This window comes from Nitrospinota bacterium (genome assembly GCA_029881495.1).
Taxonomy (GTDB): domain Bacteria; phylum Nitrospinota_A; class UBA7883; order JACRGQ01; family JACRGQ01; genus JAOUMJ01.
The window spans coordinates 1-42,426 of record JAOUMJ010000026.1 but is presented as its reverse complement, the minus strand read 5'-3'; the positions used below and the strand labels follow the sequence as shown (position 1 = coordinate 42,426).

Genomic DNA, 42,426 nt, shown 5'->3' with positions numbered 1-42,426 from the left:
GGCAAACAACGCTTTATATACATCTGCCTGCTTAGAATGTATCTGATGCATATCCGCAAATCCGTTCTGGCTTCGCTCATGTATCTTGTTTACCTGCTGTTAGCTCTGCAACCAGCAACAGCCGCAGAAAGTGATCCCCACAAAGATCTCAGGGACATTTACGCATGCGAAGAGTGCCACCTTGGAAAGCCGAGGGGGAGGCCCGGCCCTGTCTATTCAGGGAGGAAGGGGGCGCTTATCAGGTCAGATATAACGAAACCGTGCACAAGATGCCATAAGTACGGGGATAGAAGCCATCCAACGGACATAAAGCCAAAAGGGCATGTCCCTCCAGACCTTCCGCTTATCAATAATATGATAACCTGCGCAACCTGCCACTACCCGCATATGCCTGCAGAATCCACACAGCAATATATACCGTCAGGCCTTCTTAGCAATTTATTTTCCTCCGGCAGTTCGCACAAAACATACTTTTTGCGGAGGACAAATGTTAATGGTGAAATGTGCAAAGCTTGTCACAAATAATATGTATACAGGAGGTTACTGATGTCACGAGAAAATAAACCATACCAGAGAAAAAACTATTTTATCCAAAAGGGATTCCAGACGAACATGATAATTAAGTTCGTGTCGCTCCTTATCGTCATGGCTGTTACTTCATCCGGAATACTATACGTGTTTGCCGGCAATACTCTTGAAATGAGCTATTACGAAGCCCATTCAAGCATCAAAAGCATGTGGGATATCCTCGGCCCGACAGTGCTTGCTACAAACCTGCTGAGCCTTGCTGTCATTTCCGTGGCTACAGTGTATGTGATAATGTTCCTCTCACACAAAATATCTGGACCTCTTTACAAACTTGAAAAGAATATTAATGAAATTTCTGAAGGGAACCTGAATTTACACGCTCACTTTCGTGATGGCGACCAGATCCAGACTGTCGGTATTGCCCTTGGAAATATGCTGGAAAAGCTTTCAAGAAAGATAAACGCTATAACTGTCGCTTCGAACGAGTTGACCGCCGTGGAAAATAAACTTTTATCGCTGAAAAACAATACATCTGTTGCCGGCAAGGATATAGAGGCTATTTACGACCAGTTGACCAAAACAACAAAAGATCTGAGCAACGAACTGAAATTTTTTCAGCTGAAGAGATAATAGATGCTATTGCCTTAAAAGCGGATCATCCGCTTTTCGGTTAAAGTATCTCTTATCGGGTCAATATCTTGATTCTTTCGGTATAGCGCGCAAGGTTCCTGCACTGCCTCCCCTCTTCTCTTTTTGCCTGAAAATCCAAAATTTGATTCTTGACATGCATTTACCTCTTCAATATACTTTTAATAAATTTATTATGTTTTTTTAATTATATAAATACATAATAGCATATTGGGGGGCATATTTTTGGTCCATATAACACACATCTCCTCCATTACTTTTGGTCTTTTCCAGAGAGGAGGTTTTTAAGGGGGCAATATTTCATTTAATTGGAGGAAATTTACGTTCCTTAAACCCTTATCTAAAAAGATACAGGAAATATAAAAAAACCAATTTACTACGAGGGGAGGATTCACAATGCCTGTTGCACCTACATATCCAGGCGTATATATAGAAGAAATAGCATCCGGTGTGCGAACGATCACCGGTGTTGCCACTTCAGTTACGGCTTTCGTCGGCCGAGCGCTGAAAGGGCCCGACAATGAGCCGGTAATGCTCAACAGCTATTCTGATTATGAACGAACCTTTGGCGGTCTCTGGGAAGAGAGCAGTATGAGCTATGCCGTAAGCGATTTTTTCATGAACGGCGGAAGCCAGGCGATTATCGTACGACTCTTCAAGCCGGATTCAGAAACGGATGAAAAGCTTTCGGCGGAGATCAATGCGGAGGTAGATGCAATTAAAAGAAAAATAGACAATGCGCTAAATAAACTGAAAGCCGATGCTGAGCTTTCAGAGGCAACTGCCGCTGTGAATGGGATAACCGGCAAATATACTGCAAGCACATCTACTCCGGGTGAAGTCGCCGCCGCTGGATCGTTCGCAAGTGCCATCACCACAGCAACAAGCGTCGATGCTGTAAGAAAAAAGATCAATGATGCCCTGGCTGGCGCCAAAACTGCCGCAATTGCCGCTGTCCCCAAAGCAACTGACAAAATAGACGAAATCGAAAACTCCTACGCCAAGATCACCGCCGCTGGACTTAAACTGCGCGCATCCACAATGGGCTCATGGGGAAACAACCTCAGGGTAAGAATAGAACATGCTGAAGACTCAGCAAGGAACAAAGCGGCTTTGAAGTACGGGTTATTGCCCGAGGATCTATTCAACCTTATCGTGCATGACACTCATAGCGGTGCGATTGAGACTTTCCTGAACCTCACTGTAAAGGAGCATGCAAGGAGGATCGATCGCATTCTTGCGAATGAGTCAGGCCTTGTGGTGGTAGCAGACGACCTTCCAACCACTACACCTCCTGCCGACGATGACGTGCTAGACGGTGGAAGTCCATGGACGGGAATCTACTCTCACGAGGTGAGCGAGACCGAAAAAGCTACGGATGGACAAACACTCTCAGAAGACCAGTTCACAGGCGCCGGAACAGCGGCGGGGAAAAGGGGACTTTACTCACTGGAAAAAGCGGATATCTTCAACCTCCTTTGCATCCCACCCCACTCACTTGATGGCGATATAGAAAATTCCCTGATAAGCAAAGCCCTGGTTTACTGTGAAAAGCGCCGAGCGATGTTCCTTGTCGATTCTCCGGCAAACTGGAACACAAAAGCAAAGGCAAAAGATGGCATTCCTGCCATTGAAAAGAGCAAAAACGGAGCTATATATTTTCCGCGTCTGAAAAAACCGAACCCACTTCGGGAAAACCAGATGGAGGATTTTGCAGCGTGTGGCGCCATAGCCGGGATAATTGCACGAACCGATTCAAACAGGGGAATTTGGAAAGCGCCGGCAGGTCTTGATGCTACGCTGAAAGGGGTTCCCGCGCTGAGCGTTCCTCTGACAGATATGGAAAACGGCGAGCTCAATCCGCTTGGCATCAACTGTCTACGCGTTAAACCCGCCGCCGGCAGAATAGTCTGGGGTTCCCGCACGCTTGAAGGGGACGACAGGCTCGGCTCCGAGTGGAAATATCTCCCTGTAAGACGATTGGCTCTCTACATCGAAGAAAGTCTCTACCGCGGAACGCAGTGGGTTGTGTTTGAGCCAAACGACGAACCTCTCTGGTCGCAGATCCGCCTGAATCTCGGCGCATTCATGCACAATCTCTTCCGCCAGGGAGCGTTTCAGGGGAAGATGCCTGCAGACGCCTATTTTGTAAAGTGCGACAAGGAGTCAACCACTCAAAACGACATCAACCTCGGTATCGTAAACGTCATAGTAGGTTTCGCACCGCTTAAACCCGCGGAGTTCGTAATAATAAAAATTCAGCAAAAAGCTGGTCAGGTAGCTTCATAAGGAGGAAGAAATGGCTCAATTCAGCGTAAACACAGAACGTTTTGACCCGTATAAGAATTTCAAGTTCAGGGTGAAATGGGACGGCAACTACGTCGCGGGGGTCAGCAAGGTGAGCTCGCTTAAACGGACTACTGAAGTTGTAAAGCACCGTGAGGGGGGCGACCCAAGCGGAAGCAGGAAATCCCCCGGCAGGACGGAATACGAAGCTATCACGCTTGAGAGAGGTGTAACACACGATCCGGAATTTGAAAAGTGGGCGAACAAGGTATGGAACCACGGCTCCGCTCTCGGTATGGAAGTTTCTCTAAAGGATTTCCGCAAGGATCTGATACTCGAAGTCTACAACGAGGCGGGACAGCTTGCGATAGCATACAAACTATACCGCTGCTGGGCTTCGGAATTTCAAGCTCTTCCGGATCTTGACGCGAACGCGAATGCCGTCGCGATCCAGACCATGAAACTTGAAAACGAAGGCTGGGAACGTGATTATGCGGTAACAGAACCTGCTGAACCGACATTCACCGAACCCGCGTAACTTATGCGCTCGCTTAATACGTTCGATGTGATCGGAACCTGGGAAAGAGGTGAAGGGCGGTATGTTACAGATACCGCCCTGAGCCTGTTGATGCCAGCGTTCCCGGAAAAGAGCCTGAGTGATCTTGCCGATCTGACCGTTGGCCAGCGCGACGCGGCATTGTTCGAGCTGTTTGAAAAGACCTTTGGAAAAAAAATCCCCGGTTTTGCCAAGTGCCCAAAGTGTGACGAACATCTTGAGTTCGATATGTCTACCGTTGATTTCAGAACAACCATAACGCCTGACTTGGACCGTAAATTCAGTTCAGGAAATTTCGAAATCACTTTTCGTCCGATAACTGGAAGGGATCTCCTCGAAACACAAAACCTTGAAGAGATCAGTGATGCGCGAATGTATTTGATCGAAAAAGCCGTCGTCAATGCCACCCGCGACGGCATACCTGTACCGGCATGTGATCTGCCGCAGGAAGTAGTACAAATTCTATCCACAAAATTATCCCAAAGCGATCCATTATCGGAAATCATGCTTGACCTCCACTGCCCTCTTTGCGGCGAATCGTGGGAATCCCTGCTCGATATTGTCATCTTCTTCTTTTTGGAGATCACAGCGGAGACTAAACGTCTCCTAAATGAAGTACACATCCTCGCTGAAGCGTATGGCTGGCGAGAGGATGAAATTCTTTCCCTCAGCCCAGAAAGAAGATCGTTTTACATGGATATCGCAGGACAATGAACGATTTTATCAGTCGTCTCATTATGCGCGACAGAAGAATGCTCCCTGTTGCCGAACCGCTGATAAAATCAAGATTCGCGCCTGATGATTCGGAAAACAACAGATATTCTGAAACCGTTTCCATCAATGAAAAAATCAACACTCGTATCGCACAGAAAGGGGTTTCCGAATATCACAGAAAAACCGTGAATGCACAATCCAAGATCAAGAACTTTCCCGCCGAAACCGGCGCCCGCGACAAATATCCCAAAACCGAACAAGCTGAAAGCATATCCGTAAAGCAAAACAGGAGCGATCAGCCCTCCGGTGAGATGAACCTATTATCAGATCGATCGCATACAAAAGATAGCGTTACGATCACTCTCAAAAACAATTCACAGCTTCCGGTATATCTTAGAAATTCTGAAAACGATTATCCTGACACCGGCATTAAATTTGCCGATACGAACAATGTTGAAAAGCACAGTGACGCTCATTCAAAATCACACCTCCCGTCGTCAGCAGAAAAAAAAAGTGATATTCAACCCATCGATAAAGAAAAAAGAATTTATAGAGAAAGAGCAGAATATTTTAATGAGCCAAAACACACAGGTTCAATAAACAACCTTGATATAGCTTCATCGAAAATAGCAGATTCCGCTCAAAACGATATTTCTACCCCTGACGATGTTAAAAATGGCAATAGCGTAAATGTCACAGGCAAGCCAAACCTGCCACAAACAAATGAAGAGAAACCGATTGCCATAGGCACGCAAAATACTCCCACTCCTTCACAAACAGAAACTTTAGACAATGCCAGTTCACACTACGGAACTGAAGAACATGAAATAGCCGACAAACCGGAATCAACAGGAACATTCGAAAAGAAGCCTCCTGTCATTCAAAAAGAAAGTGGAAATTCCAATATCCAATTGACCAGCGTCACCGCAAATGAAAATATGAATAATACGCGTCACGAAATTGAAAAAGACAGCATACATGATATGCGCACAAACATAGATATATCATTAACACCGATCAGTGAACATTCGATTTCCCAGCGACCAATGAACGAGGGGAAAACGGAGATTTTCCAGGATAGGTTTACAAGGAATACAAATCCATCTCAGGCCATACATGAAGATGTTATTTCGGAACCACCTCTCCAACCCCATGCAGAAACAGATATCCTGGATCAGTACAAGAAGATCGCATTTCCTGGGAAACTGGCAGAATTGGAAGTTATAGAAACTCAAAATATGATACCCGCCCCCTTCCCCACGCTCACTGTTGAACATGAGGAGGTTATACCTGAATTGACTTCCCCGCCAATCGAAAGAATATTGACTGATAATGATGATAGCAAAAATTCGATTGTTGGAAAGCCGGCCATTTATATCGAAAATATAAACAGAACACTTCAGTCAAAAGCGGAAAAGGATATTGCTTTCACATCGGCGGTCGCCAAAAATACAGAACCATTGAAGCCCCTCTCCTTTGCCAAAGATACATTCAAATCGACTCAACAGGGGGAGAAAGAATTTCCAAATGACACCGGCACTGGCACACGTTTCCGGCCAGCAATAAGTTTCACAATGGGAAAAGTATCGCATATCAAATCTCACTCAACGGATATCGCCACGCATCTCGTCAATGATATGAAGCGCCATGATATGCCTTATGCTGAAAATTTTCCAAAACCACTAAAGAAAAAATCTACTCAAGAACAGCTTCATAATAAAACTGATATATCGGTGACTATTGAGAGCATTGAAATACGTTCGGTACAATCAGGATTAAAAATGGATCAAGAAGCGAAGAAACTTCGCAAATCTTCTATAAAACCGCCAAAAATGTCATTGGACGAATTCATTAAACAATCAAATGGAATTGCAAAATGAGTAACTCAATGGCGATAGCCACCGTTACAGCAAGCCTCAGTCAAATATTGCATGTAGCAGTAAACAGAGAAATATCAGGGGCCGACATCAGAACAGCCAGGCCCGACGGCAACCCCGGCCAGGGACAATCAAATGCAGGAAAAGGGATAAACATTTTCCTATATCAGATAATCCCAAATGCGGCCTTGAGGAACAGCAGTTACCCGACGCGCCGTTCGGACGGCAGTGTTGTTCAACGCCCCATGACGGCTTACAACCTTCATTACATCCTTACTTTTTACGGTGATGAAACCAAGCTGGAACCACAGCGCCTTCTTGGAATCACGGTAAACACGCTTGACAGCAAACCGGTGATAACAAGGGAGACGATCCTTGCGGCAATAGATGCCGCTCCTACAGGAACCCTGGTGGATTCAAACCTTGCCGATCAGCTGGAAACTATCAAGCTCTCCCCAATCTCATTAAACCTCGAGGAGCTGTCAAAACTCTGGTCCGTATTCTTTCAAACGCCATATTCCCTTTCTGTGGCATATCAATGTTCGGTCGTCATTATCGAATCGGAGGAGATGCCAAAACCGGCTCTTCCAGTGCGAGGACGTACAGCAGATGGAAAGACATTCAAACAGCCTGTCATAGACAGAATTTTTCCTCAGGAAGGGTCAATGGAGCCCGTCATAGTCGGCTCTACACTTTTCATTATCGGTAGCAACCTGCGCGCCGAAAACGTCAAACTCCTGATAAACGGCGTTGAGGCGCTATTTTTACAGGAAATAACCGATCAGAAAATCGTGTTCGTCCTTTCGCATGACAACTTCCCGCCAGATTTCCTGCGAGCCGGGATACTTGGCATACAAGTAAGGCACGACCTGGGGGTAGAGTCAAACATCGTCCCGATAATACTTCGCCCTGAAATAGTCGGCGATCCGGTTGTCGTGCCGGACACAGTTATAACAAAAGGTAAAGGCGGTAACCCAGGCGGCACCACTACAACAGGCGGCACCACTACAACAGGCGGTACTACTACAACAGGCGGTACTACTACAACAGGCGGTACTACCACAACAGGCGGCAAAGGTGCCGGTAGAAAAAAAGGACCGGTGGTGTAGTGCCAATAAATACTATTCTGAGGTTAAGTATTAATCCGGTGGTAGGAGCATCACAGCGCGTATCTCTCCTCCTGAACGAATTCAATGCACCTGCAGAACCGAAGTCCTACAATATCACCATTCCGCCAAGGGATTCAGATCTTGGAATTCTCGATTTTCCCGTAGACAACGTACCACCCGGCGAATATCTCGTGCGGATACAGGTAGACGGCGCGGAAAGCCTGCTTGGAATTGATAGCAATCCTGCCAGTGCCACATACAATTATTACGCTAGCCCTCTTGTGAGGTTCGTATGACAGATACCGAATGGATAGAGGCAAACCGGAAACACCTGATGGCTTCCATTTCCCTGGTCAGGGAAAGGTTGGTCGCCCATACATCAAAAAAGGAACGGGATTGGGATTTTACCGAACTTGAAGAGGATGTCGCCAGAACCGGCTCTGCAATGCCCTACCCTTCAGCCTTGCAGGTTATCTGCCAAACATTCGGGCTCTCCGATTTCGAACGAGATATTCTTCTTCTCTGCGCTGGAATGGAGCTTGATTCCTCTTTCGCCGGCTACTGCGCTTCAATCAATGGAGATGACAGACGCGTATATCCTACTTTCAGCCTATCGCTTGCCGTCCTCTTGAACGGAAGCTGGGAAGCGGTTACGCCTTCAGCCCCTCTGCGGAGATGGAAATTCCTTGAGATTGGAAACGGCGACACATTGACTCAAAGTCCCTTGAAGATAGACGAATCCGTCCTTCATTTCCTGACAGGAGTCAATCACATCGACGAACGCCTTGCGGGAATATGTATCCCGCTGTCTCTGGCGCACGATATCGTCCCCTCGCACCTTGCTATCTCGGAACGGATCTCCGCCATGTGGAAACAGCCGTCACATCTGCAAAACCGGCAGTTGATACAGCTTTTCGGAAGGGAAAATGCGGGGAAAAGGTCGATCACCTCTCACGCGGGAGAAGAAGCCGGCATAACTTTTTTTGCCTTGAGGGCAGATGAGATACCTCAGTCAACGTTGGAGAGGGACGCATTCGCCCGCATATGGGAACGGGAAGCCGCGCTTAACAGATACGGACTCTATCTGGAATGTGAAGACGTTGAAAAAGCGGAAACGATAGATTCGGCAAAGTCTTTATTGGAAGAGCTAAACGCGATTGCCGTGATTTCTTCAAGAAATCCGCTCCGGCTTGTAAGCCGCATAACCGTAAACATCGAGGTGTCCAAACCTGACACAAAGGAACAGTTAATGCTTTGGAACGAGATGCTGAAGCCTCTATCTTCAAGGCTGAACGGAATGCTTTCATCGCTTGTCTCCCAGTTCGACATGGACACAGGATCTATTTTCGCCGCTGGCGCGGAGGCAATTACCTCCTTTGCCGGCAAAAGCGACACTTTGGAAATAGACGTTGACGCAGTGGGAAAATCGATATGGAACTCCTGCAGAGTGCAGACCCGCGGTTCCCTGGAAGAACACACTCAACGCATAAATCCAACCGCGACTTGGGACGACCTGATACTTCCGGAATCAATAGTTTCTATATTGCGGGAAATCGCCGCACACGTCAGGCAAAGGTCCAAGGTTTACAACGATTGGGGTTTCGCGAAAAAAGTTCCGAGGGGCCTTGGTATCAGCGCTCTTTTCGGGGGGCAGAGCGGGACCGGCAAGACTATGGCCGCCGAAGTACTCGCAAACGAACTTGCGCTTGATCTGTTCAGAATAGACCTTAGCGCAGTGGTAAATAAATATATCGGTGAAACTGAAAAAAACCTCAGAAAGGTTTTCGACGCCGCCGAGGACGGAGGAGCCATACTGCTTTTCGATGAAGCAGACGCCCTTTTCGGGAAAAGGAGCGAGGTAAAGGATAGCCATGACAGGTATTCGAACATAGAAGTGAGTTACCTCCTTCAAAGAATGGAAACATACCGTGGCCTCGCCATCCTCACTACCAACATGAAATCGTCTCTCGACCAGGCATTCGTGAGAAGGATTCGCTTTATACTTCAGTTTCCGTTTCCCGATGTCGCTCAGCGCGCGAAAATCTGGGAAAAAGCATTCCCGCCAGACGCGCCGCTGGAAAACCTTGACTGGAGTAAACTCGCTTTGCTGAACGTCTCCGGCGGCAACATCCGCAATGTGGCATTGAATGCCGCTTTCCTCGCGGCAGAAGACGGTGAATCGATACAAATGAAATACATCCTGAAAGCCGCAATTAATGAGTACCAAAAACTGGAAAAACCGCTTACCAAAGCTGAAATTGTCGGATGGGTATAGCCGTGAATAAATTGAAAATGAGGATCGGCGAGATAATCCTGCATGGATTCCGAGCAAGCGACAGGTACACCATCGCCGATGCGATTGAACGCGAGTTGAAAACGATATTCAGACATAAAGGCGTTCCGCGTTCCTTGCACGAAAGTTCCGGAAACATACGTATGAGCCTGGATGGTTTTGAGTTCGACGAAAATGCAAAACCGGGAACCATCGGCAGGGAAATTGCCAACAGTATTTACGGGAGGTTGTCAGAATGAGAAGAAGAGTATTTTCCATAGCAAGAAGAAGAGTTCGGGGAACCAAAAGGATAAACGGTAACTCCCGCATGAGTTTGCGCAATGGCGCATTTGATTTCAATTCAGATGCCGCAAAATCCGGCTCAAATGGAACACAATTCGATTTCCGCAAAATCAACCTCTCACAGGGAAAGAACAGTCAGGAAAAAAGCCGTCAATGCTCAAAACAGGGTAACGCTCCGTCCGGAATTGAAATTCGAATGCACCCGCATGGGGGGGCATGCCCTGCCTGTTCGCAAACGTTGCAGACAAAATTGAAAATCGGAAAAGCGGGAGATCGGTTTGAAAGGGAGGCCGATACTGTAGCTGAGAAAGTCGTCGGAACAAACGCTGACGGTGCAAAAGTACAAAAGGCATGCAGTAGCTGTGATAATGATAAAACCGAGTCGAAGCCTGTTTCCGAAAATATAACTCCCCTTGTTCAAATGGAAGAGAAAAAAGAGGACGATAAAGCACAAGGCAAACCCCTCACCGAAGGGAGTGTCCAGCGCGAAGAGAAAAAAGAGGACGATAAAGCACAAGGCAAACCCCTCACCGAAGGGAGTGTCCAGCGCGAAGAGAAAAAAGAGGACGAAAAGGCACAGGGCAAACCTCTTGCCGATGGGAGCATCCAGCGCGAAGAGAAGAAAGAGGACGACAAAGCACAAGGTAAATCTCTCACCGATGGGAGTATCCAGCGAGAAGAGAAGAAAGAGGACGATAAAGCACAGGGGAAAAGGGCCGCAAATACCGGGCCGGAAGTTACCGCTATGTTAGGCCGGAAAATCGATTCAATGAAAGGAGGCGGCTCACCACTTCCCAAATCTACGCTTTCCTTTATGGAAGGGAGATTCGGCGTAGATTTCAGCAAAGTGCGAATACATACTGATTCAAACGCTATCGTTGCCTCAAACATGATACGCGCTAAAGCTTTTACCGTCGGCAACAACATCGCCTTTAATACCGGCTTTTACTCACCTAACACAAAGGAGGGCAAACGCCTATTAGCTCATGAGCTTACTCATGTTGTCCAACAAAACGGCAAACAACCGACAAAAGTTTCTCTACAGAGCAAAACCCCGATTCCTGTAAAAAAAGCGAAAAAGCATAAGACTGATCCCTTAAAAAGGAAAATATATGATTTGTATGAAGAGTTTCAAAATAGATTAAAGACACAGAAAGAACTATCAGATCTTAAACAAAGCCTCGATAAGCAATATGCAGAATTCAAAAAAAATATCAAATTGTCGTCTGAAGGCTTGTCAAAAGCGAAACAAGCGCTCAGCAACATAAAAACCTGCGTGAACAATTCCAGCATGGATAAAACTGATAGAAATTCAATATTGGCTGATATCGAAGGAATAGATAACGATATAAAGGTCTTGAACAAGGAACTTGAAAAATCAGAAAAAATTCCCGGTGACAGCAAATTATCAGCCTCAAAAGAATACCTCGCATCGACTGCCGATATACTGAACAAAACCAAAAAGCTATATGACTCACTGGAGAAGGCAGGTGCATGTAAGTAATTCGGGGATGATACAGCCATGACATGTTTTTTAACTGTTCAATAGCGAAAAGGAGGAAGAATGGGCACGGTGGAAGAGATCAACGATTCAATAAAAGATGACATCGACAAGGTTACTGAACTATTCAAAGAGTATCAAAAGGATGGATTTAGCCTTAATGAGATAGCCAAGTTTACTTTTGAAGCGGGAACAATTCTTGTCGAGGCCGTGGAAGAAATTGACGGCATAACCGGTAAACAGAAAAAAGAGGCCGTAAAAAACGCTGTTGTCAAAGCCTATAAAACAGTTGATCCGAATATTCCATGGATACCGGAACCTTTTGAAACTCTCCTCGAAGATATGCTGCTTGATAAAACTCTCGACGCATTCATTGATTCAATTGTAAAAAATTACAGGGAAAAAGGGGTTTTTCAACGCAGTAACTAGGCGATGATGCCAAATAAAATGAAACCGGCTTGCGTACCCGGAAGGCGACAGTAACATGGCAGAACCAGCAGTTATTCGTGGCAAATCCAGTTCCGCGCCTGTAACTGCAAAAAAGCCGCCTGAAAAATCAGTATGGATTCAAAGCAAGCGGACGCATTCGGGCACCACTCCAGCTTCGACAACCGCAATCCCCTCCACAAACAGTATCCGAGGCGGACACGCCGGTTTTAATTTTTCGAATGTAAATATTCTTCACAGTTCCAAACCGTCATCACAGGAAAACCAAAAAGAGGAAAACACAAAAGAAACTGAGAAAAAGGAAGCTGCCAACAAAAAGGAAACTGTTCCCTCCCCTTCTTCACCTCCCGAAGACCTTTCCGGCAGAGGTGGCGCAAACAAAACCGGCAATAACGGATCATCCAACTTCAGCTTACAGCAAAAAGAAAATGCGGATGAAAAATACAAAAATCCTGATCACAAGACAATACCTGAAGGAAATACCCGCCTGAATAGAGAGAAGAATACTCAAAGCCTGGAAGGAAATCTTTTAACCGGTATCATGCCGAAACTTGTTGTTGGTAAACCGGGTGACAAGTACGAAGTTGAAGCCGACAGTACCGCCGAAACGGTGATGCGCATGCCCGAACCCGGCAAGACGTCATTGAATTTGCCGAAATATTCCGGCAACGCGATACCGCAACAGAAATCTATGACCGAAAACTCCGCGCCGGATGTTCAAAAACAGGAAAACGAGGAACCGGAATCCAAACCGGGAGACCCTTCACCGTCCACGATGGTGCACCCAAAGGAAAACATATCCAACGCGGGAAACGGTCGACAGAACAAGGGAGCAAGTTCCGAATCTGGCTCCCATGACTTCAACAAAACTCTCGCTTCATCCCGCGGGAGCGGCAACCCCCTCCCTGCCGACGTGAAAAATTTCATGGAGCCCCGCTTCGGCCACGATTTCAGCAATGTTCGAACCCATACCGGGAGTAATGCCCATCAGCTCTCCTCTTCAATAAACGCTCAGGCATTTACAAGCGGAAGCGATATCTATTTCAACAGGGGGAAATACAGCCCGGGCACCGACAGCGGACGGAAACTCATCGCGCATGAACTTACCCACACCATCCAGCAGGGGAAAGGTGTAAGGGCGAAACATTTCAACATTACCCCCGCGACACCAAGGATCCAGAGGTTTCTCGGTGGTTTATGGGATAAAGCAACAGATTTTGTAAGTAGTGTTGCCTCCTCAGTTAAAGAAGGTGTTTCAAAGGCGGCAAATTGGGCTAAGGAAAAAGCGTTAGCCGCGCTTAACTTTCTTAAAGAAAAAGTAAAAGGGGCGCTCAAGTACATCCCGGGATACGACCTGTTAATGATAGTGCTGGGCCAATCACCCCCTACCCCTACGAATCTCTGCAAAGGCGTACTTGGATTGATACCTGTTATCGGCCCTGTTCTCTTCGACAACCTTAATAAATCCGGCGCTATAACAAGGGCGTTCGAATGGCTGCAGGTTGAATTGAAAAAACTGACCCCAAAAGGTGGCTTTGCCGCCTTGTTCAAAAGCGCGTGGGACCAGATGCAGTGGTCGAAGGGATACGACTACAACGTAGGCGTTCTCTACCGCGTATTCGGCGGTCTCTATACAAAGATCAAGAATTTCGCAAGCGCGGTTGGCTCGAAGATCAAAACATTCATTCTGGAAGGGGCGCTCAGTCTCGTAGGCGCTCCTGTCAAAACTATCATGGATGTCTTCAATAAAGGGAAGGCTGTAATCGGCCAGATACTCTCAGACCCAATTGGATTCGCGAAGAACCTTGTGAAAGCTATCATGGGCGGGTTCAATCTCTTTAAAGACAACTTCGTGACACATCTAAAAGCCGCGCTTGCGAACTGGCTCTTCGGTTCACTTCAGGGTACGGATATAATAATCCCTGAAAAGCTCGATCTCAAAGGGATATTCACCCTCGCCGCTTCCATCCTCGGCCTCACATACAAAAACATCCGCGGGAAGATAGTAGAAAAGCTCGGCCCTAAAGGTGAGGAAATAGTAGGGAAGATAGAGGCCGGCGTTGAATTCGTAAAGGATTTTATTGCGCGAGGCCCCATTGTGCTTTGGGAAAAGGTGCAGGAATCGCTTGGCAATCTTAAGGAGATGGCGATGAATGCGATCATCGAATGGGTAAGAAACACCATAATCTTCAAGGCGGTTACAAAGCTTGTGACGATGCTTATACCTGGCGCTGGACTGATAGAAGCCGCCATGACGATGTACAAGACCGTAATGTTCTTCATAGAGAAGATAAAGGAGATCGGCGCGCTTGTGATGGGGATACTTGAGTCTATCGCGATGATAGCGGCAGGCAATGTAGGCAAAGCGTCCAAATGGGTTGAGAATGTACTCGCGAAAGGGCTTACTCTTCTTGTCAACTTCCTTGCCAAGTGGCTCGGTCTCGACAAGATCGCCGACAAGATAAAAGAGATCATTGCGAAGGTACGCGCCCCTGTCGACAAGGCTCTCGACAAGGTAATAGGCTGGATAGTCGATAAAGGCAAAGCGCTATACGCCAAGGGAGCGGCTGTAGTTGGCAAGGTGAAAGGAAAGGTCAAGTCAGGGATTGAAAAAGTTAAGAGCGTAATATTCCCTTCGCATAAATTTAAAATAGAAGGGGAATCTCATATGATTTCCATAAAAGGAGAAGGTTCGGCCGCCACCGTTTACATGGCAAGTAACCCAACTCCAATGGAGGCTTATCTCGATAATCTAAAAAAGGCCAAAATAAGTTCCGCTAAAAAACAATTTCTGGAGGAAGCAATCGGTACACTGGAAAACATACATTTGCAAACCAGGGAAATGAAAAAGTTGACTAAAAATAGCGCAACTAATAAGGGCAAAATTAATGAACTCAATAACCTTATCGAGAAAAATCAAAGAAAACTTTCAATGAAGATTTGTCAGATACACAAGGGGGGGACAATAGGTGCAAAGATTAAACATAAGGACGTGTATTTAATGGAGGGTACTGTCGGTCATTATAATATGTTGCCAACTTCTAAAGGATTAATGGAGAGACATCACATGCCTCAGAAGGAGTTAATCTGGAAGATTGCAAGCTCGAAACTTTTCGAAAATACAAAAGCAAAGGAATTTGTTGGTAACGAAAAAGTGAGAAAAGGGACATTGTGCCTTTACATGGGAAAAACTCGTCATAAAGAGACGTTAAGTTATGGTGGAATTACGCCTATAGCAAAGGAAGTTCTGGATATGAAAGACCTTAATAAGACGCACGCGAATGATCCGAAGAAAAGAACTTCTTCGCGGAAGGCCGTTATCGACAAAACTAAAGAGGCTCTTGACGCAGATGTAACAAAAGAAATTAAAACTTATGAGAAAGAAGTCGGATTGGAGAAGGATATAGGCCCTAAAACTGATACTGATAATGATAATTATAATGCCAAAACTATAGAAAAAATAAAAAAACAGGGCATTGCTGGTGCCAAAGAAATTGGCTCAAAGAGAAGCGTTATTGACGAACTGGCAAAATAACCCAAATAACCATCAATCAATTTCTGTTTATCGCCAATCCAAAGTAACCAGGCAAATAAAAAATATCCCTCTTGACAGATGCCTATGACTTCGGTAATATTTATATGGATTTAATTATAAATAATTATTAACCTGTTCAGAGAAATATACACCGGAATAGCCGGTGCAATAATACGCTTCGGGGGGCAATATTCGTCGCCCCCTTCGGCATATTGAAGGTTATCAGTTCGGGGGAAAGGCCATATTTACCGTTGGTTATAGGCCTGAAGTGGAGAATGTAATTTATATGGGGGATGGGAAGTGAGCGGTTTTCCTGGCAGTCCTTTACTGCTGAAAGGTGCCCTTATATCCCTTCAGCCCCCAAACCCTAACCCGAGTGTAATTATTTTTCAATATAACCCCGATTCCGTGACCCGTACGCTCAAGGCGCAGGTTGCTTCCGGTAGCGACAGCGACCGGTCCGAGGCTCTGCGCCTGAAAGGTGCGCCGGAGGAGAACATCAAACTTGATGTGGTAATAGACGCCACCGATCAGCTTGAAAAGGCATCCGAACCGGCATCGACTATGGGGATATATCCCCAGCTGGCGGCTCTTGAAATGCTCCTTTACCCGAGCAGTATCTCAGTTATAAAAAATATGGCTCTCCTTGCCGCAGGCACCATTGAGGTTGTACCGGAGTCGGCGCAGTTCACGCTCCTTGTTTGGGGGCCGTTCCGTGTGCTCCCGGTGCGTTTGACCGGTTTCACTATCACTGAAGAGGCGCACGACACGAAACTGAATCCCATCCGGGCGAAAATTCCCCTCGATATGAGGGTGCTCAGCTACTCCGATCTCGACCCGAGTCACATGGGATACAACCTGTTCCTTGCCCATCAGGTGTCGAAGGAGATCATGGCGAAGTTGGGGATGGTCGCAAGTCTTGGCGCGGGTATGCCCGACTTGTAAATCGGCAGTAAACAGGGGGAGATTATGATCGATTATCTGAGCCGGTACTGTGAGATGGAAACCAGGAAATACCGCATGCCCGACGGGAGTGAGGTCGCCTATATCAGCCGCCGTTTCCTCCCTCAGGGTGAGAAGATGCGTCTCCTTACGGAAGTCGAAGTTACCGAAGGGGACAGGCTCGACAACATCACCGCGCGGTCGATCGGCGAGCCTGAACAGTTCTGGCGCGTGTGCGATGCGAACAACGCGATGAATCCATTTCATCTTACCGACGAGCCGGGTACAAAACTGCGGATCCCGGTTCCAGAGGAGTAAAGAGAGTGCTCTACAACGGCATCAAGGTTACGTTCCTTATCGGACAGACGGTTCCCAAGCCCGCCCCTCCGATGATACTGGAGGCGTTGCGCAACGTGGAAGTAAAACATACGGACGAAGGGATGTCAGGATTTCAAATAACCTTCGCTTTGGGGAAGGGGCTGAAATCCGCGTCCAAGGATTTCGCTCTTTTAAAATCGCCTCTTCTCAAGCCGCCAAACAGGATGATCATCCTCGTGACATTCAACGCGAAGCCGACAGTTTTAATGGATGGAATAATCCAGCACCAGCAGCTTTCCCCCGGCCAGGAGGTAGGCTCCACCACGCTGACTATCACCGGGAACGACGTAAGCGTGATGATGGACAAGGAAAAAGTAAAAAGCAAACACCCGGCACAGAGTGAAGATGTTATCGCTTTGAAGCTCATTTCCAAATATTCCAAATACGGCCTCACACCCAATGTTATAAAGCCCTCTTCGGCCGAAACTCCAAGCCTTACGGACACGATACCTGTGCAGGACGAGACCGATTTCAAATATCTTAAAAAATTGGCGGATAAATTCGCGTATGATTTCTATATCATCTCCGGTCCCGCGCCGGGAGTAAACAAGGCGTACTGGGGACCGCCAGCAACAAAAGGAACACCTCAAAGGGCTCTTTCCGTGGACATGGGGACCTTCACAAATGTTGAGTCGATCAGTTTTCAGTATGACGCAAAAAAACCGCAAAAGGTAAAAGGGAAGATACAGGACAAAAAGACTCAGAAGGAGGTTTCCATAAACATCTCCGCCCCTTCAGCCACCCGGCTCCCTCTTTCGAAAAATCCTTCATGGAAAGAATCAATGGAGACGACCGATCTCGGCACAATGGAAGGATATACGGCGCAACAGGCTAGAACGGCGGCACAAAGGATCACCGACAGGTCTGTAGATCAGGTCGTCACGGCAACCGGCGACCTCGACAGCCTGAGATACGGAAATATCCTTAAACCTAGAGGTCTCGTAGGTCTGCGTGGAGTGGGATACAGCTATGACGGCAATTACTACGTCAAGGAGGTCTCGCACAAAATTACGCGTGAAAAATATAAACAGACTTTCACGCTGACCAGAGACGGACTTGGCGCACTGCTTCCGGTGGTGGTCCCATGAGCCAGTACTTCGGCAAATACAGGGGGAAGGTCGAGAGCAACGTCGACCCGAACAACCTCGGGCGCGTGAAGGTAAAGGTGCCTGCCGTTCTTGACGACTCTTCTCCAAGCTGGGCAATGCCTTGCGTTCCGTATGCGGGAAAGGGGGTCGGATTTTTTTTCATCCCGCCGAAGGACGCAAACATATGGGTAGAGTTTGAAGGGGGAGACCCGAACAAGCCAATATGGACCGGGTGTTTCTGGGGAGAGAACGAGGTGCCAATCAGTCCGGCAAAGGCTGAGGTGAAGATCATCAAGACGGAGCATATTACATTCAAGCTTGATAACAATGCCGGTGATAAAGGGGGCATTACCCTTGAAATAAAATCCCCCGCGGTATCCGATCCGCTGAAAATGATATTCGATAAAAAAGGGATAACCATCGACAACAAACCCTCGGTTATAAAACTGACTCAAAAAGACATTGAACTCGATCATAAGAAATCGAATGTAAAGATGACCGAAAAGGATATCACCGTCGACCACGATAAGAAGCGTTCTGTGAAAATCACAGACAAGGATCTTACTGTCAAAAACGACAAGATAACATTTACCGTAACCGATAAAAAAGCGGAACTGAAGAATGAGGATTCTTCCATCAAAGTCGAGAAGGATATCGAGATCAAATGCGATTCCGTGAAGGCGAAAATTTCCAAAAAAGCTATCGAAATGGAGAACGGCTCGAAGAAGATCAAGATAGGATCGTCTTCAGTTTTGATCAATGAAGGCGCTCTGGAGGTGATGTAATGCCTGGATTTCTTCTTAACGCAGGTTCCACCGTGCTATGCGCGCACGCGGGTCAGGCAAAGCCCGCCGTAACAAGTCCAAAAGTGAAAGTCGACGGAAAACCTGCTGTAACGCTCTCGGCATTATATACAATTTCCGGCTGTGCCTTCCCCCCTCCCCCGGCAGGCGCCGGCCCCTGCGTTACGGCCAATTTTGTAAAAGGGGCTACAAAGGTTTTCTCCAACAAGGAACCGCTTTTGCTTGAAGACGGAAGTTCCGTCTGCACTCCTACCGGGACAGCATTAAATGTAGTTATGGGTAATACAAAAGTGAAGGGGAAGTAATGTATATCGGATTTCCTTTTTCAATAAACGGGCGCGGTCGAACCAATTCCGCTGGATATTCCAAACACATTGTCCAGCTCATTGAACAGGTTCTTTTCACAGGGCAGGAAGAGAGGGTAAACAGGCCCGATTTCGGATGCGGCATAAACCGCCTTCTGTTTGAAGGAAACAGCCCGGAACTGGCGACAGCTACCCAATTTTTATCGCAGGGCGCTCTCCAGCAGTGGCTGGGCGACTACATACTTGTTGAATCTGTAATCGTGAAAAACGAGAACTCCACACTTTATATCACCGTAAATTATCTCGAACGCGACAGCGGACAACGCAATGTCGCCGAATTTTCAAGGGAAGCATAAAAATGGCCCAATTCCGCTGCAGCAATGAAAAGCGAAGGGTCGCCGTGATGTCTTCTTTAACCTCGGATGGCCAGCCAATACTTAACGGCATTGATTATCTTGAGGTGATCGATTCAGAGGTGGTATCAAGCAATGAACGTCAAAGAATAATATACCTTTTCCTGATAAAGCCTCCGACATATGAAAATGAAATTACGCCCAAGAATATAATGATCGACGGCGGAGAGCGGATAAGGGACATCAATGTAACAAATGTTGAATACGACAAGGAAAAAGACCCGAAACTCCTGGTGCTTACCGTTAACAAGGCTGGAGATTTTTCCCGCTACACACTCTCCCTTCTTGAAGGCCCTCAACAATTTAAACCGCCAACGGGATTTGATCCAATATTGTCTTCTGTTGTTTTTTCATTCAAGGTTGAATGCCCAAATGATTTCGATTGTCTTGAAACCCGGCCGGTATCCGATAAATTACTCCCGAATCCTTCCATAGATTATCTGGCGAAAGACTATTCCAGTTTTCGCCAGCTGATGCTGGACAGATTGGCAATAATACTGCCGGACTGGCAAGGAAATACCCCTGCGGATATAGGTATAACCCTCATCGAAATATTGGCATATGCTGGGGACTATCTTAGTTACTATCAGGATGCGGTAGCTACAGAAGCATATCTCGGCACAGCAAGAAAGAGGGTCTCTGTTCGCCGGCACGCACGGCTCCTTGACTATTTTATCCATGAAGGGAACAACGCAAGAGTCTGGATCTGCCTTGAGTATGATCCTTCCTTTCGCGAAAGCGTCAATCTGGATATGGATTCGATGTTTCTCACAAAATTTAACGCGCCTACTGGAACGATCAACAAAGAGTTGCTGAAAAACGCACTAAATGAAGATGTGCAGATTTTCAAGCCTCTGCATACCATTGAGCTTCGCGAATCACGAAACGAAATTCATTTTCACACGTGGGGTGATACCAGGTGCTGTCTCCCAAAAGGAACTGTAAAGGCCACGCTCCGTGGTGACAACAAAGATCTCCTGCTTAAAAAAGGTGATGTCCTTGTGTTCCAGGAAATACTTGGCCCCAACAGCGGACTCGAGATTGATGCCAATCCTGAACACAATCATGCCGTGCGTCTTGATTCCGATCCGATCACAATGGACGATCCTGTAGTCGACGGCGGGGTGAAAGTAACCGAGATAAGCTGGCATCATGAAGACGCCCTCCCCTTTCCCCTTTGTGTATGGGAGCTGGATACGAACTCTGAAAATGCCGAGGGAAAGAACAAATATGTCAGCGTGGCAAGAGGCAACGTTATTCTTGCCGACCATGGCCGTCCGGTTGTTGAAAATATAAAAGTCTTATCATCCCAATATGCGGCATCAAACCGGACCGTTCTAACGCATCCGAACATATCGCACTGCGAACTATACGATCATGAAAAAAGCAAAAGCCATTCAGCATCGAGCATATGCAGACAGGATTTCCGCAAAGTATTGCCTGACATAACACTTGAAAAAGAAAATGAAAAGTGGACATCCGCCAGAGATCTTCTTTCAAGCGACCGCTTTGCTTCCGAATTTGTCGTCGAGGTAGAAAATAACGGAAAATCATATTTAAGATTTGGCGATAACGTGCAAGGCAGGAAACCTTCTGATGGCGCCGTTTTCACAGCGAGATATCGAACAGGGATCGGCTCAGAAGGGAATATTGGAAGCAACGCGATTGCGCATATAATAACAGGTACCGTTGGAATTACCAAAGTATTCAATCCTGTCCCTGCAATTGGTGGTACGGATCCTGAATCCATTGAGCAGGTAAAACTATACGCTCCGCGAAACTTCCACGTTCAGGAGAGAGCCGTTACGGTCGAAGATTATGCGCTTGTGGCACAGCGTCACCCCGCCGTCCAAAAAGCTGTAGCCACCCTCCGCTGGACCGGGAGTTGGCATACTGTTTTTATAACAGTTGACAGAAAAGGAGGCTGGTCTGTTGATACCAACTTCAAAAAAGAAATGAAACTCTATCTGGAAAAGTTCAGACTAACCGGACACGACATTGAAATAGATTCACCGCGTTTCGTATCCCTGGAAATTGCAATGACTGTACAGGTAAAACCCGGTTTCCTCCGCACCACCATCAAAAAGGCACTACAGGATATATTCGGCTCGCGTGATATTTCTGGAGGCCAGAGGGGTTATTTTCACCCGGACAACTTCACTTTCGGTCAGCCTGTTTACCTCAGCGATATCATAAAGAACTCCATGAAAATTCATGGCGTTGAACATGTCGATGTAAATATTTTCCAACGGTTCGGTCACCCCTCAACAACAGAGATGGAAGAAGGCGTGATGAAATTCGGACGGCTTGAAATTGCACGGCTTGACAATACTCCGAATGCCCCAGAGAACGGCAAGATAGAATTCGTTATGAAAGGCGGACTATGAACAACTTGATAAACGGTATTTCGCATGGCGTTTCAGCATGTGATATCAGCATGGAGGAGTACCAGAAGCCTTATAACAGGCCTCATCTAACGACATTGAATTACCGCATTGGTACACACTCAATCTTCATGAACAGAATGCTGGAGCGTCTCCGATATCATCAGGTTTTCACCGAAAATGGGAAATTGACAAAGCCGCTAAACAGCCTGACCGTCCGAACGTCGGATGATCCCGCAATCGCTCTCCTTGATGCATGGTCAATGGTTTTAGACGTCCTTACTTTTTACCAGGAAAGATTTGCAAATGAAGCTTTCATGAAAACCGCTTCAGAACGGCGTTCCGCCCTTGAACTGGCGCGCACGATCGGCTACGAACTGAATCCCGGTGTTGCGGCAAGCACTTACCTTTCATTCACATGTGAAGATAATCCAGAATCTCCGGACTCCACCATTGTGCCAGTTGGAACAAAAGTGCAAAGTATTCCGGGCGATGGAGAACTGCCGCAAACTTTCGAAACCGTTGAAGAGATTCTGGCAAGACCGGAATGGAACTGCCTGAAGCCATACAGACCGGTAACTCTCATCCCTGAAAACACCGAAGCGGGTGTTACAAGTATTCGAATTAAAGGCACTGATACAGACCTTGAAATAGGAGACGAAATACTTTTCGTCGGTGATGAAAGAATATCTGATCCCGGCAGTGAGCGATGGGATATCCGCAAAACGGAAGAAATAAAAATATTTCCTGACAAAGATTGCACGGAACTTATATGGGACAGGGGGCTGGGCCATCTCACACCACCGGTAAATCCCGCAGACAAACCGAGGATTATCACATTCATGGAAAAAGCTTCTGTTTTTGGACATGACGCCCCTGAATGGGAAGAACTTTCACATGAAGACAGGATAACGGTTGTTGGAGAAGATTATGGAAAAATAACAGACGTTGCCCTCACTCCAGACGGGCGGTATGCTGTTGCCGGCTATGCCGATTCCTCGCTCATTGTCTGGGAAATGGACTCAGGCGAGATATTTAATCGTTTATCAGGTCACAATTGCAAAATTAACTGCCTTGCCATTTCACCAAAAGGTGAGTATGTTGCATCCGGCGACATAAACGGGGTACTTGTCCTTAATAATATTGTTTTAAAAACAACAAAGCCATATGTTCTGGAAAACGGAAATAATTCCATAACTTCCATTGACTTCTCCTATTCTGAAAATAAACATAACCTTATTGTCGGCAGTAATAGTGGAAAAATTTCGATATGGCAAAGTGATACCGGCAAAGCATGGGAACTTCGCAGCGCCATAAATGCGCATGAAGGCGCTGTAAGCTCTCTGGCTTTTTCAAATGCCGGTCAATTTTTCGCTTCTGGTGGAATGCAAGATAAATCGGTAAAGATCTGGAATTTTTCCAATTCGAACAATCCAATATTAAAAGCTGAAACCAATAAACATACTCTGGCCGTTACCTCGATTGACTATCGTATTTCAGGAAATACACATAAGGTAATCTCAGCCTGCCTTGATAAGACCATCCGTGTATGTGAATCGTCTGATAATTGGAGTAACAGCCTTCCATGGAAATTTTCCGAGTTTAAAGGTCACGCTTTGGGAGTCAATGACGTAAAATTTCTGCCGGAAGAAGGTCATTTTATATCCTCAGGCGCGGATAAGAACGTTATCGTATGGAACAGATACATATTATCTGGGCAGGAACAGCTTTCCACTACTGTGTTGACTGGGCATACGGGCGCGGTAAATTCCGTTTCTATCTCAAGTGACGGTCTTCTTGCCATCTCTGGCAGCAATGACAAGACCCTCAAGGTTTGGGATATTAAAAACGGTGTGGAAATACACACGCTTTCCACGCTTGAAGACATACCAAAACCTGCCGACTGGCCTAATTGCAGACTCTCGGTAAGCATGGGCAATTACCTATATCTTGACTCTGCATACCCGCAAATCGGTAAAGGTGACTGGATCGTGCTATCCAATTACTATTACAAGGAACTTTACAGAGTTTCCAGCTGTTCCGTTGTTAAACATGCAAAATACACATTATCAGGAAAAGTGACAAGAGTAAGACTAGACACTGATGAAAATCTAAGTAAATTCTATATTCAGGATACAGTTGTACTTATTAATAACCGCGAACTACCTCTATACGAAGAAGAAGTACATGATGGCAGACCTGTCATCGGAAACAGAATCGAGCTTGACTCCTTTGTCACAGGGTTAAAATCTGGCAGGCGTATCGTTCTTGGAGGAAAACAGGCCAGAGTACTCGTTAGTCATACGGGGCATTCCCTTAAGTTCCTAGACGAAAGCGGTTCGACCCTAAAAGAAATATATGAAGAGACTGTTCTTTCGGCTGTAAAAGCTCCTGTGATCGATCATAGCGGAAATGAAACCTGGTTTATAAAAGATTCAAGCGATCTTACAGGTACTATTTCAATAGCGGCTACGGAGACATTGAGATTATCCTTTATCCATGACAATCCAAACGATGCTAATTACCATCAGGAACCAAAATACGATGTATATCCTGCTAATGTAATTGTATTCAACACTGAAACACTATTGACAACTGCTAACGGAATATGGAAAAACCGCATAAAGAACGGTGATACACTTTCAGTATTAAGTCCTCCATTTATTGACAGCGACAACACAACCGTTTGGCACCTGACAGATCGGCATGGGCTGGAAGGATTTGTAAAAACAAAAGCCGGCGGCTCGTTCACTTTAATGAATATCCCTACATTCGAAAACGACGATATTGCAACAGAAGTAGCTGCCCTGAAAAGTGTCAACAATGACGGCGCTCGAACAGTTTTGTATTTGCAGGATAATATAAAGCGATATTATGATCCAGCAACTCTGACCATAAGCGCCAATATTGCCTTGGCCACGCATGGCGAAACCGTGGAGGAAATCCTTGGTAGCGGCAACGGAGCCGTTCCAAACCAGAAATTCAAGATAAAAAGCCCACCCCTTACATATGTACCCGCGAAGACAGCAACAGGGGGAAAAGGGACAATGAATATTTATGTAAATGGTGTTCTTTGGAATGAAGTAGATACTCTTTTCAGCCAGGATTTCAACAAGCAAGGCTATCTGATTCAGATAAACGGTGATGACACGACAACAGTCACATTTGGCGATGGCATATCCGGCTCGAGACTTCCAAGCGGCGAAGAAAATATTTTTGCAATTTACCGAAAAGGAATCGGGATTGATGGAGAGGTAAATTCAAATACTTTAACAATGTTACAAGCAAAACCGCTTGGCATTGATTCGGTAATCAATCCGGTTCCGGCAACAGGCGCAAGCGCGCCCGAAACTTTAAACGATGCGCGTGCAAATGCCCCCAAAAGTGTATTAACGCTTGGCAGGATAGTTTCACTGAAAGACTTTGAAAACTTTGCATGCAGTTTTTCCGGAATTGGCAAGGCACAGGCTGTTTCCTTATGGATATCAAATTCTCGCGCGATCCATCTTACCGTTTCGGGGCCGAATGGGAAGGAAGTCAGCATACATTCAAACCAATATTTAAATCTTATGAATGGCATTAACGCTGTTCGTGAACCGATACAAAGAGTGATCGTAGACTCCTATAAATCTCTCTACTTTAATATCGATGTCAACATTATCTGCAACCCAAACTATATAGCCGATGACGTTAAAAACAATGTATACGATAAATTGCATTCAGAATTTATGTTTGATAAGCGCTCACTTGGCCAGACTGTCTCCGCTTCGGAAATCATTACCATTATTCAGGACGTTCCCGGCGTAACCGCGGTAGATATTGATTCATTATATATGGAGGGGAATGAATGCTCTTTCAATTCCGTGTTACCGGCTCAAAGCGCAAGGGTAATTAACAACATGATCCTCCCTTCCGAACTCCTATTCCCAAACGAGGGCGGGATCAAGATAAAGGTTAAAACCAATGAATAATCGAGAGAAAGAGCGATTATATAATCTCCTTCCGAATGTCTACCGCCAACTAGACAGTCAGCAAGGATATCAGCTGAAAGCATATCTTGGTGTAATCGAAAAAGAGCTGCGAGCCCTGGAAAGTGATATTGACCAACTTTATGACAACTACTTTGTGGAAACATGCCAGGAGTGGGTTGTACCATATATAGGAGACCTCCTCGGTATCAGAGGACTGCACCCCGGCAGTCCCGGGATATTCAGTCAGCGCGCATACGTCGGAAATACTCTTGCCTATCGCAGAAGAAAAGGCACGGCAACTACTCTTGAACAGGTTGCTTACGATACAACCGGATGGCAGGCACGGGTTGTGGAATTTTTCAGGCTTCTTTCATCAACTCAAAATATCAATCATCCAAGACTGCATGAGGGAACGACCTGCAATCTACATGGTTCAAATTCTCTAGAGCTTATAAATGGACCGTTTGAAAACATCTCTCATACTGCGGATATTAAGAATATCGTTGGGAACCGCGGCAAGTATAACATTCGAAACGTCGGCATCTTCCTTTGGAGGATACAGAGCTATCCTCTTTCTAAAACCATGGCCTTGCCAAACACCGGCAAGCAGTCTGAATTCCGTTTTTGCCAGTTGGGTCTGGATATGATGTTGTTCAACAATCCGATCACCGAAACCACGATGACTCAACTAACCAATGAAGAAAACGTTCCAGGCCATCTGCGAAGAAGAGCTCTTTACGATGAACTGGAGGCTATCCGCATGGCTATGCTAACCAACACCTCCATAAAAACCGTATATTTCAGGGAAAACTCGCCTGTATTTGAAATTTTTCTGCAACTTAGCGAAACCAGCGTATTTGAAAAGGTTCCACCCGAGGAAATAATCATTATGAATTTACGCAACTGGGAGAAACCACCCGATGAGAAGACCTATGTAATTTCCGGGCAAACGGTCAAAGTGAAGATCAGCGCCGCAGTCGATCCTGTGCTTGGCCGAATCACACTTCCTATCTCTAAAAAAGACGCCCGGAGTGTTGTAACCAGTTACTGCTATGGATTTTCGTCAGATATCGGAGGCGGACCTTATGACAGGCGCCATACTCTTGTCGACCTCGAAAATATTCCTACTGTCTTTGGATTGCCTGCTGGATTAAACATCATTGGCAACGATATGGAAGAAATCATATTCAAAGCCAGGCTGAATACGATTATTACAAATATCTCCGGGAATTCAATAAAAGCTTATATTGATTCAAATAATTTTCAATCTGCGGTATTAGAGGTCAAACAGGGAACTGAGCTGGATACGATAAATAAGGCGATTGCCCTGTGGCTTCCAAACATTGCTACCATGAAAAACGTGGTTATCCGTGTTTTGGACAGCGGCACTTACCACGAAAATATTGAAATTCATTTGCCAAAGGATTCTACTCTGGTTATCGAAGCGGCAAATCAAACTCGACCCTGCATATCTCTAAATATCTCAAAAAACATAAAAATTACACTGAACGAAGGTGAATCGAATTTTACGATTAACGGATTTTTAATTCTTGGTGGAATCGTCATAAAAAATTGCGGAACTTTAAAATTGAATTTGTCTCACTGCACACTTGTCCCTGGACGGACATTAAGAGAAGACGGCTCTTGTCTCTTTCCTGAATCCGATTCCATCATAACAGAAGAAACAACATCTTTAACTCAAATTGTCATCGATCATTGCATTACCGGAGCGTTGCGCCTTCCATACAAACTGTGCGACTTAACTATCCTTGACAGCATTATTGATCCTCCCAAAATAAAGCGTGAGAAATATTCATATTTTGATTCTGGTGAAAAATCAGCCTACTCACGGCCCGCCATAGAGAAGGATATATATCATGATTCACCCGGTATGGAATGGGTAGTCCGCCATGCTATCGCATCTTGCGACTCCTGCGAAACCTTCGGCCCCAAAACCAATATTGAGCGCTCTACAATTTTCGGGCCGGTAAGCATAAGGGAGTTTGGCCTTGCGTCAGAAACCATTTTTACACATGCGGTTGACGTTGAAAGGTCTCAAACTGGTTGCGTGCGCTACTGCTATATTCCCGGGAGCTCGAAACTTCCAAAACGTTTTCGATGCCAGCCTGAACACTCGCTTAAATCGGCAAAGTCGCCAAAGGAAAAAGAGCTCATAAACAAATTATTAAAACCGGTTTTTACTTCAAAGAATTTTGGTCATCCAGCTTATGCGCAACTTTCCGGCGACTGTCCAGTGGAAATTCGCACCGGCGCAGAAGATGGATCGGAGATGGGCGTCTTTTCGCACCTGAAACAACCGCAAAGGGAATCCAACCTTCGCGCCAGCATTGATGACTACCTCCGGTTCGGACTTGATGCTGAAATATTTTACGTCTCATGAATATGCAAAAGGAGCTTTTCAGTGAAAGGTGATTTTTCAAGGCTGACTTTTGAAAGGACAAAATCCTATAGCGGAGTTCGTCAACAGCAGGGACGGATACAGCTCGATTCTGACTGGAACGAACAGTTCGATATTGAACGGTTTTTCCGAAATACATCCGGAAAATATATTATTGGCGATAGCGGCGCTCCTCATAACGGGAACGGCTTCAAGTTATCTTCGATAGGCCCGGTTACAGACCTTCATATATCAGCGGGAAAGTTTTATGTCGACGGGATTCTCTGTGATATTTCTGAGGGGAGAGAAATAAATGTTGAACTGAATAAAAACTCTTCAAATATATCGCTTGCTACTTTAAGCATTGACGGAATCAATCTTCACTTAGGGGACTGGCTTGAGATCACAACAGCTGATGGACGAATTACGGTTTCGCAAATCGTAAATATAAATAAAGAAAATAATATCATTACTATTGCGCCAAATGCTTCAGCCTCCGGCAAAGCAATTTTAAAAAGAATACGTGCATATTCGACCCAGGAGGGTTGCAGGAATCTGTCATATTCCATGGGAAAATTTGCCGCTATAGCATCTTTCCCCGAAAACAATAAAGTCGTTCTTTCCACTCTTACCGTCGATTCAATTGAATTTGCGACAGGTGAATGGGTTGAAATATGGGCAGAAGACAGGCAAATTTCCATAATACAGATCGAGAGCATAAACAAAACAAAAAAGCAGGTCACTTTCAATGTCGATATTTCGGACTACACAGGGTCAACAAATCCAAAATTGGCCCACCTCTCGCCTCGGCATTCTGGATTTCCGCCTCTTCCAAGACCTGGCGATACTCCCGGAATATACCTGGCCTACCTGGACGTTTGGGATCACCACGTCACTTCTGTCACCGAACCAGGACTTCTTGAAGTTGCTCTTGGAGGGCCGGACAGCACAACGCGCTTGAAAACTATCTCGCAGGTTAAGGTCGCAAAGGTTGCCGAATTTGACGATGAAGTAAATCCCCTATCCAGCTTTTCCGCATGGGATGAGATTACTTCCGGCAACAAAGGTAAAATGAACGCAAGGACAATGCCAGGTTCCGATCTGGAAAATCTATGCATCATCCCACCCAGCGGCGGATACCGCCTACTTGAAAACCAGTTATACCGGGTCGAAATTCACAAGGGGGGCATCCTCGACGCGGACTGGGAAACGGAGGAAAAGGTCACCTTCAAGTGGTCAAGAAATAATGGAACGATGGTGAGAGCGCTTAAATCTATCGCAGGCAATAACATAACCGTTGATGAAACAGGCGGAAACATTCTTTCCCGTTTCAAAGTCAACGATTTGATAGAAATTACCGACGAAGAGCGCACATTGCGGGGAGAATCAGGCACACTGGCTATCTTGAGCGAGGTAGAAGGAAACTACCTTACCATCGCGGAATGGCCGGGCGGGATTCCTTTATCAATGGATGACTTCAATTCTTCCCCCACAGTCCGGCGATGGGACTGTCATGGTGAAATGCCGGTAAATATTCCCGCGGAAAACGGCGGCTGGATCAGGATTGAAGGGGGTATTGAGATTCGATTCGAACATGGAAGCTATTCACCAGGCGATTACTGGCTGATCCCGGCGCGTATAAATCTTGAAGATATCATATGGCCTAGAGAAGGGGCTGAAAAGATCCCTGTGCCGCAGAACCCTCATGGGATTCGCCACCATTTTGCGCGTCTCGCTTTGATGAAATTTGACGGGATCAAATGGGCAGAGATTCATGATTGTCGAAAACTATTTGCTCCTCTTTCGGATTACAATCTCGTATACGTCTGTGGCGACGGACAGGAGGCGAAACCAGGCGACCCACTCCCCCAGCCGTTGACGGTCAAGGTATTGAACTGCCACCATCCTGTGGTTGGCGCTCATTTGAAATTCAACATTGTTTACGGCGATGGGATTATCAATCCCGTAGAAGGGATCGACGCAAAAGATCCTCTTGAAGAAAAAAGCGGCGGCTACAAATCGTTCACCGTTACCACAGATTCCAGCGGTGAGGCGCGTTGCGTCTGGCAGCTTCCGCCTAAAACCAAAATGAGGAAGGACGCCAAAGGAACATTACATGTCCAGCAGGTAGAGGCAATATTGATGGATCCCGATGGACGGGAACTTTCAACCCCTGTCCTTTTCGGAGCATCTTTCAGCATAGCTGAAAAAGTATCCTACGACAGCAATCCACAAAGCGGTACTGTCGTAGATACGGTTGAAGAAGCGCTTGATGAGCTGATGCAAAACCATACCCTTCGCTATGTCAGCGGCGACGGGCAGACCTTCGTGCCGTTCCTTTACGGCGATGATGGTTCTATCGAGACAAAGCCGGACACGCTACCCCATCCTCTTGAGGTGCGCGTAGCAAATGGAAACTGGCCAACGGACAAAGCGAAAGTTGTTTTTGAGATCATCAATGACGATGGAAGCGGAGCCCTCTCAAGTTCCGCCGGGAACGGCAGGAAAATCATGGTAGAAACCGATGCGTCCGGGTTTGCCTCCTGCGAGTGGAAGATCGACAAGGTTTCTCCTGCTCAAAGGGCGATCTCCTATCTTGAGGATAAGCCCGACATGGTAATAGGATTCAATTCGTTCCTGAATCAGGCGGATGAAATAGCCTACAAAGGCTCGGATTTCCCGGATTCGCAACATCCAGATTTGATTGCCGAGAGTATTGAAACCGCTATCGACCAGCTCCGCGAAAACTACTCCCTCCATTATGTCAGCGGCGACGGTCAATCCACGATGCCGGATATCGTTGACGGCGAGAATAACATCATTGTAGCGCGAAGCATTCTTTCGCAATCGCTTGAAGTCCGCGTCGCGAACGGCCAGTGGACAGTAAAAGATGCCGATGTAAATTTCAGAGTACTCACCGGAAACGGCACGCTCTCTTCCGGTACGACTCATGGTCCAATTATAACTGTCAAAACGGATGCGAACGGACTTGCTCATTGTGACTGGCGGCTTGGCAACAGCGATCCCGTCCAAAGGATCGAAGCCTTCCTGCCGGACAAACCAGAACTGCTGATAGGATTCAACGCGTTCCTTAACACAGCCGAGGATATCTCATACGACGGGAGCGCGTTCCCTGACGAACAGCATCCAGATCTAATTGTTAATAATGTAAAAGATGCTCTTGACCAGTTGAGGCAAAACTTTACTCTCCACTATGTCGGCGGTGACGGGCAAAATGCCAAGGCAGACAACACCCTCCCCGCCCCACTTCAAGTCCGCGTAGCCAACGGAAGCTGGCCCGTAAAAGATGCAGAAGTAACTTTCGCCATCATTGCCGGAAGCGGCGCGGTATCAACCTCCCCTTTTACACCTTACGCTGCTGGCGCGGTTGGGTCGGGCGCAGTTTCGGGAACCGCAAGCGGTGCGATTTCATCCGGCACGGCCACACCACCCGCAAGCGGTGCGATTTCATCAGGCTCGGTCACACTGCCCGCAAGCGGAGCTCTCTATATAGAACCGATCAAGACTTTAACGGTTAAAACAGACATAAATGGGATGGCAGAATGTTATTGGATATTGGATCCAAACAACGCAACCCAGCAAATAAGAGCCACTCTGGGAAACAGGCCGGAAACAACCCTGATATTCAACGCCTCTCTGAATTCGGCAAAGGATATTTTCTACGACGGGGAAGGCTCCGTTAATTTACAAAATGCGCACACTATCCAGGATGCGATATCAAAGCTTGATGAGATAACTAGCGCCAAACAACCTGCAATACATATCACTAATGTATTGCTAACCAGGACCGATGGTAACCAAATATCGCTTGTCAACGATATGGACGTGAATGTGCATACATTCATTAACGGGATACATGTTGAGCTGAGCGATGAGATCGCGGTCGAATCGGTCAACGGCAAACCTGTTTGCGAAGTCAGGATGGAAATACCGGTAAACCTTGGATCAACGGGAAAACTGGAACCGGGACAGGTGACGCAATACCTTCAACCCGATTGCTACAGCCCGATAATACTGGCAACCGATGCAAACGCTACAGGGAAATTCATCTCGATACAATTCAGGGACACCACGATAGACATGCTTCTCCACACTCTCTTCACGCAAATTTCAGATATAAAAAGAATGAACCGCATATTGACCCATCTTAAGATAAAAGGGAACTTCATCTGGGGGAAAAATAATCCAGAAATGCTTCTTGATGGAGAGTTCCTCACCATGCCGGGAGGAGCATCCCCTCTATTAAGCGGAAATTCAATCCAGGGTGGCGATTATGAAATCTGGTTTTATATAAACAATCCGATACCGCCAATCACATCAGCCATACCGGCTGGCGGGCTATATTCAGGAATCGACGTAGCCTTGAACGTGAACGATAGAAGCAATACCGGTATCTCTGCTACATACTTCACTACCGATGGATCAACACCGACAATCGACTCCGCGACCTATTCATCGCCTGTAAGATTGGATACGGAAGGAACCACCACGCTAAGCTTCTTCTCCACAGATGAAGCTGGAAACATTGAACCAGTAAAGACAGAGACGTATACCATTGATCTCACGGCGCCGAATTCACCTATTGTATCAACGGCGGATACCTCTCCAACCAATAATAAAACCCCTGAATGGAGATGGGCCTCTGGCGGAAACGGCGGCAACGGAACCTACCGATACAAACTTGGAAATGCGGACCTCACTACAGGCGCGACGGAAACAAAATCGCGCTCCTATGTCCCCGAATTCGAGCTGGTTGATGGCGGATACACGCTCTATGTTCAGGAACGGGATGAGGCAGGAAACTGGTCATCAAGCGGAAGCTGTTCAATCGTCATTGACACGGTTCCCCCTGCGATCAATTCAACTTACCCTAAAGATGGAACAACTGGAGTACCGATAGTATGAGCATTACCGTGAAATTCAGCAAGGATATGAATCCGGCGACAATAAATGCCGGAACTTTCACTCTTAGCGATGGCACGAACAAGGTGGCTGGCAATATCGCCTACGACAGCGCAATCAGGACGGCTTCCTTCACTCCAACACAAAAACTTGCGAATGCAACAACCTACTCGGCAACTGTATCGGGGGTAGCAGATAAAGCAGGGAACCAGCTTGTAGCGCCGTACAACTTCAGTTTCACCACCGAAATAGCTCGAAACATTTGGTACAAAAAAGCTTCAATGCCGACTCCCCGCTACCAACACTCTTCATCGGTGGTAGATGGAAAGATATACGTCATCGGCGGAAGGGACAATGCAGGAACTCTAAATACTGTTGAGGTGTACGATCCCGTAGCGAACAGTTGGATATCCTCATTTAGTACCAACTATCCTTGGAAAGCTATGCCGACTCCCCGCTTCGGTCACTCTTCATCGGTGATAGATAAAAAGATATACGTCATTGGCGGGGTGAGTGGGTCAGCAATTCTAAATACTCTTGAAGTGTACGACCCTGCGACAAACAGTTGGAAATCCTTAACTCCAATGCCGACTCCTCGCTTGTTTCACTCTTCATCGGAGGTAGATGGAAAGATATACGTCCTCGGTGGCCGTAACAATGCAGTACCAAATCTAGGTACACTGGAGGTGTACGACCCAGTGACAAACGTTTGGGAATCCAAAAATTTTATGTTGGCTACCCCCTTGCCTTATCCCCCTATGCCGACTCCCCGCTACGGCCACTCTGCATCGGTAGCAAATGAAAAGATTTACGTTATGGGTGGAATGGGCTTTGGAATTCAAAATACTCTTGAGGTGTACGCCCCTTTGACAAACAGTTGGGGATCCTCAAACACTATGTTTAGTCCCAGTAATCCTTGTAAAGCTATGCCGACCCCCTTATTCTACCATTCTTCATCGGAGGTAAATGGAAAGATATACGTTATTGGAGGGTACGACGTTTTAGCCTCTCTTAATCCTCTTTATGTTTATGACTCCGTGGCGAACAGCTGGAACAGCACCTTAGCTCCTATGCCGACTCCCCGCTTCGGTCACTCTTCATCGATGGTAAATGAAAAGATCTACGTAATTGGCGGGTACAACGGTTCAGTACATTTCTCCAGCGTTGAGGAGTACACTCCATGAGACGCATCTCCTTTATATTCCTTCATATACACAATAGAAAGGTGAATCTGCATGAAGGGTGATTACTCGCGCTTTACCTTCCGCAAGGAAAAACATTACAGCGGTGTGCGGATGCAGCAGGGGCGCGTGCAGCTCGACGCCGACTGGAACGAACAGCACGACATAAACACCCATCTTGACCGGACAACTCGCGTTGACACATTCGGCCTTTCGGGGGGGCCGCAGGAGAACGCAGGATTCAAGATCGTTTCGAAGGATTTCAAGCTCCATCTCACACCGGGGCGCTACTATGTAAACGGCATACTCTGCGAAAACGAAGGCAGCGTCCCGCTTTCAAACCAGCCCGACCTCCCCGATACTCCGCTCCCGGAGAAGTGCTGTCTCTATACCGCCTATCTCGATGTGTGGACGAGGAACGTTACCGCCCTTGAAGAGAGCCATATCCGCGAAAAGGCTCTACTCGGAACCGATACTACTACCCGCGCAAGAACCGTCTGGCAGGTGAAGTTCGAGGAGATGGACGCCAACGACGTGGAAGGGGCTCCCCTACCCGGCTCCGGCTGGAAACCGACCGGCAATGCCGGCGCGTCTCTCCTCGGCGCGCGCGCAAGGCGTTTCGATGTGGAAAACGATCCCTGCTCCCACGTGCTGGGGACAGGATATCACCGCCTGGATAACCACCTCTACCGGATAGAGATACACGACAGCGGAACCGCTGGTAAAGCTACTTATAAGTGGTCGCGCGATAACGCCTGCCGCGTGGCGCGTCTTATCCGTGTTGAAAACCGGGTCGTCACCATAAGCGATCACGGCAGAGGGGCGGAATTTGAGTTCCAGCCAAAACAGTGGATCGAGATAAGCGATGAGGGGCGAGCGCTGCGCGGAGAGCCGGGGGTTATGGCGGAGATAGAAAAGGTAGACGGCTTCAATCTGACCGTAGCGGAATGGCCCGGCAACAACGGAAAAGATTACTGCCCATTCTATTTCGGCGAAAAGCCGACAGTCCGCATCTGGGACAGGGATGAAAACAGGGATAGCGGGCCTGTCTCCGGTGTCCACCTTGTGAGAGAGAAGGAGTGGATGACTCTCGAAAGCGGGATCGAGATACGTTTCGAGAAAAATGGGAATTACAGAAGCGGAGATTACTGGATGATACCGGCCCGCGTCGCGACCGGCGATATCGAGTGGCCCCATGATGAAAATCTCCGCCCTGTCATGTGCCCTCCGGACGGAATAGAACACTCATACGCCCCGATCGCGATCTTGAAACATGCCGGCGACTGGGAACCGCTTGAGGATTTGCGGTCACTCTTCCCGCCGATAACGAAAATCACTGAACTTTTTTACGTCGGAGGGGACGGGCAGGATATCATCCGCGATGAAAGGCTTACCAATTCATTAAAGGTAGGGGTATCCAACGGTCAGCTCCCCCTTGCCAACGCGCTGGTCCGTTTTGAGATAGGCTTCCCTGCCCGGAAAGATAAAGGGGCCGGATGGCTCTCCATATTTCCAAAGGCTGACGGAGGGGAATACTCCGTTGTCTGCAGAACAAACAAAAAGGGTGAGGCGGAGTGCTACTGGTGGCCGGACCCGGACGTTAAAAACCAGGTTGTAACCGCCACGCTCCTCGATCACGCCTGCGAGCCGGTCCACATTCCTATCCGTTTTACCGCCAGCATCACGGGGGCGCAAGAGGTGACCTACTCGCCATACAGAGGGAATATTCTTAAAGGGATAGATAACGTCGGCGACGCGCTGGACAGGTTGAACAGGCTGAAAGCGGAAGATATCGCCTACATCGCCTCATCCGAAGGGAGCGAAAACATTACCAAGACAGTGCAAAATGTTCTTGAGGAACTGCAGAAAGGGACAGGGGTATCCGGCGGAGGGCTTGCATCTATTATTGCTGAGCTTGCGAATGCCGTTTGCGTGCAGGACGATAGGAAACGACATAAGGCCATTATTGAGATCCCCGTAAAGCCGGACTCTTCCATACTCTATTCAACACTTGGACTGGTTTTGAACCTTGTTCGGATTGCGTATGCAACCGTTCTTGAGTTCCTCGATATCCAGAAGGCTGGAAAAATTGACGGCAAGAATTATCTCGGTGACAGCGCATCCATAAATCTTGACGCATTCTTTGGGTCTTTCGGCCTCCCGGCTCTTCAAAAGATGATCAACGAGAAGCGTGAATCCCTGAATGGACTTGGACAAATGTTCCCCAACCTTTTGCTTTATACGATCGCGGAAATTCTAGGCGACAGGATTTTCGGTTCGAACAGAAACAGCGAGGAGAACGCCAGGGCTTTTTTCAGCCTACTCCAGGAATATGGAGAAAAATTCGGTGATTTAGAAAACTTTAACGGAATTGCCGCCTACAATTTTTTCATGACCGCATTTTATCTGCCGATCATGGATTCCAGAAAATTTGACCACAAGGCGACTTCTATACTCATCAAACTGATATTGGATATAACTGCCGCTTGCTGGAAACGGCTCTCCACCGGCATCTTGATCGACAAGGATATGAAATTTGATATTCCAAATGATATTGACTGGAACAACAAAATGGAAAAACCTGTACGGGCAATTTTCCATTCACTCGGGAACTATGGACTTGTAAGAATAGATGATAATCCCCCTGTACAACTGATCGACACGCTTGTTCAAAGGCCGGTCACAGGGGGCTTTGGCGCTACTTGGCTGATATACAGGAATAAGGCATGCAGGATAAGTCATAAGGAGTTGATCGATGCTACAGAAAATGATCTGCTCAAAACTCCAGGTCCTGATCTGACAATAAATCCGCTGAACGGGTGGCAGTTTGAGGAGGCAGAATTTTCCGGCAGTTATTTCCTGCTTTACAGCCTTTCCCCTTCAGGCGTGAAAAACATCCTCTCTATCCCGGTTTCCTACCTGAATACTCTTTCAGGAGCACATGACCTGAAAACTATCCTTGATGCCGACACCCCTGGCACCGGTGGAACAATAAATGCCGATATAACGGTTTCTTCAAGGATAAAGATCGTACGCGGAAGAACCGACGCCCCTCCTGCGGCACTTTTCCTTGAAAACGAACCATATTTTATGAATCTTGAAAGCAATGAGATCACAGACTGCGCATTCAGTGAACAGGGAATTACGATTCAATTGGAAAATATCCATGGAGCATATACGGCAAATTTAGCAGACGCTGGTGGAGTTAGCGAATTCACAATTGTAATATATGATGACTTGAATGGACAGCGTTTGCTTTTGGGCCAGGCTGACAACGGATATATAAAGTGGTTATCAAAGGTAAAGCTTCATTCATTTTCGAGAATTGCGGATGTCGCAAGCGACCAACTGATCATAAATCACGATCTGAATGAACCATCTTGGGCTTTCGTGCCATTATCCACGTTCCTGCCAGGATTGTGGAGTGATCATGCCGCGTTATATAAAGGGATGCTGAATTCTGTTGCCTCAGACTCAAAGCCACATTTTGAAGTTGATTTCCTTGGAAATATCTATACGGATACCGGAGGGAGCGCCTCAAGTTTAAAATTTGAAACAGGAAGCATTTCGGACGCCCATTTCAATGATTCCTTAATTACCGTCCTAAAGTGGAATACGTTTTTAAAAATATATAAAACCGATGGCGAGATACTCCCTTCTTACCTGAACTCGATTATTCTGCAACATCCACGTGTTTCTTACTCGACGCTCCAGCAATACCATAACCGCATTCAGTTTGTTCATTGCCGCTCAGGAAAATATTTCATCGTTTTAAAGGCGGACAATTCTATCCAAGAAACCAAGGTACTTGAGATGTCTACAATTGAGAGAGGTGCTTGATGCCGCACTACAGGCTTGATACCGATATTATGGGAAACAACTGGAGAACATCTTTAATAGAAGGTGGCGCCATAAAACTAATTGAAGATCCTGAAACAGGCCTGATACTCGTCTGGACAGAAAAACCTCTTCAATCGCAAAACGGAATGGAAAAATGTACTGCAAAGATATTCGACAAAACCGCTCGCAAGATCGAAAAAAACGTTCTCGCCTCCGCTGGGCAAATCCCTCTTCCCGGACTCGACAACCTCGAGGATAGCAATAAATGGAAACTGGAAACATATTCAACCAGAAAGGCAGAGCTGGGAAATTTTACCCTGATTGCCGGAGTAAGCGTTCTTCGCGTTCTTTTCGGCGGAGGCCGCGGCGATTCGATATTTATCGGCAGGGATATCGGGATTACAGAACAAGCCGGGATGGCAAGGTTTAAAGCCTACCTTTCGACACTTGATAGTGATCCGGTATCGATAAGAATAGTGCTTACCACTGAAAACGAGCGGCCATGGCTGGAAACAGAACCGCAAGAAATTCAAAAAGGGGTGTGGCAAGATATCAGTTTTAACGTTTCTGAATTTGGAAAAGATAAATATGCAAAAATCACTCGCCTGAACCTGTCCATTGTCACCAACGTCGACTCAGGATACCTCCTGATCGACAATCTATTTATTTCGTGCTAATTTAAAAACTAAGGCTAGATGGATTCTATAAATTAATATATCGCTTTTTACCATTTTGATGTGAAACCTGGGGAAATATGGACATTGCCACCATTTCAGTAAGTTTGGATATTGCCACAGCATTATCTGTTGTTGTAGCCGCATGGACCTATATCAGAAGTGAAAAGCGCGAAAACAAAAAGTTATTATTAAATAACTTTAAACAAATGCGGATAAAAATGATGACCTCACTTGTAATGGATTTGACAGATATTATTGGAAAAGGGAACTTAATAATCAGGAAGGTCAGAGCAGCTCAGGCAGGAAGAGAAGTTTCACTAGATTATAATGATTTCATTGAATTCGGAATGGAACTTTTCGATTATATTGGCACTAATTCATATATTTCTTTCATGGTTTGGGCAACTGAGAATGAAAACAAAATTCTAACGGATATGCAAAATTTGATTTCCGACTGGAACAAAGATTCTATCAAGGCTATCAAAACAAAAACAAAGCCACCTCTTTTCGATGAACTCCTGGACTCCTTGAAGGAAAAGACAAAAGAACTTGCAAATGCAATAAAAAGTGAAATTGGATCGGAGTCACTGAATACTTCAATTTGAATTATTGAGAAACATCACCCAGTGTGCTGTAATTTTCTACCAAATGCAGATTTATTCAGGTATTCACGGGAATTACCTCAAATAATGCTGTATATTTAAGCAATATTAACCGATTGAAACGAGCAAATTCATAAATAAAAATACTTCAAAAAATAGTTGACGAGCATTTTAAATGTGACTAAACTGGCCCCCATAGTTAATAGACAAAGGGGGTCTTTTTAGTATTGTTTAGGTTATCAAGAAAAGGGGAATACGCTTTAAGAACCATATTCCATCTTTCAATAAAAAACGAAATCTGCACCACTGCAGAGATTTCAGAAATACAGGATATACCACAGCCATTTCTGAAAAAGATCATTCAGTCTTTAATCATATCAGGGATTATTTCCTCTGCTAAGGGGAAGAGTGGCGGCATTAAACTGAATCTTTTACCGGAGAACATTTCGGTGAAATCCGTGATTGAAGGGGTTGAAGGCTCCATCTTCCTTAACGACTGCCTTCTTTGCGAAGGGACCTGCCCTCGTGACAAGATATGTCCACTGCATGAGATGTGGCAAAAGGGACAGCTCCTTCTGATGGAATTTCTTGATTCTTATAAATTCGACACTCTTGTGAAAAGACATAACGAACTGACCGCTCCTCACGTCAATGTCGACAACTTGAATCCCGCCGTAACACGTCTGATGAATTTCTTTTCCGATACACATGGCATTACAGCTATAGAAATTAATGATAAAAAGAATTCTGCAACCACTCTGGTAAACAAGGGAAACGGGAAATCAAACATTTAAATGAATACAGGTTTACATATTTTTAGATCATCGGATGCCTTTCCTGAAGGGAGGCCATGGAATTAGTTTTGCGACAAATATATATTGTGTTTAACAAATACATACTTGCCTTTTCTATATTTTTAAGGAGGAATGAGTGTCTGAAAATGGAGAAAGTTTTTATAATTTCAAGATAGTCCAGTGGTTTACTTTTTGTGCCGTGCTCTATTTGGTCGTTGGAACGCTGTTAGGCACATATATAGCCGCTGAACTTTCCTGGCCTGCCCTGAATTTTGATATTCCGTATATAACATTTGGCAGACTGCGCCCACTTCACACAAACGCGGTAATATTCGCATTTGGCGGGTGCATTCTAATGGCTTCATCCTTTTACATCGTTCAGCGAACGTGCGGTGTGAGGGTTTGGAGCGATAAAATGGCTTGGTTCACATTCATTACATGGAACCTTGTGATAGTCGGCGCTGTTATCACCCTGCCCCTTGGCCTCACACAGGGGAAGGAGTACGCAGAGCTTGAATGGCCCCTTGATATCCTGATAGCGCTTTCATGGTTATCCTATCTGATCAACTTTGTAATGACACTAGCGAACCGCAAAAATTCCCATATATACGTTGCTAACTGGTTTTTTCTCGCGATGATGGTGATGATCACCTACCTGCATGTGGTGAACAGCCTTGCTATTCCGATTAGCCTGTTTAAATCGTATTCACTTTTCTCAGGCGTACACGACGCAATGATACAGTGGTGGTACGGACATAATGCTGTCGGATTCTTCCTCACGGCAGGTTTCCTCGGCATAATGTATTACTTCATACCGAAACAGGCGGAAAAACCTGTCTTTTCATACAGGCTTTCCGTTCTCCATTTTTGGGCGCTGATTTTCGGATACGTATGGATAGGCGCACACCACCTTCAATATACCGCCCTGCCAGATTGGGCCGGTTCGCTCGGCGCTGCAATTTCACTTGCGATGATCATCCCTTCGTGGGGCGGCGCCGTAAATGGAATGCTTACGCTAAGCGGCGCGTGGCACAAGCTGAGAACAGATTATGTACTCCGTTTCCTTATCATTGCAGTTGCGTTTTACGCTATGTCCACCTTCGAAGGACCATTGATGAGTATCAGAACAGTCAACGCCCTTTCGCACTATACAGACTGGACCATAGGGCATGTACATTCCGGCGCGCTCGGCTGGGTGGCGATGGTCGGCATTGGCGCCATATACCATCTGATACCAAGACTATGGAACACGCCTCTTTACTCGGACAACCTTGTAAACGTCCACTTCTGGATGTCAACCATTGGAACCGTTATCTACGCTAGTTCGATGTGGGTTTCCGGAATAATGCAGGGACTCATGTGGAGAGCATACGACGAGCAGGGCTCGCTTCTCTACACCTTTGCCGAATCGGTCGAAGCGATGCATCCATACTACGCTCTGCGATTCCTGGGAGGTCTTATATTCTTCCTGGGAACGGTTTTGATGCTTTATAACATGGTTATAACTATCAACAAATCAGACCGCACGGTCGAAGCGTAGAAGGAGGGTTAAAATAATGAGTGAACATACCGGTAAAGAAACCCTCCAGGAAAAAATGGAGAAAAACGTATTCCTGCTTTTGATAATCGTAGCTATCACCGTCTCTATCGGCGGAATAGTTACTATCGTTCCACTATTTTATCTTGATAGCACTTACGAGGATTCCGCCAAATCCCCTGAAATAGACAGTGTTCGTCCATACACACCGCTGGAACTGGCGGGTAGGGATATTTACATCAGGGAAGGCTGCTACCTCTGCCATTCGCAGATGGTGAGACCTTTCAGGGATGAAAAGGAGCGCTACGGGCATTACTCCCTCGCCGTTGAATCCAAGTATGATCACCCCTTCCAATGGGGTTCGAAACGAACAGGGCCGGATCTTGCCAGGGTTGGAGGAAAGTACTCCGACGA

At 46.3% G+C, this 42,426-nt stretch carries 30 protein-coding genes; all 30 read left to right on the top strand.

Going from position 1 to position 42,426, the window contains the following annotated elements:
* A partial coding sequence (locus OEY64_10660; GenBank protein ID MDH5543409.1) for a hypothetical protein occupies nt 1–525 on the top strand: 525 nt, incomplete at its 5' end.
* A 21-nt stretch (nt 526–546) separates the two neighbouring features.
* The gene (locus OEY64_10655) at nt 547–1,158 is read left to right on the top strand and encodes a methyl-accepting chemotaxis protein (GenBank protein ID MDH5543408.1); all 612 of its coding nucleotides are present in this window, start codon (nt 547–549) and stop codon (nt 1,156–1,158) included.
* Nucleotides 1,159–1,572: 414 nt separating this feature from the next.
* A complete protein-coding gene (locus tag OEY64_10650) occupies nt 1,573–3,465 on the top strand; it encodes a phage tail sheath subtilisin-like domain-containing protein (GenBank protein ID MDH5543407.1) in 1,893 nt (630 codons plus the stop codon).
* A gap of 10 nt (nt 3,466–3,475) precedes the next feature.
* Complete coding sequence (locus OEY64_10645) at nt 3,476–4,000, top strand: phage tail protein (protein ID MDH5543406.1); 525 nt, start codon at nt 3,476–3,478, stop codon at nt 3,998–4,000.
* Nucleotides 4,001–4,003: 3 nt separating this feature from the next.
* Nucleotides 4,004–4,732, top strand: a complete 729-nt coding sequence (locus OEY64_10640; protein MDH5543405.1) for a phage baseplate protein — start codon at nt 4,004–4,006, stop codon at nt 4,730–4,732.
* A complete protein-coding gene (locus tag OEY64_10635; GenBank protein MDH5543404.1) occupies nt 4,729–6,612 on the top strand; it encodes a hypothetical protein in 1,884 nt (627 codons plus the stop codon). The genes OEY64_10640 and OEY64_10635 overlap by 4 nt, the downstream gene beginning before the upstream one ends.
* Nucleotides 6,609–7,718: a DUF4255 domain-containing protein gene (locus OEY64_10630; protein MDH5543403.1), complete on the top strand. Its 1,110-nt coding sequence runs from the start codon at nt 6,609–6,611 to the stop codon at nt 7,716–7,718. Before OEY64_10635 ends, OEY64_10630 begins: the two co-directional genes overlap by 4 nt.
* Nucleotides 7,718–8,014: a hypothetical protein gene (locus OEY64_10625; GenBank protein MDH5543402.1), complete on the top strand. Its 297-nt coding sequence runs from the start codon at nt 7,718–7,720 to the stop codon at nt 8,012–8,014. The genes OEY64_10630 and OEY64_10625 overlap by 1 nt, the downstream gene beginning before the upstream one ends.
* A complete protein-coding gene (locus OEY64_10620; protein ID MDH5543401.1) occupies nt 8,011–9,993 on the top strand; it encodes an AAA family ATPase in 1,983 nt (660 codons plus the stop codon). The genes OEY64_10625 and OEY64_10620 overlap by 4 nt, the downstream gene beginning before the upstream one ends.
* 2 nt (nt 9,994–9,995) lie before the next feature.
* Nucleotides 9,996–10,250, top strand: coding sequence for a hypothetical protein (locus OEY64_10615; protein MDH5543400.1), 255 nt, complete (start codon nt 9,996–9,998; stop codon nt 10,248–10,250).
* Nucleotides 10,251–10,543: 293 nt separating this feature from the next.
* Nucleotides 10,544–11,797 carry a DUF4157 domain-containing protein gene (locus OEY64_10610; protein ID MDH5543399.1) on the top strand — a complete coding sequence of 418 codons (1,254 nt, stop codon included), beginning with the start codon at nt 10,544–10,546 and terminating at the stop codon, nt 11,795–11,797.
* Between the two features lie 60 nt (nt 11,798–11,857).
* Nucleotides 11,858–12,223 carry a hypothetical protein gene (locus OEY64_10605; protein MDH5543398.1) on the top strand — a complete coding sequence of 122 codons (366 nt, stop codon included), beginning with the start codon at nt 11,858–11,860 and terminating at the stop codon, nt 12,221–12,223.
* Between the two features lie 55 nt (nt 12,224–12,278).
* Nucleotides 12,279–15,776 (top strand): DUF4157 domain-containing protein, encoded by a 3,498-nt coding sequence (locus OEY64_10600; GenBank protein ID MDH5543397.1) that lies wholly within the window; start codon nt 12,279–12,281, stop codon nt 15,774–15,776.
* Nucleotides 15,777–16,076: 300 nt separating this feature from the next.
* Nucleotides 16,077–16,721 (top strand): hypothetical protein, encoded by a 645-nt coding sequence (locus OEY64_10595; GenBank protein MDH5543396.1) that lies wholly within the window; start codon nt 16,077–16,079, stop codon nt 16,719–16,721.
* A 24-nt stretch (nt 16,722–16,745) separates the two neighbouring features.
* Nucleotides 16,746–17,036, top strand: a complete 291-nt coding sequence (locus OEY64_10590; protein MDH5543395.1) for a hypothetical protein — start codon at nt 16,746–16,748, stop codon at nt 17,034–17,036.
* A gap of 5 nt (nt 17,037–17,041) precedes the next feature.
* Entirely contained in the window at nt 17,042–18,184 is a 1,143-nt protein-coding gene (locus OEY64_10585) for a hypothetical protein (GenBank protein MDH5543394.1), read from the top strand.
* Nucleotides 18,181–18,969, top strand: coding sequence for a phage baseplate assembly protein V (locus tag OEY64_10580; GenBank protein ID MDH5543393.1), 789 nt, complete (start codon nt 18,181–18,183; stop codon nt 18,967–18,969). Before OEY64_10585 ends, OEY64_10580 begins: the two co-directional genes overlap by 4 nt.
* Nucleotides 18,969–19,292: a hypothetical protein gene (locus tag OEY64_10575; GenBank protein ID MDH5543392.1), complete on the top strand. Its 324-nt coding sequence runs from the start codon at nt 18,969–18,971 to the stop codon at nt 19,290–19,292. Before OEY64_10580 ends, OEY64_10575 begins: the two co-directional genes overlap by 1 nt.
* Nucleotides 19,292–19,648, top strand: coding sequence for a GPW/gp25 family protein (locus OEY64_10570; GenBank protein ID MDH5543391.1), 357 nt, complete (start codon nt 19,292–19,294; stop codon nt 19,646–19,648). Before OEY64_10575 ends, OEY64_10570 begins: the two co-directional genes overlap by 1 nt.
* Before the next feature lie 47 nt (nt 19,649–19,695).
* Nucleotides 19,696–22,092, top strand: coding sequence for a putative baseplate assembly protein (locus OEY64_10565; protein ID MDH5543390.1), 2,397 nt, complete (start codon nt 19,696–19,698; stop codon nt 22,090–22,092).
* Between the two features lie 260 nt (nt 22,093–22,352).
* On the top strand, nt 22,353–26,060 hold the full coding sequence (locus OEY64_10560) for a putative baseplate assembly protein (GenBank protein ID MDH5543389.1): 3,708 nt from the start codon (nt 22,353–22,355) through the stop codon (nt 26,058–26,060).
* Nucleotides 26,053–28,461 (top strand): hypothetical protein, encoded by a 2,409-nt coding sequence (locus OEY64_10555; protein MDH5543388.1) that lies wholly within the window; start codon nt 26,053–26,055, stop codon nt 28,459–28,461. The genes OEY64_10560 and OEY64_10555 overlap by 8 nt, the downstream gene beginning before the upstream one ends.
* 21 nt (nt 28,462–28,482) lie before the next feature.
* Entirely contained in the window at nt 28,483–33,384 is a 4,902-nt protein-coding gene (locus OEY64_10550; GenBank protein ID MDH5543387.1) for a DUF6519 domain-containing protein, read from the top strand.
* The gene (locus tag OEY64_10545; GenBank protein ID MDH5543386.1) at nt 33,381–34,565 is read left to right on the top strand and encodes an Ig-like domain-containing protein; all 1,185 of its coding nucleotides are present in this window, start codon (nt 33,381–33,383) and stop codon (nt 34,563–34,565) included. The genes OEY64_10550 and OEY64_10545 overlap by 4 nt, the downstream gene beginning before the upstream one ends.
* 51 nt (nt 34,566–34,616) lie before the next feature.
* Nucleotides 34,617–38,402: a DUF6519 domain-containing protein gene (locus OEY64_10540; protein MDH5543385.1), complete on the top strand. Its 3,786-nt coding sequence runs from the start codon at nt 34,617–34,619 to the stop codon at nt 38,400–38,402.
* Nucleotides 38,402–39,079: a hypothetical protein gene (locus OEY64_10535; GenBank protein ID MDH5543384.1), complete on the top strand. Its 678-nt coding sequence runs from the start codon at nt 38,402–38,404 to the stop codon at nt 39,077–39,079. The genes OEY64_10540 and OEY64_10535 overlap by 1 nt, the downstream gene beginning before the upstream one ends.
* Nucleotides 39,080–39,156: 77 nt before the next feature.
* Nucleotides 39,157–39,684, top strand: a complete 528-nt coding sequence (locus OEY64_10530; protein MDH5543383.1) for a hypothetical protein — start codon at nt 39,157–39,159, stop codon at nt 39,682–39,684.
* Between the two features lie 224 nt (nt 39,685–39,908).
* Nucleotides 39,909–40,475, top strand: coding sequence for an Rrf2 family transcriptional regulator (locus tag OEY64_10525; protein MDH5543382.1), 567 nt, complete (start codon nt 39,909–39,911; stop codon nt 40,473–40,475).
* Nucleotides 40,476–40,611: 136 nt separating this feature from the next.
* Entirely contained in the window at nt 40,612–42,015 is a 1,404-nt protein-coding gene (ccoN, locus tag OEY64_10520) for a cytochrome-c oxidase, cbb3-type subunit I (GenBank protein ID MDH5543381.1), read from the top strand.
* Between the two features lie 16 nt (nt 42,016–42,031).
* Nucleotides 42,032–42,426: cbb3-type cytochrome c oxidase subunit II (locus OEY64_10515; protein ID MDH5543380.1), on the top strand; the 395-nt coding region annotated here is incomplete at its 3' end.

Bases quoted from the DNA above. Each gene is read 5' to 3' on its own strand.
- OEY64_10600 (MDH5543397.1), top strand. From the start codon at position 12,279: ATGGCAGAACCAGCAGTTATTCGTGGCAAATCCAGTTCCGCGCCTGTA.
- OEY64_10555 (MDH5543388.1), top strand. From the start codon at position 26,053: ATGAATAATCGAGAGAAAGAGCGATTATATAATCTCCTTCCGAATGTC.
- OEY64_10570 (MDH5543391.1), top strand. From the start codon at position 19,292: ATGTATATCGGATTTCCTTTTTCAATAAACGGGCGCGGTCGAACCAAT.
- OEY64_10535 (MDH5543384.1), top strand. From the start codon at position 38,402: ATGCCGCACTACAGGCTTGATACCGATATTATGGGAAACAACTGGAGA.
- OEY64_10545 (MDH5543386.1), top strand. From the start codon at position 33,381: ATGAGCATTACCGTGAAATTCAGCAAGGATATGAATCCGGCGACAATA.
- OEY64_10590 (MDH5543395.1), top strand. From the start codon at position 16,746: ATGATCGATTATCTGAGCCGGTACTGTGAGATGGAAACCAGGAAATAC.
- OEY64_10630 (MDH5543403.1), top strand. From the start codon at position 6,609: ATGAGTAACTCAATGGCGATAGCCACCGTTACAGCAAGCCTCAGTCAA.
- OEY64_10640 (MDH5543405.1), top strand. From the start codon at position 4,004: ATGCGCTCGCTTAATACGTTCGATGTGATCGGAACCTGGGAAAGAGGT.
- OEY64_10580 (MDH5543393.1), top strand. From the start codon at position 18,181: ATGAGCCAGTACTTCGGCAAATACAGGGGGAAGGTCGAGAGCAACGTC.
- OEY64_10530 (MDH5543383.1), top strand. From the start codon at position 39,157: ATGGACATTGCCACCATTTCAGTAAGTTTGGATATTGCCACAGCATTA.
- OEY64_10645 (MDH5543406.1), top strand. From the start codon at position 3,476: ATGGCTCAATTCAGCGTAAACACAGAACGTTTTGACCCGTATAAGAAT.
- OEY64_10605 (MDH5543398.1), top strand. From the start codon at position 11,858: ATGGGCACGGTGGAAGAGATCAACGATTCAATAAAAGATGACATCGAC.
- OEY64_10650 (MDH5543407.1), top strand. From the start codon at position 1,573: ATGCCTGTTGCACCTACATATCCAGGCGTATATATAGAAGAAATAGCA.
- OEY64_10620 (MDH5543401.1), top strand. From the start codon at position 8,011: ATGACAGATACCGAATGGATAGAGGCAAACCGGAAACACCTGATGGCT.
- OEY64_10655 (MDH5543408.1), top strand. From the start codon at position 547: ATGTCACGAGAAAATAAACCATACCAGAGAAAAAACTATTTTATCCAA.
- OEY64_10540 (MDH5543385.1), top strand. From the start codon at position 34,617: ATGAAGGGTGATTACTCGCGCTTTACCTTCCGCAAGGAAAAACATTAC.
- OEY64_10560 (MDH5543389.1), top strand. From the start codon at position 22,353: ATGGTTTTAGACGTCCTTACTTTTTACCAGGAAAGATTTGCAAATGAA.
- OEY64_10635 (MDH5543404.1), top strand. From the start codon at position 4,729: ATGAACGATTTTATCAGTCGTCTCATTATGCGCGACAGAAGAATGCTC.
- OEY64_10575 (MDH5543392.1), top strand. From the start codon at position 18,969: ATGCCTGGATTTCTTCTTAACGCAGGTTCCACCGTGCTATGCGCGCAC.
- OEY64_10565 (MDH5543390.1), top strand. From the start codon at position 19,696: ATGTCTTCTTTAACCTCGGATGGCCAGCCAATACTTAACGGCATTGAT.